This window comes from Viridibacillus soli, assembly GCF_016612995.1.
Lineage (GTDB): Bacteria > Bacillota > Bacilli > Bacillales_A > Planococcaceae > Viridibacillus > Viridibacillus soli.
Map to the genome: position 1 here is coordinate 57,672 of NZ_JAEOAH010000023.1, position 42,898 is coordinate 100,569.

General features: G+C 36.8%; 41 protein-coding genes, 5 tRNA genes, 2 pseudogenes and 2 riboswitches (1 of these 50 running past the window's edge). Of the genes and pseudogenes, 10 read left to right on the top strand and 38 right to left on the bottom strand.

From position 1 onward, the window contains the following. Both JFL43_RS14655 and JFL43_RS14660 read left to right on the top strand, forming a co-directional pair. A protein-coding gene (locus tag JFL43_RS14655) for a type III polyketide synthase (protein WP_200749646.1) crosses the window boundary here: on the top strand, window positions 1–820 show its 3' portion. Its footprint begins 248 nt before the window's first position; the window shows 820 of its 1,068 coding nt (coding positions 249–1,068); its start codon lies off the left edge, out of view; it ends in the stop codon at window positions 818–820. A gap of 4 nt (window positions 821–824) precedes the next feature. Then, complete coding sequence (locus tag JFL43_RS14660; protein WP_234447799.1) at window positions 825–1,367, top strand: isoprenylcysteine carboxyl methyltransferase family protein; 543 nt, start codon at window positions 825–827, stop codon at window positions 1,365–1,367. A gap of 182 nt (window positions 1,368–1,549) precedes the next feature. Here the strand turns inward: JFL43_RS14660 and JFL43_RS14665 are convergent, their stop codons facing one another. Both JFL43_RS14665 and JFL43_RS14670 read right to left on the bottom strand, forming a co-directional pair. Beyond that, on the bottom strand, window positions 1,550–2,551 hold the full coding sequence (locus JFL43_RS14665; RefSeq protein ID WP_200749613.1) for an LLM class flavin-dependent oxidoreductase: 1,002 nt from the start codon (window positions 2,549–2,551) through the stop codon (window positions 1,550–1,552). Between the two features lie 96 nt (window positions 2,552–2,647). Next, window positions 2,648–4,120: an alanine/glycine:cation symporter family protein gene (locus tag JFL43_RS14670; protein ID WP_200749614.1), complete on the bottom strand. Its 1,473-nt coding sequence runs from the start codon at window positions 4,118–4,120 to the stop codon at window positions 2,648–2,650. Between the two features lie 376 nt (window positions 4,121–4,496). Between JFL43_RS14670 and JFL43_RS22630 the strand changes: the two are divergent. Next, window positions 4,497–4,714 (top strand): annotated as a pseudogene (locus JFL43_RS22630) (hypothetical protein); the annotation flags it as partial. 108 nt (window positions 4,715–4,822) lie between these two features. On the opposite strand, the gene JFL43_RS14675 reads toward JFL43_RS22630, so the two are convergent. From JFL43_RS14675 to JFL43_RS14685, 3 genes are all read right to left on the bottom strand, one after another. Continuing rightward, window positions 4,823–6,292, bottom strand: a complete 1,470-nt coding sequence (locus JFL43_RS14675; protein WP_200749615.1) for an alanine/glycine:cation symporter family protein — start codon at window positions 6,290–6,292, stop codon at window positions 4,823–4,825. Window positions 6,293–7,168: 876 nt separating this feature from the next. Further along, complete coding sequence (locus tag JFL43_RS14680; protein WP_200749616.1) at window positions 7,169–8,626, bottom strand: alanine/glycine:cation symporter family protein; 1,458 nt, start codon at window positions 8,624–8,626, stop codon at window positions 7,169–7,171. Between the two features lie 208 nt (window positions 8,627–8,834). Continuing rightward, on the bottom strand, window positions 8,835–9,632 hold the full coding sequence (locus JFL43_RS14685; RefSeq protein WP_200749617.1) for an alpha/beta hydrolase: 798 nt from the start codon (window positions 9,630–9,632) through the stop codon (window positions 8,835–8,837). Between the two features lie 123 nt (window positions 9,633–9,755). On the opposite strand from JFL43_RS14685, the gene JFL43_RS14690 reads away from it, so the two are divergent. After that, window positions 9,756–10,268, top strand: a complete 513-nt coding sequence (locus tag JFL43_RS14690; RefSeq protein ID WP_100794590.1) for a gamma carbonic anhydrase — start codon at window positions 9,756–9,758, stop codon at window positions 10,266–10,268. A gap of 59 nt (window positions 10,269–10,327) precedes the next feature. On the opposite strand, the gene JFL43_RS14695 is transcribed toward JFL43_RS14690, so the two are convergent. Beyond that, the gene (locus JFL43_RS14695) at window positions 10,328–10,936 is read right to left on the bottom strand and encodes a pyroglutamyl-peptidase I (RefSeq protein ID WP_200749618.1); all 609 of its coding nucleotides are present in this window, start codon (window positions 10,934–10,936) and stop codon (window positions 10,328–10,330) included. Window positions 10,937–11,268: 332 nt separating this feature from the next. Then, entirely contained in the window at window positions 11,269–12,465 is a 1,197-nt protein-coding gene (gene metK, locus JFL43_RS14700; protein ID WP_100794592.1) for a methionine adenosyltransferase, read from the bottom strand. Window positions 12,466–12,730: 265 nt separating this feature from the next. Then, window positions 12,731–12,849: riboswitch (SAM riboswitch) on the bottom strand. A 203-nt stretch (window positions 12,850–13,052) separates the two neighbouring features. On the opposite strand from metK, the gene pckA reads away from it, so the two are divergent. Together pckA and JFL43_RS23220 are read left to right on the top strand one after the other, a co-directional pair. Then, window positions 13,053–14,639: a phosphoenolpyruvate carboxykinase (ATP) gene (pckA, locus tag JFL43_RS14705; protein WP_200749619.1), complete on the top strand. Its 1,587-nt coding sequence runs from the start codon at window positions 13,053–13,055 to the stop codon at window positions 14,637–14,639. Window positions 14,640–15,120: 481 nt separating this feature from the next. Next, window positions 15,121–16,035 carry a S16 family serine protease gene (locus JFL43_RS23220; protein ID WP_200749620.1) on the top strand — a complete coding sequence of 305 codons (915 nt, stop codon included), beginning with the start codon at window positions 15,121–15,123 and terminating at the stop codon, window positions 16,033–16,035. Window positions 16,036–16,315: 280 nt separating this feature from the next. Here JFL43_RS23220 and JFL43_RS14715 read toward each other — a convergent pair whose 3' ends face one another. The 15 genes and pseudogenes from JFL43_RS14715 to JFL43_RS14780 all read right to left on the bottom strand — a co-directional run bounded on the left by JFL43_RS14715 (window position 16,316) and on the right by JFL43_RS14780 (window position 27,166). Continuing rightward, window positions 16,316–16,780, bottom strand: coding sequence for a hypothetical protein (locus tag JFL43_RS14715; protein WP_200749621.1), 465 nt, complete (start codon window positions 16,778–16,780; stop codon window positions 16,316–16,318). A gap of 4 nt (window positions 16,781–16,784) precedes the next feature. Next, the gene (locus tag JFL43_RS14720) at window positions 16,785–17,570 is read right to left on the bottom strand and encodes an alpha/beta hydrolase family protein (protein WP_200749648.1); all 786 of its coding nucleotides are present in this window, start codon (window positions 17,568–17,570) and stop codon (window positions 16,785–16,787) included. Continuing rightward, on the bottom strand, window positions 17,548–18,021 hold the full coding sequence (gene ytkD, locus JFL43_RS14725; protein WP_100794597.1) for an RNA deprotection pyrophosphohydrolase: 474 nt from the start codon (window positions 18,019–18,021) through the stop codon (window positions 17,548–17,550). The genes JFL43_RS14720 and ytkD overlap by 23 nt, the downstream gene beginning before the upstream one ends. 51 nt (window positions 18,022–18,072) lie before the next feature. Beyond that, a complete protein-coding gene (locus JFL43_RS14730) occupies window positions 18,073–18,381 on the bottom strand; it encodes a transposase (protein ID WP_100794598.1) in 309 nt (102 codons plus the stop codon). A gap of 342 nt (window positions 18,382–18,723) precedes the next feature. Continuing rightward, window positions 18,724–21,012: a 5-methyltetrahydropteroyltriglutamate--homocysteine S-methyltransferase gene (metE, locus tag JFL43_RS14735; protein ID WP_200749622.1), complete on the bottom strand. Its 2,289-nt coding sequence runs from the start codon at window positions 21,010–21,012 to the stop codon at window positions 18,724–18,726. Window positions 21,013–21,223: 211 nt separating this feature from the next. Further along, window positions 21,224–21,414: riboswitch (cobalamin riboswitch) on the bottom strand. A gap of 109 nt (window positions 21,415–21,523) precedes the next feature. Then, on the bottom strand, window positions 21,524–21,718 hold the full coding sequence (locus JFL43_RS14740; RefSeq protein ID WP_200749623.1) for a hypothetical protein: 195 nt from the start codon (window positions 21,716–21,718) through the stop codon (window positions 21,524–21,526). 270 nt (window positions 21,719–21,988) lie between these two features. Beyond that, window positions 21,989–22,411, bottom strand: coding sequence for a VOC family protein (locus tag JFL43_RS14745; RefSeq protein WP_100794599.1), 423 nt, complete (start codon window positions 22,409–22,411; stop codon window positions 21,989–21,991). Window positions 22,412–22,586: 175 nt separating this feature from the next. Continuing rightward, complete coding sequence (locus tag JFL43_RS14750; protein WP_100794600.1) at window positions 22,587–22,769, bottom strand: YjfB family protein; 183 nt, start codon at window positions 22,767–22,769, stop codon at window positions 22,587–22,589. Between the two features lie 185 nt (window positions 22,770–22,954). Then, the gene (gene thiD / locus JFL43_RS14755; RefSeq protein WP_200749624.1) at window positions 22,955–23,800 is read right to left on the bottom strand and encodes a bifunctional hydroxymethylpyrimidine kinase/phosphomethylpyrimidine kinase; all 846 of its coding nucleotides are present in this window, start codon (window positions 23,798–23,800) and stop codon (window positions 22,955–22,957) included. 15 nt (window positions 23,801–23,815) lie between these two features. Next, window positions 23,816–25,042, bottom strand: coding sequence for a putative hydroxymethylpyrimidine transporter CytX (gene cytX / locus JFL43_RS14760; RefSeq protein ID WP_200749625.1), 1,227 nt, complete (start codon window positions 25,040–25,042; stop codon window positions 23,816–23,818). A 252-nt stretch (window positions 25,043–25,294) separates the two neighbouring features. After that, window positions 25,295–25,570, bottom strand: a complete 276-nt coding sequence (locus JFL43_RS14765; protein ID WP_200749626.1) for a hypothetical protein — start codon at window positions 25,568–25,570, stop codon at window positions 25,295–25,297. Between the two features lie 23 nt (window positions 25,571–25,593). Then, window positions 25,594–25,770: pseudogene (locus tag JFL43_RS22640) on the bottom strand (c-type cytochrome); the annotation flags it as partial. 203 nt (window positions 25,771–25,973) lie between these two features. Beyond that, window positions 25,974–26,144 carry a hypothetical protein gene (locus tag JFL43_RS14770; RefSeq protein ID WP_200749627.1) on the bottom strand — a complete coding sequence of 57 codons (171 nt, stop codon included), beginning with the start codon at window positions 26,142–26,144 and terminating at the stop codon, window positions 25,974–25,976. A 141-nt stretch (window positions 26,145–26,285) separates the two neighbouring features. Continuing rightward, entirely contained in the window at window positions 26,286–26,612 is a 327-nt protein-coding gene (locus JFL43_RS14775) for a c-type cytochrome (RefSeq protein ID WP_200749628.1), read from the bottom strand. Between the two features lie 119 nt (window positions 26,613–26,731). Next, complete coding sequence (locus JFL43_RS14780; RefSeq protein ID WP_200749629.1) at window positions 26,732–27,166, bottom strand: Dps family protein; 435 nt, start codon at window positions 27,164–27,166, stop codon at window positions 26,732–26,734. Between the two features lie 97 nt (window positions 27,167–27,263). On the opposite strand from JFL43_RS14780, the gene JFL43_RS14785 reads away from it, so the two are divergent. The 3 genes from JFL43_RS14785 to JFL43_RS14795 all read left to right on the top strand — a co-directional run bounded on the left by JFL43_RS14785 (window position 27,264) and on the right by JFL43_RS14795 (window position 28,739). Next, window positions 27,264–27,428, top strand: a complete 165-nt coding sequence (locus JFL43_RS14785; protein WP_200749630.1) for a hypothetical protein — start codon at window positions 27,264–27,266, stop codon at window positions 27,426–27,428. Then, entirely contained in the window at window positions 27,429–27,662 is a 234-nt protein-coding gene (yidD, locus tag JFL43_RS14790; RefSeq protein ID WP_100796215.1) for a membrane protein insertion efficiency factor YidD, read from the top strand. Window positions 27,663–27,761: 99 nt separating this feature from the next. Then, window positions 27,762–28,739, top strand: coding sequence for a metal ABC transporter solute-binding protein, Zn/Mn family (locus JFL43_RS14795; protein WP_200749631.1), 978 nt, complete (start codon window positions 27,762–27,764; stop codon window positions 28,737–28,739). Between the two features lie 69 nt (window positions 28,740–28,808). Here JFL43_RS14795 and JFL43_RS14800 read toward each other — a convergent pair whose 3' ends face one another. The 8 genes from JFL43_RS14800 to JFL43_RS14835 all read right to left on the bottom strand — a co-directional run bounded on the left by JFL43_RS14800 (window position 28,809) and on the right by JFL43_RS14835 (window position 38,028). Further along, entirely contained in the window at window positions 28,809–29,516 is a 708-nt protein-coding gene (locus JFL43_RS14800) for an ABC transporter permease (RefSeq protein ID WP_200749632.1), read from the bottom strand. After that, window positions 29,513–30,361 (bottom strand): ABC transporter ATP-binding protein, encoded by an 849-nt coding sequence (locus JFL43_RS14805; RefSeq protein WP_200749633.1) that lies wholly within the window; start codon window positions 30,359–30,361, stop codon window positions 29,513–29,515. The genes JFL43_RS14800 and JFL43_RS14805 overlap by 4 nt, the downstream gene beginning before the upstream one ends. Before the next feature lie 145 nt (window positions 30,362–30,506). Next, on the bottom strand, window positions 30,507–31,463 hold the full coding sequence (locus JFL43_RS14810) for a LytTR family transcriptional regulator DNA-binding domain-containing protein (RefSeq protein WP_200749634.1): 957 nt from the start codon (window positions 31,461–31,463) through the stop codon (window positions 30,507–30,509). Window positions 31,464–31,605: 142 nt separating this feature from the next. After that, window positions 31,606–33,051: an o-succinylbenzoate--CoA ligase gene (locus tag JFL43_RS14815; protein ID WP_200749635.1), complete on the bottom strand. Its 1,446-nt coding sequence runs from the start codon at window positions 33,049–33,051 to the stop codon at window positions 31,606–31,608. Window positions 33,052–33,278: 227 nt separating this feature from the next. Continuing rightward, complete coding sequence (menB, locus tag JFL43_RS14820; RefSeq protein ID WP_100796209.1) at window positions 33,279–34,097, bottom strand: 1,4-dihydroxy-2-naphthoyl-CoA synthase; 819 nt, start codon at window positions 34,095–34,097, stop codon at window positions 33,279–33,281. A 25-nt stretch (window positions 34,098–34,122) separates the two neighbouring features. Next, window positions 34,123–34,938, bottom strand: coding sequence for a 2-succinyl-6-hydroxy-2,4-cyclohexadiene-1-carboxylate synthase (gene menH / locus JFL43_RS14825; RefSeq protein ID WP_200749636.1), 816 nt, complete (start codon window positions 34,936–34,938; stop codon window positions 34,123–34,125). Next, on the bottom strand, window positions 34,926–36,650 hold the full coding sequence (gene menD, locus JFL43_RS14830) for a 2-succinyl-5-enolpyruvyl-6-hydroxy-3-cyclohexene-1-carboxylic-acid synthase (protein WP_200749637.1): 1,725 nt from the start codon (window positions 36,648–36,650) through the stop codon (window positions 34,926–34,928). The genes menH and menD overlap by 13 nt, the downstream gene beginning before the upstream one ends. Beyond that, a complete protein-coding gene (locus tag JFL43_RS14835; protein WP_200749638.1) occupies window positions 36,643–38,028 on the bottom strand; it encodes an isochorismate synthase in 1,386 nt (461 codons plus the stop codon). Before JFL43_RS14835 ends, menD begins: the two co-directional genes overlap by 8 nt. 315 nt (window positions 38,029–38,343) lie before the next feature. Between JFL43_RS14835 and JFL43_RS14840 the strand changes: the two genes are divergently transcribed. Then, a complete protein-coding gene (locus JFL43_RS14840) occupies window positions 38,344–39,312 on the top strand; it encodes a hypothetical protein (protein ID WP_200749639.1) in 969 nt (322 codons plus the stop codon). A 70-nt stretch (window positions 39,313–39,382) separates the two neighbouring features. Here the strand turns inward: JFL43_RS14840 and JFL43_RS14845 are convergent, their stop codons facing one another. From JFL43_RS14845 to JFL43_RS14880, 8 genes are all read right to left on the bottom strand, one after another. Continuing rightward, entirely contained in the window at window positions 39,383–40,321 is a 939-nt protein-coding gene (locus tag JFL43_RS14845; protein ID WP_200749640.1) for a dipeptidase, read from the bottom strand. A 417-nt stretch (window positions 40,322–40,738) separates the two neighbouring features. Next, window positions 40,739–41,230, bottom strand: a complete 492-nt coding sequence (locus JFL43_RS14850) for a TraR/DksA C4-type zinc finger protein (protein WP_200749641.1) — start codon at window positions 41,228–41,230, stop codon at window positions 40,739–40,741. A 90-nt stretch (window positions 41,231–41,320) separates the two neighbouring features. Beyond that, window positions 41,321–42,085, bottom strand: a complete 765-nt coding sequence (locus JFL43_RS14855) for a MerR family transcriptional regulator (RefSeq protein ID WP_200749649.1) — start codon at window positions 42,083–42,085, stop codon at window positions 41,321–41,323. Window positions 42,086–42,442: 357 nt separating this feature from the next. Then, a tRNA-Glu gene (locus JFL43_RS14860) sits at window positions 42,443–42,514 on the bottom strand. Between the two features lie 4 nt (window positions 42,515–42,518). Then, window positions 42,519–42,609 (bottom strand) — tRNA-Ser (locus JFL43_RS14865). A gap of 3 nt (window positions 42,610–42,612) precedes the next feature. Then, window positions 42,613–42,687, bottom strand: a tRNA-Asn gene (locus JFL43_RS14870). Window positions 42,688–42,697: 10 nt separating this feature from the next. Continuing rightward, window positions 42,698–42,774, bottom strand: a tRNA-Ile gene (locus JFL43_RS14875). Between the two features lie 8 nt (window positions 42,775–42,782). Beyond that, window positions 42,783–42,856: transfer RNA gene (locus tag JFL43_RS14880), tRNA-Gly, on the bottom strand. Window positions 42,857–42,898 lie beyond the last annotated feature (42 nt).

Sequence of the window (42,898 nt, forward strand, 5' to 3'; positions counted from 1 at the left end):
CGCGATTGAACATTGTTTAGCAAAGGCTGGTGGGGTAAGTACTAAGGATATTGATGCTATTATTTTCATCTCTAGCACCGGTATTTCCACTCCAAGTATTGAAGCGCGAATCATGAACAAGCTCCCTTTTTCTGAACATGTTGTGCGAATACCTATTTGGGGATTAGGTTGCGGAGGTGGTGCAGCTGGAATAAGTCGTGCTAATGATTATTGCATTGCTCATCCTGCAGCGAAGGTTTTAGTCGTCTGTGTGGAGCTATGTAGCCTTACTTTTCAAGCAAATGATTTCTCTAAAAGCAATCTTATCGGTACATCTCTGTTTGGAGACGGCGTTGCATGTGCACTCGTTTGCGGGGACGCAGTTATGGCCCCCTCTCGTAGCCCGCTACCGGCCATCCAAGCAACTGCATCTAAATGGCTCCCAAATTCAGAGGATGTCATGGGATGGGCTGTTGAAAACACTGGACTGCATGTTATTTTTGCCAAGAGTATTCCGAGTGTTATCGAAAATTGGTTAGCACCTTTTGTAGAGGAATTCTTACAAGCCAATAAACATACACTAACAGATCTTGATCATTTCGTGGCACATCCGGGTGGCAAAAAAGTATTAGATGCATATGAAACAGCTTTGCAAATAGATCCGCAATTACTCATACCAAGTAAAACCATTTTGCAGCAGCATGGCAATATGTCATCCCCAACTGTTTTATATGTATTAGAAGAAACAATGGCAGAGTTTGCTAAAAAGGGAGATACCGGCTTAATGGCCGCATTAGGTCCTGGCTTTAGTGGCGAATTATTACTCTTAGAATGGAAGTGATGACTTGCTATTTTTTATCGTCTTTACGCTAATTTGTGTACAACGTTTGGGTGAATTGATGGTTGCACGGTCAAATGAACGCTATCAAAAAGAACGAGGGGCTATCGAAGCAGGGCAAGAACATTACCCACTAATCGTCTTGTTGCATGTCCTTTTTTTATGTAGCCTACTCTTGGAATATATTTGGTTCAAACCTACACTTAGCCTGCTTTGGCCATCTCTATTAATAGCCTTTTTAACATTGCAATTTGCACGCGTATGGGCCATTCAATCACTCGGTCGCTTTTGGAATACGAAAATTATCATTTTACCCGGAGCCAAACTTGTAAAACGAGGACCATATAAATGGATGCCACATCCAAATTACGCAATTGTTGCTCTTGAAATCGCCGTTATCCCTCTAATTTTTCAGGCATATTATACCGCTATTCTTTTTACGCTACTCAATTACGGCATGATGCTTATACGCATTCCAATAGAAGAAAAAGCGCTAGAGCAATATGGTGAATACACTCATCTTGAAAATGATAAAATATCTAGTCAATAAATAAGCGCCACTACTTAGCTACAATTTGCTAAGTAGTGGCGCTTTACTATCAATTACACCTCGGCTTAATTGCGTCCGGAGGCTTAACAGGATTCAGTCGCGTTTGAACGCCCACTGAATAAAAGCTAAATCTCGTATTCATCTCACCACCTATAGACGTGAGAGACTTCTGCTGAATCAAGTTAAAGCAATTCCTTTGCAATTAGCTCAAAGGATTTTAATTTATCTTCGAAATTATATGCAATCGTTACGAGCATGACTTCTTCTGCTCCGTAAGCGGCGGCTAAGTTTTCAATTTGAGCTTTTACTTGTTGTGAATTTCCTACGATTAATCGTTTGCGGAACTCCTCAATACTCTGTAAATCATCAATTGTATAAGGATAATTCACTGCTGTTTCAATTGAAGGTGTTCCTGTAGATGACATACCTTGCGTTAATCGGAGCATACTTAGTTCCTTCGATGAGGCAATTCTCTGCGCTTCCTCCTCTGTCTCTGCACACACGACAAATACAGCAACAGCTTGATTGGGCTGTTGTAAATAATCGGAAGGCTTAAAATTTTCTCTATAGGATTTTGCATAATTGGCTCCACCATCACCATTAATAAATTGAGCGAACATATAGGGTAAACCTTTTTGTGCCGCCAAAAATGCTGAACTTGCACTTGAGCCAAGCATCCATACAGGTGGCGCACTCGTTGTCACAGGTGTAGCTTTTAATCCCCGATACGGATGATCTTCTGGCACTTCATCATGTAAATACATGAGCAAATCATCAATCTGTGTTGGGAACTGATTGACATCACGATAATTCCCATCATGTAAAGCATATGTTGAGCGTGGCATCCCACCAGGAGCTCTGCCCATGCCCGCATCAATACGCCCTGGGAATAACGCCTCTAATAATTTGAAATTCTCCGCTACTTTATAAGCAGCATAATGAGGTAGCATAACACCACCTGATCCGATACGAATTTTCTTCGTTACAGACGCCAAATGTGCTATTAATATTTCAGGCGAAGAACCTGCTAAAGTTGATGTATCATGATGTTCTGAAACCCAGAACCTCGTGTAGCCCCATTCCTCAGCCTTCTGTGCTAAAGTCGCAGTTTCCTGCAATGCAAGGACAGCATTGGAACCTTCAGAAATGGGCGACTGATCTAATATACTTAATCGAATGCTCAAAAAAATTCGCCTCCTACATAAAGAGTAACGAAATTCCCGATAGAAAACCAATAAAAAACACTAAGAGCAAATTACTTGCCCTTAGTATTTACATTGCTATTTTGATTTTCTTTTTTTATTATATTCCACCCAGAAATCTGCATTTTTTATACCTAATGGTTCCGGATCAAAAACTGGATCTTTGCCTTGTTTTTTCTGAGCTTCATAATCTTTTAATGCAAGAAGGGCTGGTTTCATAACGAATAGAATACCTATGACGTTTACCCACACCATCAATCCTAAACCTACATCTCCTAAAGCCCAAGCTATTGAAGAAGTTTTTACTGTACCATAGAAAACTGCGCCTAAGAATACAAATTTCGTAATCCAAATCCATATCTTCTCAGTCCGACCTTTAAATAAATAGGAAATGTTTGTTTCTGCAATATAGTAATAAGCCATAACAGTTGTAAATGCGAAGAAGAATAACGCAATGGCTACAAAGCCTGCACCGAAGCCTGGTAAAGCCGAGTCAACTGCATATTGTGTATATCCCGCTCCAGCCTCAATATTAGATGCCACAATCCCTTTACCAAAGTCACCTTGATGAAGGAATGTTTTATTTGCTTCATCATAAACATTAAAAGTTCCTGTAAATAAAATCATGAATGCTGTAGCAGAACATACTAACAAGGTATCAATATAAACCGAAGCCGCTTGCACTATACCCTGTTTAGCTGGATGAGATACTTCCGCGGCGGCTGCAGGGTGAGCTCCTGTACCTTGACCTGCTTCATTTGAGTAAATACCACGTTTAACCCCCCATGCAATAGCCGCACCGATGATACCCCCAAATGTAGAGTCCATTGCAAAAGCGTTTGAGAATATTAATTTGAACACGTTTGGTACTTCTGTAATATTCATACAGATAATAATAATTGCCATTAAAATATAAGCAATTGCCATAAAAGGCACGACATATTGCGCAACATTCGCGATTGTTTTAATACCACCAATAATAATAATTCCTATTAACAAAACAATAATAAGTCCTGAAATCCACATTTTAATACCGAAAGCATTTTCCATAGCTCCAGCAATCGCATTCGTTTGTACACCCGGCATTAAAACGGCCATAGCGATTAATGCTGCAATTGCGAATATAACACCAAAACCTTTTTTTCCTAAGCCCTTCTCAATGTAGAATGCTGGACCCCCGCGATATTGATCATCTTTTTCTTCTTTATAAATTTGAGCAAGTGTTGACTCTACATAAGCTGTTGCTGCTCCAATAAAAGCAATAGCCCACATCCAAAATACTGCACCAGGACCGCCAAACGCGATAGCTGTAGCTGTACCGGCGATATTACCTGTTCCTATACGACCAGATAAAGCAATTGACATAGCTTGGAATGAGGAAATCCCTTTTTCCGACTTTTCTCCTTTAAACATATGAACAACCATGTCTTTAATCAGTCGAACCTGTAAAAAACGAGTGATGATTGAGAAAAATAATCCTACTGCTAGCATGCCGTAAATCATCCATGGTCCCCATAAAACGTCATTTAAAAACGTAACAATACTCTCCATCCATTCTCCCCCTTTTAACATTCCGTATTTTCATGCTATTTAGCAAAATTTCATTCGCCGTAAAACACTATATGTGTTATATAGCAGATAATACCGATATTTAAATATGATGGGTAAGACTATTTTCAATCTTCAAAATCTGCTAGTGTTTCACAAGTAGCGACAAAATATCCGGTTTATTTTTTTGTGATTCAGAGCCCAAAAAGTAAACACTCCAATAAAGGAAGGCCACAGAAAAAGTCCATATAACTTAAACAAGATAGCCCATTCTCGATAAAATTGAGAATGGGCTATCTGTTTTCCTATATTAGATGCACTGATTAAAGGAAGTATTTTAAATTATGTCCAACAACAATCTCTTAACCTTAGTTCTTTTATGGCGCTTTACTATATTACTGTGCATAAGGACAACCAGCTCCGTCCAATGAATAAACTTGTCGATTTCCTCTTCGTTTATGAGGAATTACATAATAAATAATGTTTCCATAACAATCGTAATGCAGTGCCACAAATACAAAAGCACGTTATAACCAAAAATCACCGAAAGTATTTTTGATGGAGAAATCTAAATTACTTCGCAAAACCTTTTATCAAAAGAAAACTATAAAATTGAAGGCCCTTTTTTGCATAAAACACTCAAAACACTTTACATTTTGAGTATTTTGAAATTTCATATGGAATTAATGCAATGCTAGTAAAACCTCATTTATTATTTTTTTTCGCTTTACGCGCTTTATTGTATTCCACCCAAAAATCTGCATTTTTTATACCTAGTGGTTCTGGATCAAAAACTGGATCTTTACCTTGTTTTTTCTGAGATTCATAGTCTTTTAATGCTATCATTGCCGGTTTCATAATAATTAACATCGCTATGACGTTAATCCATACCATCAATCCAAGTCCTAAGTCACCGAAAGACCATGCAAGATCAGATGTTTTGACCGTTCCATAGAATGTTGCTGCTAGGAACACTATCTGTAAGATGACAATGACAACCTTATTCAATTTCCCTTTCATCATATAGGAGAGATTGGTCTCTGCTATATAGTAATAAGCCATAATAGTTGTAAAAGCGAAGAAGAATAGTGCAATTGCAACAAAGCCAGAACCAAAATTATTGAACGATGGCAATGCTGCATTCACGGCTGCCTGTGTATATTCAGAATACTCCAAGCCTGGTACATTCTCTACAACTGTTGGTCCACCTTTATCAATGGTCGTATTGAAGGTCCCCATGAATATAATCATCAAAGCTGTTGCTGAACATACAAGTAATGTATCAATATATACAGATGCAGCCTGAACTAACCCTTGCTTTACTGGGTGAGAAACTTCCGCAGCAGCAGCTGGGTGGGCACCTGTTCCTTGACCTGCTTCATTCGAATAGATTGCACGTTTTACCCCCCATGCAATCGCCGAACCAATCATACCCCCAAAAGTTGCATCCATATTGAAAGCGCTTTTAAAAATAAGAGCAAATACTGCAGGAACCTCAGAAATATTAATAGCAATAACAATAATAGCCATTAAAATGTAAGCAATCGCCATAAATGGTACAACGTATTGTGCTACGCCCGCAATACGCTTCACTCCACCAATGATGATAATACCAATTAACCCCACAATAATAAGGCCTGTAATCCATTTTTCAAGACCAAATGCACCATTAATTGCAGTAGCAATAGAATTAGATTGAACACCCGGCATTAAGAAGGCCATTGCTAGAATAGCAGAAATTGCGAAGAGTATACCAAACCAACGTTTACCTGTTCCTTTTTCAATATAGAAGGCCGGGCCACCACGATAAACACCATTATGCTTTTCTTTATAAACCTGAGCTAATGTTGACTCTACATAGGCTGTTGAAGCTCCAATAAATGCTGTAACCCACATCCAGAATATAGCACCTGGCCCACCAAATGCGATAGCAGAAGCCGTACCTACAATATTACCTGTACCCACACGACCTGATAAGGCAAGAGACATCGCCTGGAACGACGAAACACCATGGTCAGATTTTTCCCCTTTAAACATATGTATGAACATATCTTTAATCAGTCGAACTTGAGCAAATCGAGTCAAAATTGAGAAAAAAAGCCCGACAATTAAGATTCCATAAATCATCCACGGACCCCATAAAATACTATTTATAAACGTAACAAAACTCTCCATTAAATTTCCCCCTTTTGAATTTTCTTACTATTCAATATATTACACTAGTAACAAGTTGGCAATATTAAATTTTCAAAAATAACTTTATTGCTAAAGCTTCCTTTGTTATATATCAAACTAATATAATTTAAATTACATCGCATTGTTATATAACAAATAACAGCACTTTAAAGATTATAAACATACATCTATTTTATTAATATAATAAATTTAACAATTTTATTTATAAGATAACACATCTGTTAATTATCCAATTTTCTTTACAATGAAAACTAAATAAAACGAGAATAAAACGTCCCATATGTTGATTCAAAACTTACTTTCAGAAGCCGGGCTACAAAGCAAGTTTTGCGAAGTTTCATCACATCGATACAGCCAAAATATGCGGTGTTCAATCAGCTATTCACCGCACATATTGCCTACGTTTTACTGAAATTTCTTTACGTGTAAGTATGTAAGAAAAAGTACGTCAAACTCTTATTATTCGTAGATTTTAGCCTTTTGTTTTTTAGTGCAACCATGCTATTTGAATAGCGGCTTGGCATGAAGGAAATCCTTGCATTTCATCAAGGAATGAATCAGATTGTGATTGTATAAATTAGGTTAATCAATACGCGTGATAAAATAACTAATTACTGCTAATAGATTTTCTTCCACCCATCCATTTTCAATAGCAGATCATTATTTTAAAATAAATTATTATACGAAGGACACTATTATTTTTACGTCCTTATTAATATCCATTGATTGAAAATTCGAATCCTATCATTGCTAGCTTTCTACTTAACTTTCTCAGATACAACTTATGCTGAGTTCAAAATATATTAAAAAACGACACTTAATCCAAAGGACAAGTGTCGTAAAATAGTAGAATTACTATTTTTTTGCGTATTTATTTTTTTGTTCCCAGAAGTCGGCATTCTTAATACCTAATTTAACTGGATCAAATTGAGGATCTATCCCCTGCTTTTTCTGTTGCTCATAATCTTTAAGTGCAATCAGCGCTGGTTTCATCAAGAATAATAACCCAAAAACATTTACCCAGACCATTAAACCAAGACCGATGTCACCTAATACCCAAGCTAAATCAGATGTTCGGACTGCACCATAGAAAGTAGTAGCAATAATGATAATTTGCACGACGCGTATGCCGATTTTCTGACGCTTTCCTTCGAACATATACGCAACATTCGTTTCAGCAATATAATAGTAGGCCATCGTAGTTGTAAAGGCAAAGAAGAATAGTGCAATAGCTACAAAGCCAGAGCCTACCCCAGCACCTGGGAATGCACTATCTACAGCCTCTTGAGTATAAGCTGTACCAGCGGAAATACCTGGCACATTTTCAACTAAATATTCACCTTTACCTTCCTCTAATTGGACATTATACATACCCGAAAATAGGATCATGAATGCTGTTGCAGTACAAACTAAAAACACAGCTAAGTATACAGAAGCCGTTTGTACTAAACCTTGTTTTACAGGGTGAGATACTTCTGCAGCAGCTGATGGGTGTGGCCCCGTACCTTGTCCCGCTTCACTTGCGTAGACACCACGTTTTACTCCCCATGCAATCGCTGCACCAATCATCCCCCCAAATGTTGAATCAAGACCAAATGCACTTCGGATAATTAAAGATAAAACTTCAGGTACTTTCTCAATATTTAAAATGATAATAATAGCAGCTACCAGCAGATATCCCATCGCCATAAATGGTACGACAAAAGAAGCTACTGATGCAATACGTTTTACGCCACCCATAATAATACAGCCTAAAATAAGACAAACAACTAACCCTGAAATCCAGTGCTGTATGCCAAATGCAGTATACATCGAATCAGCAATAGCATTCGATTGAACTGTTGGTTGTAAAAATGCCATTGCCACTACTGCTGCTACAGCGAAAATCATCCCTAGCCAACGCTTCCCTGTACTTTTTTCTATATAAAACGCAGGACCACCTCGGTATACACCGTCTTTTTTCTCTTTATAAATTTGCGCTAATGTTGATTCTACATAAGCTGTTGCAGATCCGATGAAGGCAATTACCCACATCCAGAAGATTGCGCCCGGTCCACCAAATGCAATTGCTGTAGCAGTACCTGCAATATTGCCTGTACCAACACGGCCTGATAATGCCATAGATAATGCTTGGAAAGAGGATACACCTGCATCGGATTTCTCGCCTTTGAAGATTTGAGCAAACATTTCCTTCAAGAAACGAACTTGAACACCTTTTGTTAATATAGTAAACAATAATCCGACTAGCAGAATACCGTAGATCATCCACGGACCCCATAATATTTCGTACATGCCGTTAATAATGGTTTCCATCTATTGTCCCCCATCGCTCAAAATAAATTATTCCACTAATTATACATATTGCTAATTTCTTGTATAGGAAAAATTCATTCTATTGAAATAGCAATGTTATGTATTATATATCAAAACCCCTAATTTGAAAATATATCTATTGTGTTATACGACAATTGGAATCGGTTACATAAAAAAAAAACGGAATTTTGTTAAATTCCGTCCACATTCAAATAATATATCCAACCGACCTAAGTGTATTAAACATAAAACTTTCCATATACACATAAATATCTTCACGTTCTTGTTCTTGGAACAAATCGTGATAACATGCTTTCCATTGTTTATATTGGTACTCTGCTAAGCTCTGTTGAGTGAGCCATTTTCTACTATACATAACATCTACTATCTTATCGTTGCCACCACTCATTAATAAGATAGGAATATCCGGGAATACCGTTTGCTGTGAAATTCCCTTCATAAAGGCATGGAGCTCACGGTACCAATTAACCGAGACAACACAATTATAATAAATGTCGTCTTTTTCCTCTTTAAAAAATTCATAGCTTCTCGTTAAGTGTTTAATATTTATTTCATGATTGATCTTCATATTCCCTGTTAATTTACTAAGCCCTGTTAACGCATTCGATAATTTAGATGGTTGGTGCTTTAAATGCATCCAAGGTGATGTCAAAACGACTCCTGTACATTCATATTTAAATTTCTCAATGACATGGATCGCTAAAGTAGCACCAAGGCCATGACCTATGACAAATATCGGCAAATTATATACTAAAGCTGCTTGCATCATTTGTTTAACAAATGTTTCATAGCTTTTAAAATCTTCATCATGTACACGTTTATGTCTACTGTCCTCACCATGCCCAGGCAAATCACCTGAAATAACATGGATTCCTGACTCTCTTAAGTTTTCAATTAACCATGCATATCGCCTATGATGTTCGTATGCACTATGTATAATAACAGCGACAGCTTTCGCTTGACCCTCTGTTTCCCATTTCCACATAACTAGCTCACCTCATTATTTCCTATGTATATATTTTAACGTATTCTAACTATTTCTGTTCCATTCATAGCTACCATTTGTTACGATAATAATACATAATAACTTGAAATGAGGCGTTTTTCGATGATTTATCCTTTTAAAGACAAAAACCCATCTATTGACCCATCTGTTTTTATCGGTGATAACGTAATTATTACAGGCGACGTTACTATCGGACCTGATTCCTCTATTTTTTATAATACGGTTATTCGCGGGGATGTATCGCCTACGATTATCGGACGGAAAGTAAATGTCCAAGATTTATGTTGTTTACACCAAAGTCCAGCTTATCCACTTATTCTTGAAGATGAAGTGACAATTGGACACCAAGTTACATTACATAGCTGTACAATTAAAAAAGGTGCATTAATAGGAATGGCTTCAATCATTCTTGACGGTGCTGAGATTGGCGAAGGTGCATTTATTGGTGCAGGTAGTCTTGTATCACAAGGTAAGAAAATCCCACCAAATACTTTGGCATTTGGCCGTCCTGCAAAAGTGATCCGCGAATTAACTGAAGAAGATCTAAAAGATATGGACCGTATTCAAAACGAATATTACGAAAAGGGTCAATATTATAAATCACTACAAAAATAATAAAACCCTCCGTTTTTAACGGAGGGTTTTATTTGTTAAATTATGATAAATTATTATTCCTAGTCTTCACTTAATACTTCAATACAAATTTTAATACTTTCAATTAAATCTTGTTGAGACCAACTAGGGATGTCACCATGCTGTATAGCAAGCTCATGTGACGCGGGGATATGAACAAAACCAGATTTCATATGCGGATATTTTGTCTTTGAATAATGCAATCCTTCATACATGATGTTATTACACAAATATGTACCTGCTGTGTTTGATATACTTGCTGGGTAGCCCCTCTCAAGTAATTTACCCACCATCTTACGGATGGGTAAACTTGAAAAGTATCCCTCTTCACTATCTGAATAAATGAGTTCATCTACGGGGCTGTAACCATTATTGTCCGGCCCGCCGTCCTTCATATTTATAGCGATCCTTTCTGGAGTTATTTTATATCTTCCACCAGCCAATCCTAGTGAAATGATTGCATCTGGTTTTAATTCTTCGATCAATGCTCGAAACTGTTTCCCCGATGTATTAAAATCAACATCAAGTACCTTACCTATAATCTGAAAGCTACCAATCTCTAAACCATTTAATGCTTCAACAACCTTCATCGTTGGATTAATCGAATACTTTAAAAAAGGCTCAAATCCGGTTAACAACAATTTTTTCATGGTAATCTCTCTCCTCTTATTAAGACTGAATTATCAATATATTAATTAAATAATAGCATATATATCTATTTCACAGATCTGTACGAAGACATTTATTTACACGAGTTAAATATCTGTATGGTGAAAGGTGGTAGTCGAAGTTAGCAGTAATCTTTGTTTGCAAAATAGTAGAGAAATTAGGTACAATTTTATAAATTAAAATTTATTTGATTCAGAATTTATTGAAAAAACATTGAGTTTCTTCTATATAAATAAAAAACATCCCTTTTCCACTATTGATCAATCAATTTGTAGTGAAGGGATGTTTTATTTTGAACTTGTTTACTAGCCTATTATAGACCTGCTTTTTCTTTTAGAGCGTCTGCTTTATCTGTAGCTTCCCAAGGAACATTCAAATCTGTACGACCGAAGTGGCCATAAGCAGCTGTTTGTTTGTAAATTGGGCGACGTAGATCAAGCATTTTAATGATTCCAGCCGGACGTAGGTCAAATAATTCACGAACCCACTCAACTAAGTCTGCTTCTTTTACTTTACCTGTACCGAATGTATCGATTGCAATTGAAACTGGTTGTGCAACACCAATCGCGTAAGCAAGTTGCACTTCACAACGCTCAGCAAGTTCAGCTGCTACAATGTTTTTTGCAACATAACGCGCTGCATACGCTGCAGAACGGTCAACTTTCGTCGCATCTTTACCTGAGAATGCACCGCCACCGTGACGAGCGTATCCACCATAAGTATCTACGATAATTTTACGACCTGTTAAACCAGCATCACCTTTAGGCCCACCAATTACAAAGCGGCCTGTTGGGTTGATGAAGTATTTTGTTTTTGCATCAAGTAATTCAGAAGGAACAACTGGAACAATAACTTGTGCTTGTAAATCAGCTTTAATTTGTTCTAATGTTACTTCTGGATCATGTTGAGTCGAAATAACAATTGTGTCAACGCGAACAGGATGATTGTTTTCATCATATTCGATTGTCACTTGTGTTTTACCATCTGGACGCAAATAAGCTAACTCTTTTGTTTTACGAACTTCAGATAAACGACGTGCTAATTTATGTGCCAAGCTAATAGGTAGAGGCATTAACTCCGGTGTTTCGTTACATGCGTATCCGAACATTAAACCTTGGTCACCAGCGCCAATAGCTTCAATATCTTCATCTGTCATCGAACCTTCACGTGCTTCAAGAGCTTGGTCAACGCCTAATGCGATATCAGCTGATTGCTCGCCGATTGCTGTTAAAACAGCTACATTTTCACCATCAAAACCATATTTACCACGAGTATAACCTATTTCCATTACCGTCTCACGAACGATTTTGGGAATATCAACATATGTTGAAGTTGTAATTTCTCCTGCTACTAATACAAGACCTGTTGTTACTGTAGTTTCACACGCTACACGTGCATTCGGGTCTTTTGAAACGATTTCATCTAAAATGGCATCCGAAATTTGATCACAAATTTTATCTGGATGTCCTTCTGTTACACTCTCTGATGTAAACAGTCTACGGTTTGTCATTTGGTTTCCTCCTATTATCTGCGAGATTGCCTCGGAAATGATACGGTACTCATTACCCATGTTAGTTCTTTCCAGTCGGATTGAACACCAAGCCGTTGCTGCTTTTAACACGAGGATTCTAGAAAGTGCCACTATATATAAATAGATCCGCTTAAATTACATATACTAATAAAAAAATGTAGGATTTGGTCTATTTTAAATAAAAAAAACCCTTCCGCCCATTATTACTAATGAGTGGAAGGGAATAATTCATAAGCACCTTTCACTCTTATCGTTCAAGGATTGAATCCTTGCATCAGATTAAGCACCAGCGCATCACGTGAAATCATAATGCAGGTTGCCGGGTTTCATAGGGCCTGACCCTCCACCAGCTCGGGATAAGAGTATCCGTTCAATTCCTCATGTTAGAACACTTTGGAATTGTTGTCAATACCTTTTTTGTTATTTTAAAAAAAGTACATTTTTCATAAAATTTATACCTTAATTAGTATAGATTATTTAACTAAATGTGTTATACTAATTTCCGAAATGAATTATAAATACACTCAATTATGAGGAATAATATAAAAAGGATGGTACGTAAAACGATGAATTCAGTAGAACCTACGAATGAACTGAAGGAATTATTGAAAGGCGAAAATATTCTGGAACAACTTTCAGTACCACAATTAACAGAAAAAGCTACTTCACGCGGTGAGGCAATCCTAACTGTTGATGGTGCTGTAAGAGCAGTAACAGGTAAATATACAGGTCGTTCTCCTAAAGATAAATATATGGTAGAAGAAGAAAGTTCAAAAGATAAAATTGATTGGGGTAAAGTAAATAAGCCCATCTCATCAGATATCTTCGACTCATTATACACTAAAGTAGTAAACTACTTAAAAGAAAAAGAAGAATTATTTGTATTCAAAGGTTTTGCAGGAGCTGAACCAGCATCTCGTATAGCTATTCGCGTTATAAATGAATATGCTTGGCATAACCTATTTGCACATCAATTATTCATTCGTCCTACTGTAGAAGAGCTAAAAACTCATGAATCTGACTTCACAATCGTTTCAGCTCCAACTTTCAAAGCGGACCCAGCAGTAGATGGCACTGATTCAGAAACTTTCATCATCGTTTCTCTTGAAAAACGCATTATCTTAATCGGTGGTACTGAGTACGCTGGCGAAATGAAAAAATCAATTTTCAGTATCATGAACTACTTATTACCACAACAAGGTATTCTTTCAATGCACTGTTCAGCAAACGTTGGTGAAGCAGGCGATGTAGCCTTATTCTTCGGTCTATCTGGAACGGGTAAAACAACTTTATCTGCAGATTCAGATCGTAAATTAATCGGTGATGATGAACATGGTTGGTCTGACAACGGTGTATTCAACATCGAAGGCGGTTGCTACGCTAAAACAATCAACCTTTCTGCAGAGAAAGAACCTGAAATTTACAATGCAATCCGTTTTGGTACTGTATTAGAAAACGTAGTGGTAGATGAAGAAATTCGTATTCCTAACTACGATGACGGTTCTCTGACAGAAAACACTCGTGTTGCTTATCCAATCCAAAATATCGATAACATTGTAGACCCATCTGTTGCAGGTCACCCAAAAACAATCGTCTTCTTAACTGCAGATGCATTTGGCGTATTACCTCCAATCAGTAAATTAACGAAAGAACAAGCAATGTACCACTTCTTAAGTGGATTTACATCAAAACTAGCAGGTACTGAACGTGGCGTTACTTCGCCTGAACCAGTATTCTCTACATGCTTCGGTTCTCCATTCCTACCACTTCCAGCTACAGTATATGCTGAAATGTTAGGTAACAAAATCGACGAACATGGCGTAAACGTATTCCTAGTAAACACTGGTTGGACTGGTGGCGAATACGGCGTAGGTAACCGTATGAAACTTTCATACACTCGTACAATGATTCGTGCTGCAATCGATGGTAAACTAAATAACGTTACTACTGAAAAAGACGCTATCTTTGGCTTAGAAATGCCTGTAGCTATTGAAGGTGTACCAACTGAAGTATTAAACCCACGTAATGCTTGGGAAGATAAAGTGGCTTATGATCAAAAAGCTTCTGCACTTGCTAGTATGTTCCGGGAAAACTTCAAAAAATTCGGCGTTGTATCAGAATCTATCGTAAAAAATGGCGGCCCAATCGCTTAATTCATCCGAAAAGAAAAACTATTCTTATGGACTATTAAAAGTCAAAAGTTAATACGTTGATACATCAACATAGTTTCTATAATATGCAACATTATAAAGAATAAAAAAGCGTAACTAAGATAAAATCTTTAGTTACGCTTTTTGTCATATAGAGGATTTATAGTGAATTTATAGAATATTGAGTATAGACTTAAAAAATAAATACTGCTCGTGTTATTAAATCAAAGGGGCAGGTCAGTTGAAGTATAGTATTAAATATATCGGAAAAAGAGGAGATTACTATGAGGTCTAATATATTTGGTATCTGCTTCATTTATTACTTTTCCTTAAGTGTTCCGGGATGCTATATAAAATAATACTGTCAACTAGAAGCAAGTAGAATACATTCCAAGCATTATTTCTTCTCGAAAGAAATCCGTAGTTAGTTTTAAAGGAATGTTCAGCATTTTTTAGAAATTTTAAAAATACTAGTTACACTGTAGTGAGGAGCGGAGAAATCATTTTTAGTCTCAAAAGGAATTTATCTTATCTCATAATCGGCTTTTTAACCATTCTATTTTATTTCGTATTTCTATTATTATATCTTCAAGATGTAATCGATGGAATTGTTTTTATCGGTGGATTATTTGTTAGCTTAATTATCCTAGTAATCGCACTCATTGTGTATCGAAAAAAACGTGCTTACAAACGAAAAATCCTACTCGCCTTGTGTATAATATCGCTTTTACTTTGCTATGAACTACCGCTTTTAGGATATGAATCTACTTCGCATGCCGCCTACATTTATAAGGAGCCATTACAAGTAGCCGAAGGTTCAGGAATCTATTTATTAGGTGTTACTAAAGTAGATTTTAAATTTATGGAAAGTAAAAACGCCGTTACGAAACTTTTAAACGAACAACATGTTGATTTTTTAAATATTATTGAAGTGACGAATCAAATTCGATATGGAAGCAAAAACCGTCAATTATTACAGTGGATTCATCTTCAAAAAAGTGAAGTAGAACAAATGAGAGAAAATGTGAAGCATTATTTAGGACAAGAAAACGAAAATATTAACGAATTTTTAAATAACGACCAAAATGAAGGAAGTAGTGCAGGACTAGGCTTAGTGCTATCTGAACTCATCATGCGGGGCGATTTACAAAACGATTTATCTATTGCAGTTACTGGAGGAATTAGCGCAAAGGGTGACGTAGTATCTGTCGGGATTTTGAAAGAAAAAATTCAAATCGCTGAAAGATACGCTCTTTCTTTTATGATCATCCCAAGCGAAAATGCTGAAGAAGTAGCAGAGATTCAAAAGGAACTGAGCTTAAACATTCAAATTTTTGATGTGGCACATATCGATGAAGCAGTCCAACTGATTAATGAGTTAAACGATAAAAATAAATGAACGGAATCTTTAGATATAACACTCAAATTCATTACATTATCCTGTTACGGTGTGTTACTACATTGAATGATGTATAAGAACTAGACTTTCTAAAACTTCATTGAATTAATTATGGCATCTTATGGCTGTCCAACAGTAATGCAGGACTCTATAACTTAGCTTTTTGGAATTTTCTAATGCAACTAACTGGCTTTTAACCGCATAAGAAATTTAAAATAGACTTGTTAAACGTTAATTAACAAGTCTATCTTTGATTCTAAATAATGTCTTTTTTACAGCTTTAATCAGTATCATTATCATTATCATCAAAAACAACTTCAGTATGTGGATTAGAAAACACTTCGATTATTCTATCGGATTGTTCCTCAGTCACCCGATTAAAACGTAGCTCATTCCCGTAATCTTTAATTTCTAAGCCGCTTTCTCCATTCTCATCAAAAAATCGCATAGAAAACCATTTCAGTTTTCCCTCTTCATCCGCTGATTGATTTATGAAAAATTCACGATTCACATCCGATAGAAATACTCTTTCAATTTTAATTAATCCTTCATTTTTTGAAACAGATGATATACGTTCTAATTCATCAATCGTAGACTTTTCTTCCTGCCAATTTTGAATTTCTACTTCTTTATAATCCTTTATATGGGTGTTCCAAAGAACTGGCCAAAAAGGGTACTTTTCTTCAAAACTCGAACTAACTTTTAGCTTTCGCATATCAATTGTTACTTTTACATAACCTAACATTCATTCACCCCTTTTGGAGCTTCATCCAATTGCATGCGCCCTTAACCGTCTTATAATTCACTGAAGCAGGGAAAAAATGCGTAAAGTCATTAAAATACCATGTTTCTACATGCTTATCGAATGCCTTTAAACTTTCTTCTAATAAAAAAGCATGCTGAATACCGACATGCTCATCTTTTTTACCATGAATTATTAATACAGGTACATTCAATTTCTTTATTTCCACAATCGGTGACCGCTCATTATACGCCTCGGGTACTTTTGTAGGTGACCCTCCTATTACCCTCTTCATCATTCTGCGCATATCTATACGTTCTTCATACGTAAATTTAGGGTTGGACACACCTGACCATGTTACAATAGACGTAATATCATAGCGTAAAATCCCTGTCCAAAGCGCCATTATTCCTCCTCTTGAGAAAGCGAAAATATGAATGCGATGTGTTTGACAAAACTGCTTTAACACATCCACACCATTCACTGCATCAAAACGATCATTCCCTGCAAATTCATCACGGCCCTCTCCGCCGCGATTTCCCCGATAATACGGCGCAAAAACGACAAAACCTTGAGATGCAAATTGCGCTATACGAGCAGGTCGCACCATGCCAATTCCTTGCATACCTCCGCGTAAATATAAAAGCCCTTCATAAACACCTGCTATAGCTGGCTCTGCGAGTAGACCTTTCACACGCAAACCTTCAGACCAATATGTAATTTCTGTTAGACGCACTTGTGGATTCGGAGATGGATAATCACGACGACTTTCAATAACGCCATTTATCTTCACGTTCACTCACCTTCTCCAGCATTTTTTTCATACCTGCATCTTTCATATAAAAGCTTAGACGGTCGCTATTACTTAATTCTTCATCCGTTAGTAATACGACTCCATTGGTTTCAAACTGCGGCTTAATATCTTCGATTGTCTCAACATTTGCTACAAAAACAGCTTTTGTAAACGGACGTTCTTCATGCACATGATAAGTTGCAAGCCACTCGATTTCGTGAATCACCGCACCCGTCTCTTCATATACTTCTCGTTTAGCAGCTTGTTCTAGGGTTTCATCAGCTTCTACTTTGCCACCAGGAAATTCTAGTCCACGCTTTGGATGATCAGTTAATAACCACTGATTATTATATTTAGCTAAAACTAATACATGCTTTGGCAACATAGCAAATGCATTTTTTTTAAAAGATAATTCAACACCATAACCATTTAAATCCGTAAATGTAAACATACCTTCGCTCACTCCTTATTGCTCTAAGTGTAACGAAGGTATGTTTATCAATCAACTATAATATGGCATTTGTTCGATTAATTGTTTCGTTTCAGCGTCTCCAAATTCATGCACAAGTGCGTACATTTTTTTTAGACGTAAGTCAATTTCATCATTTTCAGGATCTAAATGGTATGGCACATATGGTAGCTGCGCTCTCCAAAAATTTTGCTGATCCAGTGTACTCGATTGGTTAAAAAGCTGGTCAAAAACTTTTACATACTGCGGTTCAATTTGAAGCTTAAATTCCCACGGCGAATCATATGGGCTAGTGTAATAGCGCTTATTCGCAATCGATACATAAAGTGTAATTGGCGTCATCGTATCATCCTTTTTAACAGTAGGTTGCCCTGCTTTTGAATAACTATACTCCGCAAATTATGTAGCTATGGATTTTCTTTTTTTTCACGCTATCTTTTGATACATATATACTTTTCTAAATAGAGAAGACACAAAAAGGCTACTCTAATTTGACTTTTTTTAGATTCTTTAGAGTAGCCTCCCTTTTCATTAATAATTAAACTTCCTTAATCACACATTTAAATAACACAACCTGTTACGCATCTTATAAAACTCTATAAACCAAAGATAATCTATTGGATACACTAAATTTTTATCCAACAATATCTAATTGATAGCAAAGATTGAATTTCAACTTTTTGATTATTTTATTCGTTGTACACTTCGTTCTCTCAATAATTTTGCAGTATTCACCATTCTCTCAAGAGCTGCTAAAGTTTCATCTGTTTTTCGCGTTTTCAAACCACAATCTGGATTAATCCAGCACTGTTCAGGTGAAATAGCTTCAAGGCTATCATTCACTACAGCTACCATCTCATCTATATTAGGAATCCGTGGGCTATGAATATCATATACACCTAAACCAACACTATTCGTATATTTTGCATCTTTGAAAGCTTTAATAATTTCACCATGACTTTTCGATGTTTCAATCGAAATAACATCTGCATCGAGTGCACGAATTGGTTCAATAAAGTCATTAAATTCGCAATAACACATATGTGTATGAATTTGCGTTTCATCTTCTACTCCAGAAGTAGCTAATTTAAAGGCATCTACAGACCAGTTCAAATAGTCATCATGTTTTTTAGCTTTCAATGGTAACCCTTCTCTAAGTGCAGGTTCATCGACTTGAATAACTCGAATACCAGCACTCTCTAATACTTTAATTTCCTTTCGTAGCGCTAAGGCAATTTGTTGTGCCACAATACTACGTGGAATATCATCACGAACAAATGACCAATTTAATATCGTAATAGGTCCTGTCAGCATACCTTTAACAGGTTTCGTTGTTAACGTTTGTGCGTAAACTGTTTCATCAAGAGTCATTGGGTTCTCCCATTTAACATCACCATAAATGATTGGTGGTTTTACACAACGTGAGCCATATGAAACTACCCACGCATTTGCTGTAAATACAAATCCAGCTAATTTTTCTCCAAAGTATTCGACCATATCGGTTCTTTCGAATTCACCATGTACTAAAACATCAAGCTCTAAACCTTCTTGGTATGCAATCCATCTTTCAATTTCATCTTTTATAAAATTATCGTGTTGTTCTTTACCAATCTGTCCCTTTTTCAACTGTGTACGATTTCGCTTCACTTCAGCTGTTTGTGGAAAACTACCTATTGTTGTTGTTGGGAATCTCGGTAGTTGTAAAAGCTCTTGTTGGAGATCTTTTCGAATAGCATATTCTGAGATGCGAGATAAAGAAACTTCACTCAATCGTTTAATACTATTCTGTACTTCTTCTTGTTGACGTACTAGGCTGTTGTTTAGTAATTCTCTAGCTAGACGATTGTTTTCGAAAGCTTCTTGATACACATCTCTACCATTTTTCAATGCATTTTTCAAAATAGCTAACTCTTGTAACTTTTCATTAGCAAAAGCTAAGTTATCGTTTAACTCTTTGGGTAAGTTCGACTCTAGTGTTAAGCTAACTGGCACATGCATTAAGCTACACGATGGCTGAATCCACAAATGATTTGGTGTAACTAAGCTTTCTAATTCAACTAGCAAATCTAATGATTGTTGCAAAGGAGTAATCCAAATGTCTCGACCATTAATAATTCCCGCTGAAAGAACTTTGTCTTTTGGAAATCCAAAATTCCTAATATTCGATATATTCTCTTCAAAACCATGTACGAAATCTAACGCAATACCTGCTACAGGTAAATTAATTACTTCTTCATACCACTCTACTGATTCAAAATAGCTTTGTAATAACAATTTACTAGAACCTTTCGTAGTATTAAGCTGATCGTATATTTCTGTGATGATTCTCATATCGTCTGAAGATAACGAAGTTGCTAAAATAGGTTCTTCTATTTGAACCCATTCTGCTCCAGCTAGTGATAGTTCACTCAACAATTGACTATATACATTAGTTAATTGAAGTAAATATGATGGTTTATTCGACGTTTCTACTTCTTTTGTTAAAAGATAAAATGTTGCAGGACCAATGATTGTAGGCTTTATCTCTACATTGAAATTTTCTTTTGCTTCTAAGAAGTAACGTAACGGTTTATTGTCAATTAGCTTTAAATTTTGTCCTTCATACTCCGGTACAATATAGTGGTAATTCGTATTAAACCACTTTGTCATTTCACTTGCAGGAGCAGCTTGATTTCCTCGTGCCATTGCATAATATGTTTCTAAAGAAACCGAATCTGAATTCCACTTATAACGTTTTGGGATGATCCCAAACATAGTAGCTAAATCTAGCATGCGATCGTAGTATGTAAAATCACCTACAGTTATTGAGTCAACTTTTGCATCTATTTGGACTTTAATATTCGCTAGTCGATACTCTTTCATTTGTGCTTCGAATTGTTGTTCACTTATTTCTTCTCCCCAAAATGCTTCAAGTGTTTTCTTCCATTCACGATTCGGCCCAATATATGGGTATCCGACAACTGTACTTTTCATCTTTTCATCCTCCAATTCAATAAAAAAACCACCCTTTTATTATGTAGCCATAAAAAGGTGGTTGATGATTTTAATATAGTAAATATCGAAAAAAATCAGGAATAAATAAAGTTATAGAATATACTATTCCCTTTCAAATTCGCTTATCGTACTAGGACATAGTTGTCCATTGAAAAATCTCTCTAACACCTCCTATCCACGTAGGTTTGTTGGTGTGTACTAAACTAAGGCAGGTCTCCTGGCTTGTCATCATCGCTTACTTCCCCCTTCCCGTTACAGTTATAACAGTGGATTTGAAAGTTTGCTCCTACATACAGTTGCGGGACAGCATCGGATTTTCACCGATTTCCCTTTTAAGCGACTATCTATTATAGATAGCGCACCTTAGCCTACACGATATTCAATTGTTTTCTAAATATAACACAATGGAACGCTATTTGTATGTATTATTCGGAATTTTAAATAAATATTACATATTATTCATAATAACCCTATTAAATTATTATTTTAATTACAGTTTATCCGGGGCTACTTCCAACACTTCTTCCTTATAACCTACTAACTCTCTATAAACACTTTGATATGATTTCTCTAAATCACTTAATGCTTGCTTCTTATTTTTGATTCCACTGCTTTCAATATTTAACGTAATTAATCTCTTTCCCTCTGCTAACGTAATACCGTCGTCATTGAATTGCGAATGCATAACTATGGATTTTAATTGTAACTTATATTAATCATTATTATTTCCCCGTATCTGTTCATTAAAAAACACCTTTTATAAAAATATAAAACAATATTTTTATTCATAATTCCCCATTTTAATGTCTTTCTCTTTTGTTTCAAATTAATAACTAACTTTTTAACACTAAAAACACCTCCAAGTTTATAGTTATAAACTTGGAGGTGTTTAGTACTTCTTACAATATGAGATCTCTTTTTTTAAAAATTTATCTTTATCATTAATTTTCTAATCTTAAACTTCCCCACTCTCATGGCTAAATTGCCATTCGATGCCGAACTTGTCCTTTAAACTTCCATAGCATTTACTCCAAAATGTTTCTTGTAACTCCATAGCTACTTTACCGCCCACTTTTAGTGCTTCATAAGCAGATCTAAGTTCTTCTTCATTATCGCTAACAACGGCTAGGCTTACATTATTACCTTCTACAAAAGGTGAACCAGGGAAAACATCGGAAAACATAACATTGCTTCCAAGGATGCTGAGTCGAGTATGCATGACTAAATCTTTTGCTTCCTCTGGTAAAGTGTATTCTGGACTTTGAGGTGATTCACCAAAAGTCATAATTTGCGGCTTTTCTGTTTTAAAAACATCCGCATAAAATTCAGCTGCCTCGCGACAATTCCCATTAAAGTTCAAGTATACATTAATAGCCACTTTGCACACGCCTCTTTTCTTCATCATATAGTTTGCACAACAAATTTCATCTTTATTCTATATTCCCAACCTAGTGGAGTCAAATATTAAAGCATCACCAAATAATCATTCATACCCTTTAAAACTCTATAAGAAAACCATGCACCTTAATGTAGAAGTACATGGCTTAAATAAATCAAACTTGAACGTCAATAGACGCCCCTTTATAAGGGTGAGCTGCTTGTGCCGGTTCAGGCATCTGTTCTAAAAGCTGGACAGCAGCTGTTGCTTGCATATTCATCGCATTTTGCAAAACGCTCATTTGTACAGTTTGTTGAAGCTGAGCAAGCTCCGAAGACATGATAGAGTTAATATCCATTTGTATCACTCCTTTTCCCTTTTTAATATCGGTATTTCCAATAGAATATTAATCCTTCCAACCGTTAAAAGATGTTACTCTCCAAGACAAGAATGTTCATGCAATACATAAAACATACGTTTAGCCGTTTGTTTCAATAAAAACCCCTTGCGACATAATAATTCGCAAGGGAAACCTAATTCGTATTATTTTGCAAAAAGCTCTGCACTTTCAATCGTTACCGTACAACCGGTTTCTCCATACTTTCCATAAGCCGCATGATAAGTAGGGCCTACACCTTGTTTAAAGCCGAATGAATGACGGATCGCTGCTGAAATGAATTTCTTTGCCTCAATAACCGCTTCTGGTACTGTTTGACCTTTTGCTAAGCCAGCAGTAATAGCCGCCGAATACGTACAGCCTGCTCCATTCGTATGGATTGTATCGAATCGAGGTGCTTCTAATAAATAAAATTGTTTGCCGTCATATAAGATGTCAATTGCAGGACCTTCTAATCGTCCACCTTTTACAAGCACATATTGTGGGCCGAGTTCATGTAATTTTTTTGCAGCATCTTTTAAATCCTCTACAGAATTCAGCTCCATATTATCCAATAAATAAGACGCTTCTGGCATATTTGGTGTGATAATCGTTGCAAGAGGTAATAATTGCGTTCGCATTGCCTCCATAGCATCCTCTTTTAATAACGCCGAACCAATTTTTCCAATCATCACGGGATCCACGACAATATTCTGCACACCCGATTGTTGTATCCACTGTGCCACATTTGTGATAATTTCATGCGTGAAAAGCATACCCGTTTTAATCGCATCCGCACCGATATCTTCTAATATTGTATGTACTTGTGCTTCGATCGCTTCTACTGATTGTGGGAAAATCCCTTGTCCTGTTTTGGGATTTCTTGCCACAATCGCAGTAACAGCAGAGGTTCCAAATACATCTAGTTCCTGAAATGTTTTTAAATCAGCTTGAATCCCAGCTCCGCCACGTGCTGCTGAGCCCGCAATTGTTAATGCTCTTGAAATTGTCATGAACTTTCTTTCCCTTCATAATCTATCTACTAAATCTACTTTGCTAAAAACATTTTTTCTCTCTATAACTGCAACCATTGCTATTCTTACGATAAAGACACCTACTAGCACCCAAAGTGTATGTCCTAGTGGAATCGGATATTTTAATGAAACATGATAAATGACAACACCTAACAGCCATAGTAATGCACTTTGCCACGACCATTTCTTCTGCGGATCAATATGTCGGCGTTTTAATAAATAATAATCTGCAAACAATATACCATAAAGCGGCGCAAATACCGAACCAATGAAATACAAAAATGATTCATATGCAGAAACACTTGCGGCAATTGCAATTACTACTGCTAGCAAGGTGAAAATCACCGATACAAAGCGTTCATTTGCCATTGGTACAAGGTTTTTAAAATTTACCCCTGCAGAATACGAATCTAAAAACGTCGTTAATACAGTAGATAATAAGACAATCATTAACGCTACAACACCAAGTCCACTTGCCATTAAAATCGCACTAATGTCAGACGAACCGACGTAAAGACTACCACCTAGCCCAATAATAAACATAAATGTACTACCAACACTGTAACCTAATACACTCATTACTGTTCCCATTTTTTGATGCTTTACATGACGTGTGTAATCTCCAATAAGCGGTAACCAAGAAAGAGACATAACCGCGCTCAACTCTACAGCCGTACTAAATTTCATCGTCGCATCAGGTATAGTTCCGACTCCACCCCCACCAAAAATGACAGAAGCTAATACGATTGTAAAACCAAATAAAATCGTCACAGCAACAATATTTAGCTTCGAAATTTTCTTCAAGCCAAACAGTACCCACATCACGAGTATAGCGCCGATTAAAAGACTCCACAGCGCTTGAAAATCGAACGCAAACAGCTCTTTTGAAATACCATTTAATGCGATAGAGCCCGTCGCAATCATAACGGATGCCCATCCAACAAGCTGTAACATATTCAATGTCGTTAAGCCGTAAGAACCATATGTACCAAAGGATATACGTGTCGCCTGTAAAGCCGTCACTCGACTATTCGCACTAATCCACGCAGATAAAAATAAAATAATTGCTCCAATCACATGACCGATAAGAATGGCCTGAATCCCCTTCGTTAAACCAAGCGGAGCTAAAAGTGAGCCTGTAACAATCTCTGCAATCGACACAGAGGCACCTACCCAAAGGAAGAACTGGCTAATGGTCGTTGTATTATATGTATTATTCATGCTAACCCCTATTCTTCGAACAATTTATTTCCAGAATTATTCGCTATTGTAACCTAGTAAATGAGTATATTAAAAGGACCAATATTGCATAATTTGATAAGGTCAGTTTTAGAATAATTAAAGCTTTCAAAAAATTCCCATTCCCTCCTTGCATAGATAATAAAAGCACGAACCAGCTTCAGCCAATTCGTGCTACTCTCTATTAACAACAATAGCTTTTAAAAATGCTCTAATTACTTTTCAATGATTATTTCACCTATTATCTAATTCCAATACATTAATAATCTCTGGCATGAGTAAATGTAAAGGATTTAGTATGTTTCCATCTACATTCTTACTTGCGCCTACCATAGATAATTGGGCTACTGCAATTATTCGAGTACCACCTTTTACTAGTCTCTCTAATTCGGAGGTGACAATCCTGTTGTGTTCTTCAAGTCGTCCCTCCATCACTAAATTGAATGCACCTTCAATAATATGTATGTCAACATCTAATGATTTACCTAATTTGATTGCAAATTGGTTCAAACAATGCTGCTAAATCAGACATTTTGACCTATTAACGTTCCTTCTCCACCAACAGGCATATTATTTTTAATATATCCTGCCATTTTAGAAAGTCGTGCTAAACCAGCTCCGTCATTAAAGGAATCTTTTCTCCATAGTGCTGGGCCTGTATTTGGACCAGTGCCAGATCCATCTGCTGCGCGACATGCAATACATGAACTTTGATGAATTTTTTCATCATTATCTGTACATGAATAATAAAGTCGTTTAATTCTACTCTAAAAAATATTATATCCTTCTCTCCATTAAATGATAGGAGGATATTATAGTTATTGAAAAATCGGTTAGTTGCTTTAAATTTGTTATTTTAACAAATAATAATGTTGTTTAATTCGGTAAGCGAATAATGAAGATTCGCCCCCATTTAATTATTATTTTTAGCTTTCCCTCTATCCAGATAGATTAAAAATAAGTAGCCTACAAAACTAATTCCTAAGAGAACAACAGCCCATGTTGTTTCGTAATTCACTAAAATTCCAAACAAAGCAATAATTGCTGACAGTATATACATATGAGTTTTTTTGAAAAATACCATTTAACTTTCACCCTTTTCTTAACTATACGAACATTGAAATATTCTTACTCTTACTATATAGGATAAAAAGAAAAGATGGTATGAAGCTCCAATTCAAACCATCTTTTTTAAACAACTATTTTTATTTTTTAAACAATTTTATTATTCGTAAACAGTATCGACACTAGGAACTGGTACATCATCCATTGAATTTTTCATACGCCATGGCATGTCTTCTCCGACTGGAATATCTTCAGAAATATTTTTAAAATAAGAAACAATCGATTCAAGTTCATCGCTGTTTGCTTCAAACTTTTTGCCATTCATACTTCTAACCTTACAACCATTTATACGCTCTTCAATCGTGACAATGCTTCCAGAACGCTCAATATACTGTGGATAAACTGCTGTCATGCCTACTAATGACGAAGAGTTTTCGTCTAATCCAGCTCCTGCATGACAATTCGTACAAGTTAAGTTGTTACCCACATATTGCTCTGTTCTGTTGTTTGTATCAGTAATAAAGTTGTCCGGGAATCCTATCTCATATTTTATTAGCAAATAGAAAAAGCCAGCAGCATCAGCCACTGACTTTGTTATTATTTTTACTAACCTAAAAAGGCTTTTAACATCCAAACATGTTTTTCAAGGCTTTGATAGATGGCATTTAGTAAATCTTCCGTCATATCATCCTCTTCTTTGGCTGCTTCTTCCATACCTGATTTTAAAGATTTCATCATTATTTCGAAATCGCTAATGAGAGCGGCGACCATTTCAGTTGCTGATTCGCTACCAGCCGCTTCTTTTACATCTGATAGTGCTAGATGCTCTTTTAATGTTGCAACAGGTTGTCCGCCCAAAGACAAAATACGTTCGGCAATCTCATCTAGATGTGTTGCTGCTTCATTGTATAATTCTTCAAACTTTTCATGTAGGGTGAAGAAAGAGGGACCTTTCACATACCAATGGTAGTTATGTAACTTCGTGTAAAGTACTGACCATGACGATACAAGCTGATTTAATTCTTTTTGTAAAGCTGACATAAAACTTTCACACTCCTCTTCATGCTTTAAGCACTATACTGTTAATATACCGTAATCTTAAGTAAAATAAACATGAAGTTATACTAGAGGTGAAAAAATGTCGATTGCATGGATTGCCATTATGCCCGTTGTCGTTATGACAGTAGCTTTGGCAGGTTATTTAATTTACTTTATCGCAAAAAACAATCAAAAAGATTCACATAAAACGATTGATCCAAAACCAACGCAGCCATTTTATACTGCAGAGAAAGAAGATAAGTAAATGAAATACATTTTCAAGTTTTTCATTCGTTTTTATCAAAAGGCAATTTCCCCCTTAACTCCACCAACTTGCCGGTTTTATCCAACATGCTCAAATTACGGGCTTGAAGCCATTGAAAAGCATGGTGCATTTAAAGGTACTTATTTAGCAATTCGTCGTATTTTACGCTGTAATCCACTGCATCCAGGTGGATACGATCCAGTTCCAGAAGAAAGGCCTCCGAAAAAAGATTAATTTCGAGGCTTTTTTTTATTGTGTTTTTCTTGAAACTCTTGTATGATAAAACATGTTGAATCAACAAATCGTAATGATTACTATTTAAGAGGTGCTTATATGAAAAAGACTATATTCATATTTTTAATTGCTATACTTACAATATTTACTGCTGCATGTGGTGCAGATGACAAATTGAATCAGGATAAAAGTAAAAAAGATGTACTTTCTATTTATACAACCGTTTATCCATTAACGTATTTTGCAGAGCGTATTGGTGGCGAGCATGTTGAAGTATCTTCTATTTATCCACCTGGCTCAAATGAGCATACATTTGAACCAACTCAAAAGGATATGATGAACTTAGCGGATGCTGATTTGTTCTTCTATATTGGTTTAGGTCTTGAGGGCTTTGTCACAAACGCACAGAAAACATTAAAAAACGAAAATGTTGATTTTGTTGAAACTGCTGCTGATGTATCTGAGGAAAAATTAGATGTTAGCACAAGTGCTGTGCATGACCACGATCACGAGGAAACTGAAGAAGATCACGACCATGCACATGGCGAAATTGACCCACATGTATGGCTGTCACCTATCATCAGCCAAGATTTAGCGCTTTCTATCAAAGATGCTCTAGTGAAAACTCAACCAAATAATAAAGACGAATTCGAAAAAAACTATGAAGCGCTAGTCACTGAATTACAAAATTTAGATAAAGATTTTAAAGAAATGGCGGATGCTGCCCCTTCTAAAACGTTCTTTGTATCCCATTCAGCATTTGGCTATGTCGCTGGGACGTACGGATTGGCGCAAATTTCGGTAGCAGGCTTGAATTCACAAGACGAACCTTCACAAAAAGAATTAACTAAAATTGTAGACCAAGCAAAAGAAAATCATATTCATTACATCCTGTTCGAACAAAATGTATCTTCCAAATTAGCTGAGGTAATTCAAAAGGAAGTAGGAGCAGAAGCACTAACCCTGCATAACTTGAGTGTGCTAACAAATGAAGATATAAAGAATAATGAAACATATTTTACCTTAATGCATAAAAATACTGAAACGCTAAAAAAAGCGTTAAGTAAAGTAAAATAAATAAAACTGACAAACCCGCAAATAGAGCCTCTATCTGCGGGTTTTGTTTATTTGAATCTAAGTCGTTTTTTAATCCACCATACGCTTATTAAATGCAATGATTGTTGCAATAGTTGCTACAACAATCCATCCAATAATTGCTGCAAAAGGCTGCACCAAATCACCTAATGTAAAACTTTCTTCAAGTATTTCGGCCAAAAGAATTATTTGCGTACTCGGAAGCCACTCAACAATCTTTAAAATAGGATAGCTATCGACAAACGCCATTGCCATTGGACCTAATGAAAAAATACCTAGTACTGGTAAAACAATTACAGATGATTCCATAACAGACTTCGCATATAATCCAAGAAATGTTCCAACAGCAAGATAAAATACCGCTGATAATATCAAAGCAATCGCCATCACTGCTACATTCCCTGGCATATACTCTGTTAAGATCATACAACCTACAATCACAATCATAGTAGATAAAAAAGTAAGAGAACTTTTGCCTATTAGTATTTCTGGCGTTGATGCTGGAGATAACATGAGACTACGTAAAGTATTCTTTTCCTTTTCTTCAGCAATCAGACAGCATTGAATATACGTGCACACCATTGTAAATGTAAAGTTGATCCCCATAAAGTGCCCTTGTATCGAATCAAAACCTGCGCGACTATAAAAGGCTGCCAAAATAAGTGGTAAGAAAAGCATAGATGACACTGCCATATTCCGCGAAGTCTCTTTATAATCTTTGATTAATATTGCTTGAATTCTTTTAACTGATGTACTCATAGTAGTTTCCTCCCCGTTACCTGCACGAAAATATCTCCTAAACTCGGCTCATTTGTCATGACACGATCAACTAAATTATTTTGCATCCATTCGAACATTTGTTTCGCATCCTCAGCGCCTTTTCCAATAACTTCCTTGCGTCCATCTGTCAGCTCTACAGTTAGTGAATCATCACCAAACTGACGTTTCAGCTGGCTAGGTGTACCAATGGCACGTATTTCCCCTGCATCTAAGAAAGCTATTCGATCACAAAGTATTTCTGCTTCTGCCATGTCATGTGTTGTTAAGAAAATAGTCGTCCCCATTTCATTTAATTTGCGTAAACCTTCATAGATATGTTTCGTGTTGACTGGATCAAGTGCTGAAGTTGGTTCATCTAAAAAGAGTAACTCTGGTTTGTGTAAAATTGCACGTGCTAATGTAACACGTTGAATCATTCCTTTTGATAGAACACTAATACGTTTTTTACGTTCTTCGTATAAGTTCACAAAAGTAAGCGCCTCTTTAACAGATGATTCAGGTAAATTATATAATTTACTATATAAAAGAAGGTTTTCTTCTACTGATAACCTCGTATATAAACCGCTATTATCTGTTAGGATTCCAAATCTGCTACGTGAAGCAGGTTGCTTTAAAGCTTTAGCATCTTCGTTAAAAATACGTACTTTCCCACCAGAAGCTAACAGTTGAGCTGTTAATATTTTAATAGTTGTTGTTTTCCCTGATCCACTCGGTCCAAGAAACCCAAATATTTCTCCCTTTTCAATTTTAAATGATACATCACGAATTGCACTCTCATTTTGAAAATCCTTTTTCAAATGGCTTACTTCAATTATTGTTTCCACCTTAATTCCCCCTACATATGATGTTGGCTTAAGCATACGCAAGGATTACTAATGGTGCATTATAAATTGGTTGAAAGGAGATATATAGTGCTGAATGATATCAAATTATGCGTGAATGGAGAACAATTATTTCCTGAGAAATAATTTATATTCCGACTATTTTCTTTAATTCGACTAATTTACTTTTAGATAAAGGGACGTGCGTTCTATCGTTGCCGGATAAAATTAGGCTATAGCTATTTTTTGTCCATGTAACAATTTCTCTAACCTTTTGTAAATTTACAATGTATGACCGATGACAACGGAAAAAACCAAATACCAATAAACGCTGCTCCAGTTCATTAAGAGTTAATGTACATGGAAATGCATCCCCAGCAACATATACATTGATTAAGCCATCTACACTTTCAATGTAATCAATTTCAGGTGGATTAAATAAAATGAATTTATCATTTAGCTTAGTAGGAATTTTCTCTAACTTAATAAGTCGACTCTCAGTTTCTATCCCTTCTACTGCTTTAGTCGGTTCCTCCTGTAAATCTAATGGCTGTAAACCTTGCGCATCTAAGCGATAAACTTGATCTGACGAGATGAGCAGACCTTCCAAATTATTTGTCAGAAGATAAACAGTACAGCCTTTCTCCTTTAATGTTGTAACGACCATGTCAACAATGCGTTTCGTTTCAATATCTAAATTTTGAAATGGCTCTTCTAAAATATGTATGGTTTTTTCATGAATAAGTAACTTTGCTAATCGTACACGTTGAAGTTGTGAATCACTCAAATCTTTCATCTTCACTCTTTTTTTATCCATTAATCCTGTCAGTTTTAAAATATCTTCAAGTATTGCATTAGAGTCATATAAACGCTGCTCAAATTTTAAATTCTCCATAACAGTAAGCCGTTCATAGTAGCCTTCTTTGCGAAAATGTAAATGTAATTGTTGATGATGCTGAAGTTGCTGGACTATATAGTCAATGTGCTCCACATCAGAGTATATTCCTGTCACTGCACCAGTTTGAAGTGGTAATACAAATGATGGACATATGGTGACACCCCCTATTATAGATTCTGGAATAGAAATCTGCTGAAGTTCTTTCATATCATTAAACTCCCCCTTTGATGTAATAAAATTATATAATATCGTGGTATTTAATGCATCTACATCAAAATAAATACAATAAAAGCCACCTAAAAATTGAGATAGATGGCTTCTAATAATGTCGTTGTATACTTATTTGCAATTATTCTTTTATTAATAACTCACACAATTTACGTCTTAATAATTTATTCGATCCATTTCGAGGTAACTGCCCGACAATATGAATCTGATGCGGCACTTTATATGCGGCTAAATGTTTTCTGCAAAATGCCAGTAACTCGTTTGACTCTACATCTTCACTCAAAACTACAAATGCATTAGGCACTTGCCCCCACTTTTTATCCTCTACTCCACATACGCCTACTTCGCGTACCGCTTCATGAGAAGTAAGTATATTTTCAATCTCTGCAGGGTAAATATTCTCACCCCCAGAAATGATTAAATCTGAACGTCGATCGACGACATATAAATAACCTTCATCATCTAAATAACCAATATCCCCACTATGCAACCAGCCATTTTCCTGTGATGGTTTATCTGTAAAACGGCCTATATATCCCGGTGTTACATGAGGTCCGCGGATTAAGATCTCCCCTTGTTCAAAGGGCTTTTTCGCTTCATCAATCCGAATTTGATTGAAAAACAGTGCTTTGCCAACAGAGCCTATTTTACGCAATGCATCTGCACCGGATAACGTCGCTGTTTGAGAAGACGTTTCAGTCATACCGTATGTTTGTGCAACATTTAGGTCTAGCTTTGCCGCCCGCTTCAAATAATCTACAGGGACTGGCCCTCCACCTGTAAGCATTGTTAAGAATTTTGGAGAAGCTTTTGCATTTCTAACTTCTAGCTCCGTTAAAATTCGTTCTAATGTGACTGCAACAACAGACATTCGTGTAACTGTACCTGCTACTAATTCATCTACAATCTTCACAACATCGAATTTGGGATACAGATTAATTTTTACACCGTGCAATAACGACTTTGCTAGCATCGAAAATCCACTAATATGAAATAAGGGCATCGTACAAAGCCAGCAATCAGTATCCACTAAGCCCATATTGTAGACGGAAGATGTAGCGCTTGAGACATGATTCCCTACCGTTTGACGGACTCCCTTTGGAAATCCTGTCGTACCTGACGTATACATTATCGTCATCGTTTGATTTTCAGCCCATTCAGTTGCAACAATAATAGCCTGCTCGGGACTTGCATTTATTTCACTAAAGCTTAATATTGATACTTTTGTTATCGGTAGTTTTTCCATTAGTAAATCTTCGACTAATATAAAATCAACCGCTGCATCATCAATTTGATAAGCTAACTCTTTTCCCGTTAACCGTAAGTTTAATAGCACCATCTCACATTGCAAATGCATGCAAGCATACATCATCCATATAATCTGTGGGTTAGAAGATGCATAAATCGCAATGCGTGTATGCTGTCTCACTCCACTTGCAGTTAACTTTTTTGCAAGAACGAGCGCTTTTTCATTCGCTTCTTTAAACGTCCATTGCTCATCTTGAAAAAGAAGTGCAATACGATCAGGCGTTAGCGTACTACGCTGTAAAAGCCAGTTTGGAATCATTTTTTTTCACCTCCTGATTTATTTTATTGATAAAAAAAGCTGCCCAAAAGGACAGCTTAAAATGACAACTTGATAGAGCCGCCTTTTTTATAAAATAGTGTCTTCAGCATTGAACAAACTATCCTTCGAACTGTGGAATTTACGCTTCGAGCCTAAATCTCCAAATAAGTTTGAGATTCTATGCTCGAAATTCTAAGTCCTATGTTCATTTATACACTATTCCCTATTTAAGGGAAACGTGGGAACTGTCCAAAGTCTGGTTCGCGTTTTTCTTTGAATGCGTCGCGGCCTTCTTTTGCTTCGTCAGTTGTGTAATAAAGTAAAGTTGCGTCTCCAGCAAATTGTTGAAGACCTGCTAAACCGTCTGTGTCTGCGTTGAATGATGCTTTTAGGAAGCGTAGTGCAGTAGGTGATTTAGAAAGCATTTCTTCACACCATTGAACAGTTTCGTCTTCTAATTTTTCTAGAGGAACAACTGTATTTACTAAGCCCATATCCAATGCTTCCTGTGCATCGTATTGACGACATAGGTACCAAATTTCACGCGCTTTTTTATGGCCAACGATACGTGCTAAGTAGCCTGCACCGTAACCCGCGTCAAATGAACCTACTTTAGGACCTGTTTGTCCGAAGCGAGCATTTTCTGCTGCTATTGTTAAATCACAAACGATGTGTAACACATGTCCGCCACCAATTGCGTAGCCAGCTACCATTGCTACTACTGGTTTTGGAGTGATACGGATTAAATGTTGTAAGTCTAATACGTTTAGACGAGGAATGTTGTCATCGCCAACATAGCCACCGTTTCCACGAACTTTTTGGTCTCCGCCTGCACAAAATGCTTTGTCGCCTTCACCGGTTAAAATAATTGCACCGATTTTAGAATTATCGCGTGCACGTGTAAAAGCGTCGATTAGTTCCGCTGTTGTTTTAGGGCGGAATGCATTGCGCACTTCTGGACGATTAATCGTAATTTTCGCGATACCATTGTAAGATTCATACTTAATATCTTCGTATGTACGCTCTGTTACCCATTGACGAGTCATATATATGATCCTCCTACCTGTAATTTTAAATTTGTTCCTTTATTATTGTAGCAAAAGTTTCGGGATTTTCCACATGAATTGCATGTCCAACTTTCGGTACGATTATATGCGTACAATTTGGCAATGATTTTTTCATGTCCGCTGCTTTTTCTTGGAATTTTTCATCCAGCTCACCTGTTACTAAAATGACTGGTTTAACAAAGCTTGTAAGCTCGTCCCAATAAGAGTTCTGCTGCCCGGTGCTCATACCTCTTAAACTATTTGCTAAACCTCGTGCATTTTGCGATAAGCGTTCTGCACGAATTTCCTTTTGTGCGTCTAAAGGTAAACTTTTTTGCGTTGCGAATAACGGGATGCTCTCCCAATAGTCAACAAACGCTTGGATGCCTTCTGATTCAAGACGATCTGCCAAAACGTTATCAGCCTTCGCTCTCGCAGCACGTTCATCAGCCATTTGCAAACCTGGAGAAGCACTTTCCAAAATTAGTTGTTCGACTGTATCAGGATATTGTAAAGCATAAGCTAATGCGACGCGACCTCCCATTGAATAGCCGACTAACGTGAATACATCGACATTACGCTGTATCAGCAGTTCATGTAAAACTGCTACTTGCTTTTCCATTGAATAATGGGCTACATTTTTCGGGCTATCTGTATACCCATGCCCCATTAAATCAATCGCAATAATACGAACTTGCTCACCAAGTAAATGCATTACTTTATTCCACGTTGCTGAACTCCCCGTAAAGCCGTGTAATAATACAACTGTTTTTTCAACACGTGGATTGATGATTTCATAATGTACATTTATGCCGTTTACTGTCATCATTACACTTGCCATTTCGCATCTAACTCCTCACCAATTGCGCTCCATAATTTACGATGTGTCGCAACATTCTTTTGACGATCCGTAAATACTTCAATTAAGCGCAGTGGTTTTTCTTTCGGTGCTTGTAACACTTTTGTGAAGTCCTCTTTTGCTTCTACAGCTTTATATTCTGCTCCGTACATTTGCGCGATATCTTTAAATTCTAGTCCTGAAGGCGTTCCAAACAATTCTTCATAATGAGCTTCCTCTTTAGCTTGCGCTAAATATGAGAAAATACCACCGCCATCATTATTCATCACAACAATTGTCATATTACAAGCTTGATATCGTGTCGCAATTAAGCCGTTCACATCATGCAAAAATGACAAGTCACCGATCAATAAGTAAGTCTCACGCTGTCTTGCAAGCTGTAGTCCAAAGGCAGTCGATACAACACCATCAATTCCATTGGTCCCACGATTCGCAAAAATTTTTATGTCCTTCGATGTTTTATTGAAAAATGTATCAACATCTCGAATTGGCATGCTGCTACTCGCAAACAAATCGCTCGCCTCCGGTAAATTTGCAAATAACGTCGCCGCCATTGCTCCTTCATCCGTTTCTTCAGCTAAATAGCACTCAATATGCTTCGTTGCAATGTCATTTGCAGTCATCCAATCTGCTACATAAGTAGCATCGCCAGCCGCTTCCACAGCTACATCTTCTAACCAGTCGCTTACATTAGCATGCACATGATGTGTTGCAATCGCTAAAGAATCACGAAACATCGAATCCTCATCCACTACGATATAGTTAACAAGCTTAGCCTTGGTTAAAAAAAGCGTAAGCGGTTTTGATACCGGCTGTGCACCAAAGCGAATAACTGTATCAGGTGCCATTGCAGCTTTAAACGATTCGTTTTTCAAAATAGCATCGTACTGATCAATTATTAAACCCATGCAGTCAGCTGGAATATTCGTACGTAAATGAGACAGACTCTCTACAAGAACTGGCCATTTCAGCTGTCGAATAAAGTTCCAGACTGCTTCTAGATCCGTACCTTGATTCATCTCGCCAAATATTAAAAAACCCTTTTTCACATCATTAATTGCCCCTTCTAACGCTCTAAATGCATTTTTAGAAGGCCGTAACTCAGCTGCATAGCTTTCCACAAAAGTCCCGACTGGTAACTCTTCTTGGAAATCAATGAGTAAAGGCTCGCGGAATGGTACATTCACTTGTACAGGTCCAGCAGGTGCAGTTGTTGCGATCGAAACGGCACGTGCTATATGACGCTCGATAAATGGTAATGTCCCCTTCGAGGTGTCTGGTAATGGGAAATCCACTGACCATTTCACATGCTCACCATATAAATGTATTTGGTCAATGGCTTGTGGTGCTCCTACTTCACGTAATTCATGTGGACGATCCGCCGTTAATACGATTAATGGCACCCGTGCATAGCTCGCTTCAACAATGGCAGGAAAATAATTCGCTGCAGCTGTCCCTGATGTACAAACTAACACAACAGGTCGATTACTTGCTTTCGCAATGCCTAATGCTAAAAATGCCGCAGAGCGCTCATCTACTTGGCGATACATATTGTACTCCTTCGAAGAAGCAAACGCATAGGCAAGTGGTGTCGATCGTGAACCAGGACTAACAACAACATCGCGCGCTCCTGCACCGTATAATGACGCCACAAGCTTATAGACATAGCTCGTTAAAGTCGCTTTCTCACTCATGTAAATGTCCTCCTAAAGCTCGTAACATCGGGCGTAATTTCACCAATGTTTCATCGTATTCACTAGCTGGCTCTGAATCGGCCACAATGCCACCACCAGCATATAAAAACGCCTGATCATTAGCTAATAAAGCCGAGCGAATTGCCACAGCAAATTCACCGTTACCTTGTGCATCTAACCAACCAATTGGTGCTGCATATAGACCACGATTCATCGGTTCATATTCACGAATGACTTCCATCGCCTTCACACGAGGTACGCCTCCTAGAGCTGGTGTTGGGTGCAACGTTTTAACCAACTGTAAAATAGTAGCCTCTTTTTTCATAGGTCCTTCAACCGGTGTAAACAAATGCTGTATATCTCTAATTTTCAACAACTTAGGTGCATGAGGTATTTCATAGCTTGCACAATTTTCTTTAAATGTTTGTAGAATCATATCTACAACATATTGATGCTCCGAGCGATTTTTTTCATCATTTAATAAGCCTTGTCCAAGCAATTCATCTTCTTCCACCGTTTCCCCACGCTTCACAGAACCTGCGACACATGAAGAATACGCATACATATCCGAAACCTTCACTAAGCGCTCAGGAGATGCTCCGAAAAATAATTTCCCTTGTTCCTCTAAGCCAAATAAATAACTCTCAGGCTGCTCCATAATAACTTGTGACAATACATTTGGAGATGATACTTGCTCCTCAAATTGTAGTGCAAGTGAGCGTGCTATGACAACTTTATCCGCTTCTTTTTGGCGAATTAAAGACGTCACCTTACTAATAGATGCCAAATATTCTTCTTTATATGGCTCATAGCTACTCTTAATTTGTGGCTTCGCATATGTTTTTAATGCTTTTACCTGCGCTGTATGAATTAACTCATCACGCTCTTTACGTAAAGCTTCAAGCGCGTCCACGGTGTTTTCTTCATCTGTGATTAAATGAATGCTCACATAAGCTTGATCATTTCGCATCACAAGCTGATATGTTGCCACAGCAAAAAAAGCTTCTGGGAAGCCTGTCCATTCACCCGATACTTTATTTTCCGTATCAAATGTAAAGCCACCAAACAAAATTGGTTGTAAATTATGTTCATCATTAACCACATTTTGCGTTAACCTTTTCCATTGCTGTTCAACATCATCAAATCTTTGTTCTTTTGCATTGCTTGTAATGGTATGAGCTTGACCCAAGCCTACAAGCGTAAATGTTTTTTCACGATTTTGCCAAAAAAATCGTTGTCCAGCAAATGATTGCTCACCTGCTTCAAAAAAGGTGAGCGCTGACAATCGACTTACTTCTATTGTTTCTGTATGAAAATGTAATATCGATTGATCCGTTTCAATTCGGTCGCCGGTTGTTGCTGACAACTTCCGATTCATGAAAATTCCCTCCGTCAACGGATTCCACCAATTACTGGAATCCACTCGTACATACTTAAATATCCTATACTATCATACATCTTTCTCGCCGATTCGGCACTTCATTTGCAATGTTCTATCGCAATTTTTACGCACTTTCGCCAATAATTTACAAAGAAATCCAATACAACAAATATATAAACCTCAATATAGCTTGTGTCATGATGTTTTACCTATTAACATATATTGTATATGTTAACTACCATGCTTGAGTGATGAATTAAAATCGACATGAACATGAGAGTTAAAGACACTAGAAGAAAAGGGGTTATCACTATGGGAAAACACTTTGGTAACAAGCCACTAAAGACATTATTTATAAAATTAAAACGAAAACTGTTGAAAAAGCCACTTATCACGGCGGGCCTTGCAATTGCCTTCTTTTGCTTTTTAGTAAGTAGTGCCACTATTTCTCCTGTAATGGCTAATGGTGTAAAGAAATTAGCTCCTATTCAATTGGATTTGAATGGCACTAGCTTGACAACGGAAATTTTTGAAACCCTAGACAAACTCGGTTATTCAGTCGACAGTGCAGGACACATGACGAATCCTTATACGATAACTGTTTCTCTTAATTCAACTAAAGAAGAATTGAAAAAAGAAAAACTAATCATCACAAAACAAATAGAAAAGATTCTTGCGAAACGTCACATTGATAATTATAAAATTGAAATTGAACAATCTAGAAAATCCCCTCCAAATGAGACGTCTAAAAGTAAAGAAATCAATAAAAAAAGGATGAACATATTCCCTGTCATTTCAAAAACCATGAAAAAATTCGGTTATGATACATTGGGCATTGGATATAATAATGATGTAATCAGTATATATTTACCTAATACTGAGAAGAGAAAAAAGGCTATTAAGCAAGCTGTAGAAAAAGCGTTAATGAAGGAAAAGTTTGAATTTAAAAAAGTTGAATTTAACCTGTATAACGAATCAAAAAGATTACAAGAATCGAGATGGAGTTCAATTATAAGCATTATATCTGATAATCTTATTGGGAAAAGTGATTACAAACTAAAAGGCGTAGGCTATAGAGTAAAGGATGGAAAAACTTACATTTCTTTAAATACGGGGTTAGACAACTCTAAGGATAAAGCTGAAAATGTCGCTTATTTAAAAGAGTCTTTCGAGAAATTTTTCGCCTTAAATTCAACTAAAGAACAGATAAAAAAAGACACATATGAACTTATTATTTATGGTAAAAACAAACAAGTGCTAGTAAAAATAAAAAAGGATTAATTTTTATTTTGCAAACAGTTTTAAAATAGTAAAAAACGTCATGAAATTACTTCATGACGTTTCTTTATGCTTACTTTTGCATTTTTTTCACGTAAGATAAAAAGTTATTACTTGCAATACCTTTCACTTCATCTTCAGAAAAATGTTCTTGCAACTTCCCTATCAAATTTTGAGCCTGAGATGCATTATGCAAATTCTCCACAAAATAGGGAATACCATCAAAATCAGAGCCAATCCCTAAATGCTCAACACCCACAACATCTGCTAAATGGATAAAATGTTGAATAAACGCATCCATTGTAACTGATTTATCTCCATCCACAATAAATCCAGGATAATAAACTAAATGGATATGACCACCTTGTTCTATAAGAGCCTTTGCTTGCTCATCCGTTAAATTACGGGGATGATCACATAATGCACGTGCATTCGAATGGCTAGCAATAATGTGGTTAGCTATCGGTAGTAGATCCCAAAATCCTTGCATATTTAAATGTGAAACATCTATCAGAATGTCACGCTCATTTAATAAAGCTAATACCTCTTTTGCAAAATCCTTCAAACCTAAATTAGGGTCATTTTGTGCACCATAAGCAACTGCATTCTCATTATTCCAAGTGAGCCCTACTAGTTTTACGCCAGCGTCCAATATCGCCTGTAATTTGAATAAATCCGCTCCGATGGCATCACAACCTTCTAAACTAAGAATAGCCCCAATTTCGCCATCTTGAAGCCTTTCTAGCTGATGCCAATCTGTTATATGTACCATTTCAGGATTTGGTGCTAATACCTGCGTTTGAAATAATTCAATCTGACGAATCGCCTCTAAATATTTTCTACTTTGCGGCACTGTCTCATCGACGAAAATTGCAAATACTTGAACCTTTACTTTGCCTTTCTTCAAACGGTCCAAATTTGCCTGTAATTGTGGTGCATTTTTAAAATCTAATGGTTCTTCAGCATCCGACATTTTAAACAACACATCACAATGCAAATCAATAATATCCATATGTCGTACCTCCTAAAGCTATCTGCTTGCACATATTATACATTGTTACGAACCTTCAGCATAATATGTCTTTTTCGACTTTTGGAATACTTGTGTACACAATATCAGCGCCAACAATACTGCTATTGCTGCAGTTGATCATGCAATTAAATAAATCCAGTTACCAAAAGAAGAAACACCAATTCCACTAAGCGATAATGAATATTTCTTCCACATCCTTATGTATACACCTCTTAGTTGTTAATCGAATGATGCAACTATCATTAACTTCTTAAACACTCTATTTACAATAAAAACTATATTTCCCCATTATACATTTACTAAATATTTATAATTGCTCCTAATAAATTCATATAATTGTCATCTCTATTGAGCACAATAGAAATGGAACTGCATCTCTACAGTCCCATCCTAACATTATTCTATTTGATCTCCTGGTGAATCTGAAGAACCAAAAGATTCTACTTCTAAAAAGCTGTCCTCATAATCAACAATCGCTCTTGTATCATTTACAGGCTGTGCTGTAGAAGCATTCAACACTTCTTCTTCAACAGGTCTGTCTGTTGGTAACTTATCATCTGGTGCATGTTCAACACATGTTAAAGCAGTTGGCATTACTTCCAATCGACCAAATGGAATGTCTTCTCCACATTCGCTACATTTTCCATAAGTACCATCATCTATGGCATGTAATGCGGCCTGGAGTTTTTCCATTTCCACATCATTATGATCTTCAATTGCCATTTCTGTAACCTGATCAGTTAAATCAGTCGCTTTATCTGCAGGGTGATTGTCATAATTGGATAACTCCGTTGATTCTGGGAGCTCATGTGTATATTTTCTTTCCTGTAAAACAAATAATTCTTTCACCATCTGATTTTTTAAACTTTGAAAATTTTGATTCGTCATTTTATTCCTCCCATCAATATAACCTATCTATAATTATTTCCTACTTTTTTTAAATCAAACATAAAAAAGAGCACTGCTATTTGCAGTACTCTAATTACTCTTCCCTGTATAGATTAAAATGGCATCTCTCAAGAGTTTCGCTATTCCCGGTTGCTCAATATCATAGTAGCTAGTAAAACGTTCATCTGCTACATACATTTCGGCAAGTCCCGCATGTGCCTCTTTACTATACTGTGGCCAATAATACATCAACCAGCGCTTATGCGTATCCGCAGCACGCTGAGCGATCTCACTATCTGCTTGCCCATCTGCCATTGCTAGCTTTAATAAATCTTTCACTTCTTGCTCTAAAGCTTGCACCTCTTCATATTGCAGTTCTGTCATCTGTTGCACTTTTTTATTTGAAGCATCAACAGTACCATCCCCGTAATTTAGGCGAATCTCTTGCCCATATTGCTGTTCATTATCTGCAATCATATTATTCTTGAATCCTTCAAATTTTTCTTTATTTGACATTTGAACTCCTCCATTCATAGCATCAATTGTTTTGTTTACCGTCGTAATCATGACGTCCAACTGCTGACGTTTCATCATTAAAGCCTCATGATGCTCCGCCAAAGCTCTCTTATAGTCAAAGTCTTCAGCAGTCACCATCTCTTTAATAACTTCTAATTTAAAGCCTAATTCACGATAAAATAAGATCTGCTGTAATAAATCAACCTCCGCTTGCCCATATATCCGATAACTAGAAGAATTAACCCGCGCAGGCTTCAATAATCCAATATCATCATAATAACGTAGCGTCCGCGTACTAACACCCGACAATTTTGCAAGCTTCTGAATTGTAATCTCTATCGCCATTCACCTCCATACTACTACTATATAGATTGACGTAACGTCAAGGTCAACACTATATTAAATAAAAAAAGCCTAGTAACAGCAAATAGCCTTTACTTAGATTCACAACTACTTTCATTCATTATCACCTTCGAAATCGATTACCTGACCGTAGCTTTAAATAAGCCATATAATCAAAACGTGCTAATTTCTTCAGCCAATAAGCTTCTTCTACTATTGCAGAATCTTATATACACCATATTATGTATGAAAAAGCACTCCTTCATAGATTATCTACTAACATATTTATAAAAGTTAAAAGAGCAAAACAAAAAACCTTTAGAATCAATATTGATTCTAAAGGTTTTTTAAGTATGACCCCTACGGGATTCGAACCCGTGTTACCGCCGTGAAAGGGCGGTGTCTTAACCGCTTGACCAAGGGGCCTATATGGCGGAGAAGGAGGGATTTGAACCCTCGCGCCGCTTACGCGACCTACACCCTTAGCAGGGGCGCCTCTTCAGCCACTTGAGTACTTCCCCATATGGCTCCGAAGGTAGGACTCGAACCTACGACCGTCCGGTTAACAGCCGGATGCTCTACCACTGAGCTACTTCGGAAAAATTTTAATGGTGGGCCTAAATGGACTCGAACCATCGACCTCACGCTTATCAGGCGTGCGCTCTAACCAGCTGAGCTATAGGCCCATAAAAATTGGAGCGGGTGAAGAGAATCGAACTCTCATCATCAGCTTGGAAGGCTGAGGTTTTACCACTAAACTACACCCGCATCATGGTGGGTCAGGACGGAATCGAACCGCCGACACTTAGA

Bases quoted from the DNA above. Each gene is read 5' to 3' on its own strand.
- JFL43_RS14770 (WP_200749627.1), bottom strand. From the start codon at position 26,144: ATGGTATTTTTCAAAAAAACTCATATGTATATACTGTCAGCAATTATT.
- JFL43_RS14730 (WP_100794598.1), bottom strand. From the start codon at position 18,381: ATGACGCCAATTACACTTTATGTATCGATTGCGAATAAGCGCTATTAC.
- ytkD (WP_100794597.1), bottom strand. From the start codon at position 18,021: ATGTTTACATTTACGGATTTAAATGGTTATGGTGTTGAATTATCTTTT.
- JFL43_RS14795 (WP_200749631.1), top strand. From the start codon at position 27,762: ATGAAAAAGACTATATTCATATTTTTAATTGCTATACTTACAATATTT.
- JFL43_RS14685 (WP_200749617.1), bottom strand. From the start codon at position 9,632: ATGTGGAAATGGGAAACAGAGGGTCAAGCGAAAGCTGTCGCTGTTATT.
- menD (WP_200749637.1), bottom strand. From the start codon at position 36,650: ATGAGTGAGAAAGCGACTTTAACGAGCTATGTCTATAAGCTTGTGGCG.
- pckA (WP_200749619.1), top strand. From the start codon at position 13,053: ATGAATTCAGTAGAACCTACGAATGAACTGAAGGAATTATTGAAAGGC.
- menB (WP_100796209.1), bottom strand. From the start codon at position 34,097: ATGACTCGTCAATGGGTAACAGAGCGTACATACGAAGATATTAAGTAT.
- JFL43_RS14750 (WP_100794600.1), bottom strand. From the start codon at position 22,769: ATGGATATTAACTCTATCATGTCTTCGGAGCTTGCTCAGCTTCAACAA.
- JFL43_RS14800 (WP_200749632.1), bottom strand. From the start codon at position 29,516: ATGAGTACATCAGTTAAAAGAATTCAAGCAATATTAATCAAAGATTAT.
- yidD (WP_100796215.1), top strand. From the start codon at position 27,429: ATGAAATACATTTTCAAGTTTTTCATTCGTTTTTATCAAAAGGCAATT.
- cytX (WP_200749625.1), bottom strand. From the start codon at position 25,042: ATGAATAATACATATAATACAACGACCATTAGCCAGTTCTTCCTTTGG.
- JFL43_RS14675 (WP_200749615.1), bottom strand. From the start codon at position 6,292: ATGGAGAGTTTTGTTACGTTTATAAATAGTATTTTATGGGGTCCGTGG.
- JFL43_RS14845 (WP_200749640.1), bottom strand. From the start codon at position 40,321: ATGGATATTATTGATTTGCATTGTGATGTGTTGTTTAAAATGTCGGAT.
- JFL43_RS14690 (WP_100794590.1), top strand. From the start codon at position 9,756: ATGATTTATCCTTTTAAAGACAAAAACCCATCTATTGACCCATCTGTT.
- metK (WP_100794592.1), bottom strand. From the start codon at position 12,465: ATGACAAACCGTAGACTGTTTACATCAGAGAGTGTAACAGAAGGACAT.
- JFL43_RS14840 (WP_200749639.1), top strand. From the start codon at position 38,344: ATGGGAAAACACTTTGGTAACAAGCCACTAAAGACATTATTTATAAAA.
- JFL43_RS14670 (WP_200749614.1), bottom strand. From the start codon at position 4,120: ATGGAGAGTATTGTTACGTTTTTAAATGACGTTTTATGGGGACCATGG.
- JFL43_RS14780 (WP_200749629.1), bottom strand. From the start codon at position 27,166: ATGTCAGCTTTACAAAAAGAATTAAATCAGCTTGTATCGTCATGGTCA.
- JFL43_RS14740 (WP_200749623.1), bottom strand. From the start codon at position 21,718: ATGCATTCGCAATTCAATGACGACGGTATTACGTTAGCAGAGGGAAAG.
- menH (WP_200749636.1), bottom strand. From the start codon at position 34,938: ATGGCAAGTGTAATGATGACAGTAAACGGCATAAATGTACATTATGAA.
- JFL43_RS14835 (WP_200749638.1), bottom strand. From the start codon at position 38,028: ATGAATCGGAAGTTGTCAGCAACAACCGGCGACCGAATTGAAACGGAT.
- thiD (WP_200749624.1), bottom strand. From the start codon at position 23,800: ATGACAATTTCAAGAGCATTAACAATTGCGGGCTCAGCAGCACGTGGC.
- JFL43_RS14715 (WP_200749621.1), bottom strand. From the start codon at position 16,780: ATGTTAGGTTATGTAAAAGTAACAATTGATATGCGAAAGCTAAAAGTT.
- JFL43_RS14680 (WP_200749616.1), bottom strand. From the start codon at position 8,626: ATGGAAACCATTATTAACGGCATGTACGAAATATTATGGGGTCCGTGG.
- JFL43_RS14810 (WP_200749634.1), bottom strand. From the start codon at position 31,463: ATGAAAGAACTTCAGCAGATTTCTATTCCAGAATCTATAATAGGGGGT.
- JFL43_RS14815 (WP_200749635.1), bottom strand. From the start codon at position 33,051: ATGATTCCAAACTGGCTTTTACAGCGTAGTACGCTAACGCCTGATCGT.
- JFL43_RS14785 (WP_200749630.1), top strand. From the start codon at position 27,264: ATGTCGATTGCATGGATTGCCATTATGCCCGTTGTCGTTATGACAGTA.
- metE (WP_200749622.1), bottom strand. From the start codon at position 21,012: ATGAAAAGTACAGTTGTCGGATACCCATATATTGGGCCGAATCGTGAA.
- JFL43_RS14850 (WP_200749641.1), bottom strand. From the start codon at position 41,230: ATGACGAATCAAAATTTTCAAAGTTTAAAAAATCAGATGGTGAAAGAA.
- JFL43_RS14695 (WP_200749618.1), bottom strand. From the start codon at position 10,936: ATGAAAAAATTGTTGTTAACCGGATTTGAGCCTTTTTTAAAGTATTCG.